Origin of the sequence: Abyssibacter profundi, from assembly GCF_003151135.1 — a bacterium.
Taxonomy (GTDB): Bacteria; Pseudomonadota; Gammaproteobacteria; order Nevskiales; family OUC007; genus Abyssibacter; species Abyssibacter profundi.
Window position 1 is genome coordinate 230687 of the sequence record NZ_QEQK01000002.1, and the last position, 56748, is coordinate 287434.

52 protein-coding genes, 4 tRNA genes and 1 pseudogene (2 of these 57 only partly in view) are annotated in these 56748 nt (G+C 62.6%); 41 read left to right on the forward strand and 16 right to left on the reverse strand.

Annotation, left to right across the window (positions count from 1 at the left end; all coding sequences use genetic code 11):
* From uvrC to ruvB, 23 genes are all read left to right on the forward strand, one after another.
* Positions 1 to 1107 carry the 3' portion of an excinuclease ABC subunit UvrC gene (gene uvrC / locus DEH80_RS02825; protein WP_109718946.1) on the forward strand. Its footprint begins 711 nt before the window's first position, so 1107 of the gene's 1818 nt are visible here — the last part of the coding sequence; its start codon lies off the left edge, out of view; its stop codon occupies positions 1105 to 1107.
* A gap of 96 nt (positions 1108 to 1203) precedes the next feature.
* Positions 1204 to 1758 (forward strand): CDP-diacylglycerol--glycerol-3-phosphate 3-phosphatidyltransferase, encoded by a 555-nt coding sequence (gene pgsA / locus DEH80_RS02830; RefSeq protein ID WP_330408652.1) that lies wholly within the window; start codon positions 1204 to 1206, stop codon positions 1756 to 1758.
* A 35-nt stretch (positions 1759 to 1793) separates the two neighbouring features.
* Positions 1794 to 1869 (forward strand) — tRNA-Gly (locus DEH80_RS02835).
* A 145-nt stretch (positions 1870 to 2014) separates the two neighbouring features.
* A tRNA-Cys gene (locus tag DEH80_RS02840) sits at positions 2015 to 2088 on the forward strand.
* 17 nt (positions 2089 to 2105) lie between these two features.
* A tRNA-Leu gene (locus tag DEH80_RS02845) sits at positions 2106 to 2192 on the forward strand.
* Between the two features lie 49 nt (positions 2193 to 2241).
* On the forward strand, positions 2242 to 2850 hold the full coding sequence (gene ccmA, locus DEH80_RS02850) for a heme ABC exporter ATP-binding protein CcmA (RefSeq protein ID WP_165831255.1): 609 nt from the start codon (positions 2242 to 2244) through the stop codon (positions 2848 to 2850).
* A gap of 4 nt (positions 2851 to 2854) precedes the next feature.
* Positions 2855 to 3520 carry a heme exporter protein CcmB gene (ccmB, locus tag DEH80_RS02855; RefSeq protein WP_165831256.1) on the forward strand — a complete coding sequence of 222 codons (666 nt, stop codon included), beginning with the start codon at positions 2855 to 2857 and terminating at the stop codon, positions 3518 to 3520.
* 4 nt (positions 3521 to 3524) lie between these two features.
* Complete coding sequence (locus DEH80_RS02860) at positions 3525 to 4256, forward strand: heme ABC transporter permease (RefSeq protein ID WP_109718949.1); 732 nt, start codon at positions 3525 to 3527, stop codon at positions 4254 to 4256.
* A complete protein-coding gene (gene ccmD / locus DEH80_RS02865; protein WP_109718950.1) occupies positions 4253 to 4417 on the forward strand; it encodes a heme exporter protein CcmD in 165 nt (54 codons plus the stop codon). The genes DEH80_RS02860 and ccmD overlap by 4 nt, the downstream gene beginning before the upstream one ends.
* Positions 4407 to 4859 (forward strand): cytochrome c maturation protein CcmE, encoded by a 453-nt coding sequence (gene ccmE, locus DEH80_RS02870; RefSeq protein WP_109718951.1) that lies wholly within the window; start codon positions 4407 to 4409, stop codon positions 4857 to 4859. The genes ccmD and ccmE overlap by 11 nt, the downstream gene beginning before the upstream one ends.
* Complete coding sequence (locus tag DEH80_RS02875) at positions 4856 to 6808, forward strand: heme lyase CcmF/NrfE family subunit (RefSeq protein ID WP_109718952.1); 1953 nt, start codon at positions 4856 to 4858, stop codon at positions 6806 to 6808. Before ccmE ends, DEH80_RS02875 begins: the two co-directional genes overlap by 4 nt.
* Positions 6805 to 7344, forward strand: a complete 540-nt coding sequence (locus DEH80_RS02880) for a DsbE family thiol:disulfide interchange protein (RefSeq protein WP_109718953.1) — start codon at positions 6805 to 6807, stop codon at positions 7342 to 7344. Before DEH80_RS02875 ends, DEH80_RS02880 begins: the two co-directional genes overlap by 4 nt.
* A complete protein-coding gene (locus DEH80_RS02885; RefSeq protein ID WP_109718954.1) occupies positions 7344 to 7781 on the forward strand; it encodes a cytochrome c-type biogenesis protein in 438 nt (145 codons plus the stop codon). The genes DEH80_RS02880 and DEH80_RS02885 overlap by 1 nt, the downstream gene beginning before the upstream one ends.
* Positions 7778 to 8965: a c-type cytochrome biogenesis protein CcmI gene (gene ccmI, locus DEH80_RS02890; protein WP_109718955.1), complete on the forward strand. Its 1188-nt coding sequence runs from the start codon at positions 7778 to 7780 to the stop codon at positions 8963 to 8965. Before DEH80_RS02885 ends, ccmI begins: the two co-directional genes overlap by 4 nt.
* 169 nt (positions 8966 to 9134) lie before the next feature.
* Positions 9135 to 10034, forward strand: coding sequence for a UTP--glucose-1-phosphate uridylyltransferase GalU (gene galU / locus DEH80_RS02895; RefSeq protein ID WP_109718956.1), 900 nt, complete (start codon positions 9135 to 9137; stop codon positions 10032 to 10034).
* Positions 10035 to 10402: 368 nt separating this feature from the next.
* Positions 10403 to 13264, forward strand: a complete 2862-nt coding sequence (locus DEH80_RS02900) for a 2-oxoglutarate dehydrogenase E1 component (RefSeq protein WP_109718957.1) — start codon at positions 10403 to 10405, stop codon at positions 13262 to 13264.
* A 51-nt stretch (positions 13265 to 13315) separates the two neighbouring features.
* Entirely contained in the window at positions 13316 to 14572 is a 1257-nt protein-coding gene (gene odhB / locus DEH80_RS02905; protein ID WP_109718958.1) for a 2-oxoglutarate dehydrogenase complex dihydrolipoyllysine-residue succinyltransferase, read from the forward strand.
* A 60-nt stretch (positions 14573 to 14632) separates the two neighbouring features.
* On the forward strand, positions 14633 to 16072 hold the full coding sequence (gene lpdA, locus DEH80_RS02910; protein WP_109718959.1) for a dihydrolipoyl dehydrogenase: 1440 nt from the start codon (positions 14633 to 14635) through the stop codon (positions 16070 to 16072).
* Positions 16073 to 16651: a YfaZ family outer membrane protein gene (locus DEH80_RS02915; protein ID WP_109718960.1), complete on the forward strand. Its 579-nt coding sequence runs from the start codon at positions 16073 to 16075 to the stop codon at positions 16649 to 16651.
* Positions 16652 to 16663: 12 nt separating this feature from the next.
* The gene (locus DEH80_RS02920) at positions 16664 to 17407 is read left to right on the forward strand and encodes a YebC/PmpR family DNA-binding transcriptional regulator (protein WP_109718961.1); all 744 of its coding nucleotides are present in this window, start codon (positions 16664 to 16666) and stop codon (positions 17405 to 17407) included.
* A complete protein-coding gene (gene ruvC, locus DEH80_RS02925) occupies positions 17352 to 17915 on the forward strand; it encodes a crossover junction endodeoxyribonuclease RuvC (RefSeq protein ID WP_243412738.1) in 564 nt (187 codons plus the stop codon). The genes DEH80_RS02920 and ruvC overlap by 56 nt, the downstream gene beginning before the upstream one ends.
* Complete coding sequence (gene ruvA, locus DEH80_RS02930) at positions 17912 to 18505, forward strand: Holliday junction branch migration protein RuvA (protein ID WP_109718963.1); 594 nt, start codon at positions 17912 to 17914, stop codon at positions 18503 to 18505. Before ruvC ends, ruvA begins: the two co-directional genes overlap by 4 nt.
* Positions 18506 to 18512: 7 nt before the next feature.
* A complete protein-coding gene (gene ruvB / locus DEH80_RS02935) occupies positions 18513 to 19559 on the forward strand; it encodes a Holliday junction branch migration DNA helicase RuvB (RefSeq protein ID WP_109718964.1) in 1047 nt (348 codons plus the stop codon).
* 109 nt (positions 19560 to 19668) lie between these two features.
* Here the strand turns inward: ruvB and DEH80_RS02940 are convergent, their stop codons facing one another.
* Positions 19669 to 20577 carry an isoaspartyl peptidase/L-asparaginase family protein gene (locus DEH80_RS02940; RefSeq protein WP_109718965.1) on the reverse strand — a complete coding sequence of 303 codons (909 nt, stop codon included), beginning with the start codon at positions 20575 to 20577 and terminating at the stop codon, positions 19669 to 19671.
* 85 nt (positions 20578 to 20662) lie between these two features.
* Here DEH80_RS02940 and ybgC point away from each other — a divergent pair, with 85 nt between their 5' ends.
* The 11 genes from ybgC (at position 20663) to DEH80_RS02995 (ending at position 28839) form a co-directional block, all read left to right on the forward strand.
* Entirely contained in the window at positions 20663 to 21073 is a 411-nt protein-coding gene (ybgC, locus tag DEH80_RS02945) for a tol-pal system-associated acyl-CoA thioesterase (RefSeq protein ID WP_109718966.1), read from the forward strand.
* Positions 21070 to 21780 (forward strand): protein TolQ, encoded by a 711-nt coding sequence (tolQ, locus tag DEH80_RS02950; protein ID WP_109718967.1) that lies wholly within the window; start codon positions 21070 to 21072, stop codon positions 21778 to 21780. Before ybgC ends, tolQ begins: the two co-directional genes overlap by 4 nt.
* A 2-nt stretch (positions 21781 to 21782) precedes the next feature.
* Positions 21783 to 22214: a protein TolR gene (gene tolR / locus DEH80_RS02955; protein WP_109718968.1), complete on the forward strand. Its 432-nt coding sequence runs from the start codon at positions 21783 to 21785 to the stop codon at positions 22212 to 22214.
* A gap of 69 nt (positions 22215 to 22283) precedes the next feature.
* Entirely contained in the window at positions 22284 to 23264 is a 981-nt protein-coding gene (gene tolA, locus DEH80_RS02960; protein WP_165831257.1) for a cell envelope integrity protein TolA, read from the forward strand.
* On the forward strand, positions 23264 to 24532 hold the full coding sequence (gene tolB, locus DEH80_RS02965; protein ID WP_109718970.1) for a Tol-Pal system beta propeller repeat protein TolB: 1269 nt from the start codon (positions 23264 to 23266) through the stop codon (positions 24530 to 24532). The genes tolA and tolB overlap by 1 nt, the downstream gene beginning before the upstream one ends.
* A 76-nt stretch (positions 24533 to 24608) precedes the next feature.
* Positions 24609 to 25169, forward strand: coding sequence for a peptidoglycan-associated lipoprotein Pal (gene pal / locus DEH80_RS02970; protein WP_165831258.1), 561 nt, complete (start codon positions 24609 to 24611; stop codon positions 25167 to 25169).
* Positions 25170 to 25172: 3 nt separating this feature from the next.
* Positions 25173 to 25955 (forward strand): tol-pal system protein YbgF, encoded by a 783-nt coding sequence (gene ybgF, locus DEH80_RS02975; RefSeq protein ID WP_109718972.1) that lies wholly within the window; start codon positions 25173 to 25175, stop codon positions 25953 to 25955.
* Positions 25952 to 26632 (forward strand): 7-carboxy-7-deazaguanine synthase QueE, encoded by a 681-nt coding sequence (queE, locus tag DEH80_RS02980; RefSeq protein ID WP_438938285.1) that lies wholly within the window; start codon positions 25952 to 25954, stop codon positions 26630 to 26632. Before ybgF ends, queE begins: the two co-directional genes overlap by 4 nt.
* Positions 26629 to 27318 (forward strand): 7-cyano-7-deazaguanine synthase QueC, encoded by a 690-nt coding sequence (gene queC / locus DEH80_RS02985; RefSeq protein ID WP_109718973.1) that lies wholly within the window; start codon positions 26629 to 26631, stop codon positions 27316 to 27318. The genes queE and queC overlap by 4 nt, the downstream gene beginning before the upstream one ends.
* An 80-nt stretch (positions 27319 to 27398) precedes the next feature.
* Positions 27399 to 27474: transfer RNA gene (locus DEH80_RS02990), tRNA-Lys, on the forward strand.
* Between the two features lie 114 nt (positions 27475 to 27588).
* Positions 27589 to 28839, forward strand: coding sequence for a serine hydrolase domain-containing protein (locus tag DEH80_RS02995; protein WP_109718974.1), 1251 nt, complete (start codon positions 27589 to 27591; stop codon positions 28837 to 28839).
* Between the two features lie 51 nt (positions 28840 to 28890).
* Here the strand turns inward: DEH80_RS02995 and DEH80_RS03000 are convergent, their stop codons facing one another.
* Positions 28891 to 29949 (reverse strand): hypothetical protein, encoded by a 1059-nt coding sequence (locus DEH80_RS03000; RefSeq protein ID WP_109718975.1) that lies wholly within the window; start codon positions 29947 to 29949, stop codon positions 28891 to 28893.
* 198 nt (positions 29950 to 30147) lie between these two features.
* Here DEH80_RS03000 and DEH80_RS03005 point away from each other — a divergent pair, with 198 nt between their 5' ends.
* Positions 30148 to 31773, forward strand: a complete 1626-nt coding sequence (locus DEH80_RS03005; RefSeq protein ID WP_109719032.1) for an OpgD/OpgG family glucan biosynthesis protein — start codon at positions 30148 to 30150, stop codon at positions 31771 to 31773.
* Between the two features lie 143 nt (positions 31774 to 31916).
* Positions 31917 to 33089 (forward strand): GGDEF domain-containing protein, encoded by a 1173-nt coding sequence (locus DEH80_RS03010; RefSeq protein ID WP_109718976.1) that lies wholly within the window; start codon positions 31917 to 31919, stop codon positions 33087 to 33089.
* Positions 33090 to 33092: 3 nt separating this feature from the next.
* On the opposite strand, the gene fabR is transcribed toward DEH80_RS03010, so the two are convergent.
* Positions 33093 to 33719, reverse strand: a complete 627-nt coding sequence (gene fabR, locus DEH80_RS03015) for an HTH-type transcriptional repressor FabR (protein WP_207774425.1) — start codon at positions 33717 to 33719, stop codon at positions 33093 to 33095.
* A 162-nt stretch (positions 33720 to 33881) separates the two neighbouring features.
* Here fabR and DEH80_RS03020 point away from each other — a divergent pair, with 162 nt between their 5' ends.
* Positions 33882 to 35102, forward strand: a complete 1221-nt coding sequence (locus DEH80_RS03020; protein WP_109718978.1) for a BaiN/RdsA family NAD(P)/FAD-dependent oxidoreductase — start codon at positions 33882 to 33884, stop codon at positions 35100 to 35102.
* A 41-nt stretch (positions 35103 to 35143) separates the two neighbouring features.
* On the opposite strand, the gene DEH80_RS03025 is transcribed toward DEH80_RS03020, so the two are convergent.
* The 5 genes from DEH80_RS03025 to DEH80_RS03045 form a co-directional block, all read right to left on the reverse strand.
* Positions 35144 to 37399 carry a DOMON domain-containing protein gene (locus DEH80_RS03025; RefSeq protein ID WP_109718979.1) on the reverse strand — a complete coding sequence of 752 codons (2256 nt, stop codon included), beginning with the start codon at positions 37397 to 37399 and terminating at the stop codon, positions 35144 to 35146.
* Between the two features lie 60 nt (positions 37400 to 37459).
* Positions 37460 to 38107, reverse strand: a complete 648-nt coding sequence (locus DEH80_RS03030; protein WP_133249092.1) for a TetR/AcrR family transcriptional regulator — start codon at positions 38105 to 38107, stop codon at positions 37460 to 37462.
* The gene (locus tag DEH80_RS03035; RefSeq protein ID WP_109718981.1) at positions 38097 to 39515 is read right to left on the reverse strand and encodes an alpha/beta hydrolase; all 1419 of its coding nucleotides are present in this window, start codon (positions 39513 to 39515) and stop codon (positions 38097 to 38099) included. Before DEH80_RS03035 ends, DEH80_RS03030 begins: the two co-directional genes overlap by 11 nt.
* 259 nt (positions 39516 to 39774) lie before the next feature.
* A complete protein-coding gene (locus DEH80_RS03040; RefSeq protein WP_109718982.1) occupies positions 39775 to 40830 on the reverse strand; it encodes an NAD-dependent epimerase/dehydratase family protein in 1056 nt (351 codons plus the stop codon).
* A gap of 146 nt (positions 40831 to 40976) precedes the next feature.
* Entirely contained in the window at positions 40977 to 43907 is a 2931-nt protein-coding gene (locus tag DEH80_RS03045) for a PKD domain-containing protein (RefSeq protein WP_109718983.1), read from the reverse strand.
* A gap of 237 nt (positions 43908 to 44144) precedes the next feature.
* Here DEH80_RS03045 and DEH80_RS17535 point away from each other — a divergent pair.
* Positions 44145 to 45074 (forward strand): annotated as a pseudogene (locus DEH80_RS17535) (EAL domain-containing protein); the annotation flags it as partial.
* Between the two features lie 90 nt (positions 45075 to 45164).
* The gene (locus tag DEH80_RS17540; protein ID WP_369122171.1) at positions 45165 to 45932 is read left to right on the forward strand and encodes a GGDEF domain-containing protein; all 768 of its coding nucleotides are present in this window, start codon (positions 45165 to 45167) and stop codon (positions 45930 to 45932) included.
* A gap of 16 nt (positions 45933 to 45948) precedes the next feature.
* Here the strand turns inward: DEH80_RS17540 and DEH80_RS03060 are convergent, their stop codons facing one another.
* The 8 genes from DEH80_RS03060 to DEH80_RS03095 all read right to left on the reverse strand — a co-directional run bounded on the left by DEH80_RS03060 (position 45949) and on the right by DEH80_RS03095 (position 54827).
* The gene (locus DEH80_RS03060; protein ID WP_109718986.1) at positions 45949 to 46221 is read right to left on the reverse strand and encodes a sll1863 family stress response protein; all 273 of its coding nucleotides are present in this window, start codon (positions 46219 to 46221) and stop codon (positions 45949 to 45951) included.
* Positions 46222 to 46231: 10 nt separating this feature from the next.
* Positions 46232 to 47404, reverse strand: coding sequence for a Na/Pi symporter (locus DEH80_RS03065; RefSeq protein WP_109718987.1), 1173 nt, complete (start codon positions 47402 to 47404; stop codon positions 46232 to 46234).
* A gap of 68 nt (positions 47405 to 47472) precedes the next feature.
* Positions 47473 to 48696, reverse strand: a complete 1224-nt coding sequence (locus DEH80_RS03070) for an imelysin family protein (RefSeq protein ID WP_165831261.1) — start codon at positions 48694 to 48696, stop codon at positions 47473 to 47475.
* A gap of 216 nt (positions 48697 to 48912) precedes the next feature.
* Entirely contained in the window at positions 48913 to 49335 is a 423-nt protein-coding gene (locus DEH80_RS03075) for an OsmC family protein (protein ID WP_109718989.1), read from the reverse strand.
* Positions 49336 to 49416: 81 nt separating this feature from the next.
* Positions 49417 to 50211: a crotonase/enoyl-CoA hydratase family protein gene (locus tag DEH80_RS03080; RefSeq protein ID WP_109718990.1), complete on the reverse strand. Its 795-nt coding sequence runs from the start codon at positions 50209 to 50211 to the stop codon at positions 49417 to 49419.
* A gap of 4 nt (positions 50212 to 50215) precedes the next feature.
* Complete coding sequence (locus tag DEH80_RS03085) at positions 50216 to 51205, reverse strand: fatty acid desaturase family protein (RefSeq protein ID WP_109718991.1); 990 nt, start codon at positions 51203 to 51205, stop codon at positions 50216 to 50218.
* Positions 51198 to 52034 (reverse strand): PaaX family transcriptional regulator C-terminal domain-containing protein, encoded by an 837-nt coding sequence (locus DEH80_RS03090; RefSeq protein WP_109718992.1) that lies wholly within the window; start codon positions 52032 to 52034, stop codon positions 51198 to 51200. The genes DEH80_RS03085 and DEH80_RS03090 overlap by 8 nt, the downstream gene beginning before the upstream one ends.
* Before the next feature lie 54 nt (positions 52035 to 52088).
* Entirely contained in the window at positions 52089 to 54827 is a 2739-nt protein-coding gene (locus DEH80_RS03095) for a TonB-dependent receptor plug domain-containing protein (RefSeq protein ID WP_165831262.1), read from the reverse strand.
* Between the two features lie 183 nt (positions 54828 to 55010).
* Here DEH80_RS03095 and DEH80_RS03100 point away from each other — a divergent pair, with 183 nt between their 5' ends.
* A complete protein-coding gene (locus tag DEH80_RS03100) occupies positions 55011 to 56609 on the forward strand; it encodes a DUF4331 domain-containing protein (RefSeq protein WP_207774427.1) in 1599 nt (532 codons plus the stop codon).
* A 9-nt stretch (positions 56610 to 56618) separates the two neighbouring features.
* Positions 56619 to 56748, forward strand: the beginning of a protein-coding gene (locus DEH80_RS03105) for a hypothetical protein (RefSeq protein WP_109718994.1). Its footprint extends 176 nt past the window's final position; only the first 130 of its 306 coding nucleotides appear in the window; its start codon is at positions 56619 to 56621; its stop codon lies off the right edge, out of view.

Consider the following 56748-nt stretch of genomic DNA (forward strand, 5'->3'; position numbering starts at 1 on the left):
CGGACCATTCAGGGGCCCCGCGACGCCGCGGGTTCGGTCGAAGATGCGGATTTTGTCGTCTTGGAACAGCGCGCCGGACTGACCGCGGTGGGCGTCGGGACCATTCGAAATAGTCAGCACCTGGGATATCGCAGCTTTTTCCCCAAGGGCGCGACCGATGCCGATCGGGGCGAGGTGTTAACCGCCTTTTTGGGCCAGTACTACGCCGAGCGTCCGCCGCCGCGTGAGATCGTGGTCACGGATCAACCGGAGGAAGCCGAGCTGCTGCAGCAGGCGCTGGGTGCGGCCTCGGGCCGACGGGTCCAGATCAAGCACCAGGTGCGGGGTACGCGGGCGCGGGTGCTGCGGACCGCCCGGGACAGCCTGCAGGAGGCCATTGCCGCAAGGCTGCTCCAGGGCGAGGCCCTGGGGCGGCGCTACCAGGCCCTGGGTGAGCTGCTGGGCCTGGATGAAACGCCCGGCCGGCTGGAGTGCTTCGATATCAGCCACACGCGTGGCGAATCACCGGTGGCCTCCTGCGTGGTGTTTGATGAAGACGGGCCGCTGAAAGCCGCCTACCGACGGTTCAACATGAAGGACGTGACGCCCGGGGATGACTACGCAGCCATTCGCCAGGCGGTCCTGCGCCGCTTTCGTCGCCTCAAGGAGGGCGAGGCCCCGGTGCCGGATGTGCTGCTTATCGATGGAGGCAAGGGGCAGCTGGCACAGGCCGTCGAGGCGGTGGAAGAGGCCGGTGTCACGGGCGTCACGATTATCAGCGTCGCCAAGGGCGCGGACCGGCGTGTGGGGTTGGAGCAAATCTTCCGCCCCGATGTGCCCACTGCGATGCGCCCACCCCCGGATGACCCTGGGCTGCATTTGATTCAGCAGATTCGGGATGAGGCGCACCGATTCGCCATCGAGGGGCATCGAGGGCAACGGAACAAGGCTCGCAAGCAGTCCGTGCTGGAGGAGATCGAGGGGCTGGGCCCACGTCGGCGACAGGCGCTACTACGCAGTTTTGGCGGTTTGCAGCGGGTGGAACGCGCCGGCGTGGATGAGCTGGCGCGGGTGGAGGGTATCTCCCGCAAGTTGGCGCAGCGCATCTACGATCGCTTCCATTCCTGACGGCGCAGATGCTCGCCGTTGTGGGCAATCCGTCCGCTCGCGCTTCCGATGCAGCCTGCGCGCACGCATAATGCACCGGTGCCTTTGAATCTCCCCATGCTGCTGACCCTGATGCGGGTACTGGCGATTCCTTTCGTCGTGCTTGCGTTTTACTGGCCGACCCCCTGGGCGGGGCCGATTGCCGCCAGCCTGTTTTTACTGGCTGCAATCACCGACTGGTTCGATGGATGGCTGGCCCGGCGATGGAATCAGACGTCGGCGTTTGGCGCGTTCCTCGATCCGGTGGCCGATAAGCTCATCGTGGCGACCTCGCTGGTGATTCTGCTGAGCCAGGACGCAAGCATCATGTTGAGCGTTCTGGTTGCGGTCATCATCGGGCGGGAGATCACGGTCTCGGCGCTACGCGAGTGGATGGCCGAGATCGGTGCCCGCGCCTCGGTGGCGGTGTCGTGGGTGGGGAAGGTGAAGACCAGCTTTCAGATGACGGCAATCGTGCTGATGCTGTGGGGTATGCCGCTGGGGCCCATTCCGGTTTATGAGCTGGGATACGGCCTGTTGTTTGTCGCGGCAGGGCTGACATTGTGGTCCATGGCCATGTACTTGCGTGCTGCCTGGCCGGTGCTTTCGGAGCACTCGGATCAAAAGGCTTGACACTGTCTGTCGTCGCCCTAGAATACGCGCCTCTCGCGGGAATAGCTCAGTTGGTAGAGCGCAACCTTGCCAAGGTTGAGGTCGCCGGTTCGAACCCGGTTTCCCGCTCCAGATACCGCAGTTTGTGGGCAGTGCCGGCCACGATCTGCAACGGTGCCTCGGCCGGCTCGCCGTCCGGGGCATTTGTTTTTTCAGGCCGGTGTTCAAGTCGGCTAAACTGGAAATCTCGACGTGGTTGGTCGGGATGGTCACCAAAGGCTGGGTGGCAGAGTGGTGATGCAGCGGATTGCAAATCCGTGTACGTCGGTTCGATTCCGGCCCTAGCCTCCAATCTTGTACGCGCAAGCGCCCGGATGGCGGAACTGGTAGACGCAAGGGACTTAAAATCCCTCGAAGGTGACTTCGTGCCGGTTCGATTCCGGCTCCGGGCACCATTCCCCCGGGTCGCAGCTAATGCACCTGGATTCAAACGCTCCCCGTCTTATGCTCCAGCTTGACGACGTTGTTCTGCGTCGCGGCCGGAAGCCATTAATCGGCCCGCTGAGCGCGAGCTGTTCAGGCGGGACGGTCACGCATCTTCGTGGCCCCAACGGTGTCGGCAAAACCACGTTGATTCACGCGCTGGTCGGTTTGCGAGAACCTGACGGCGGTACGATTCGATGGCAGGGGGAAGACGTCTTTGATCGACCCGAATCGCTCCGCCGGTCGCTTTGCTTTATCGCGCACGACGCCAGCGGTAGCGGGGCGTTAACAGCCGTCGAGTCGCTACGGTTCGTATTGGCTTTGAACAACGAACCCGTGGAGCAGGCGGCCGATGCGCTACGTCAGACCGGACTGCGCGGGCGCAGCTTGATGCAGCCTGTCCGCACGCTGTCTGCCGGTCAGCAGCGCCGGGTGGCGTTGGCTCGACTCGTGGTGACCAAGGCACAGCTCTGGGTGTTGGATGAGCCGCTTAATGCCCTGGACGATGCCTCGCGCAGCCTGCTTTGTCAGCGATTCGCCGATCATGCGGCTGCCGGCGGCATCGTCGTGGTGACCTCACACCAGCCATTGCCGATTGATGCACGCTGCATCGATCTGTTGTCCGCCTAGTCCCGTGAACCTCTGGATCGCCGTTTGGTCACGGGAGTGGCAGTTGCTGTTCCGGCAATTGCAGGATCTGCTTCAACCCTTGGTGTACTTCGCCATGGTCGTGATGATCGTGCCGCTGGGGACAGACCCCTCGGCCGACGTGTTGGCACGATTAGCGCCGGCAGTGGTCTGGATGGCCGTGGTGCTGGCCGTCGTGCTGTCCTTGGACCGCTTATTTCGAGATGACGCCCGTGACGGCACGCTGGCGGTGCTGCTCACTGCACCGACGCCGCTGTGGTGGGTGCTGCTGGCCAAGCTATTGGCGCATTGGCTGGGACTGGGTCTGCTGCTGACGATGGCGGCGCCGCTGGCCGGTGCGGCATACGGTCTTGCCGCGCCTGCGGTGGGTGTGCTGTTGCTCACCGTGCTGGCCGGATCGCTGGGACTCATGGCCCTGGGCATGGTTGCCGGTGCACTGACGGTGGGGGTGCGTAATGGCGGCGTGTTAGTCGCCATCATCCTGTTGCCGTTGTACGTGCCGTTGCTGGTCTTTGGTGCCGGTGCGGTCGGCGCTGTGCAGTCGGGGTTTGAGGGCGGCGGTCCGGTATACTTCGTGGCCGCCTTGTCGGTGCTGTACGCCACGTTGGCGCCGCCCCTTGCAGCCGTTGCGCTGCGACTGAGTTACGACTAATCACATGTGGACCTGGTTTCACCGTCTGGCCTCTCCGCCCACGTTCTACCGCTGGGGCGGTACGCTTCAGTGGATATTTGGCGTGCTTGCAGTGCTGCTCATCGTGGTCGGCACCTACGGCGGCTTGGTATTGGCCCCGGCCGACTATCAGCAGGGCGATGCGTTTCGCATCATCTATGTTCATGTGCCCAGCGCCTGGCTCTCGCTATTCGTGTACACCAGCATGGCCGTCGCCGGCGGTGTGGCGCTGATCTGGCGGATGAAATTAGCAGAGCTCTATGTGATCGCCGCCGCCCCGCTGGGCGCCGCGTTTACGGCGCTGGCCCTGGTGACCGGCATGCTTTGGGGCGAGCCGATGTGGGGCACGTACTGGGTTTGGGACGCGCGCTTGACCAGTGAACTGGTGTTGCTGTTTCTCTACCTGGGCGTGATTGCCCTGGCAGCCGCCTTCGAAGATCCGCGGCGTGGTGCGCGCGCGGCCGCCGTGTTGGCGTTGATCGGGGTCGTCAATGTCCCGATCATCCATTACTCGGTGGAGTGGTGGAACAGCCTGCATCAGGGCGCAACCGTGACCAAGTTCGATTCGCCATCAATTACCGGTGACATGCTGTGGCCACTGCTGGTCAACGCACTCGGATTCATGTGCTATTTCGCCTGTCTGCAGTGCGTTCGAATGCGAGCGCTGATCCTGTCACGCGAGCGTGATGCCCGCTGGGTACGCGAGGCCGTGGCATGAGCGAATCCTTCTGGAGCATGGGTGGGTATGCCGTGTATGTCTGGTCGTCCTTTGGCCTGACCGGACTGGTGCTGCTGGGCGGCGCGGCGTGGAGTGCCGCAGACCTGGCGCGGCAGCGCCGAGACATCCGATTGGAACGAGAGTACGACGATGACGCGTAGACAACGTCGCATGTTGGCGGTCGGCGCCCTGGTGGTGGGCACCGGGACAGCCGTTGCCCTGGCCCTGGTCGCCTTCCAGAGCAACCTGATTTATTTCTACAGCCCGTCTGAGGTGCTGAGCGGCGAGCTGCCTCCCCAAGCACGGATTCGTCTGGGGGGGATCGTTGAAACCGGGAGCGTCGAGCGTTCGGCCACCGATACGACGGTGAGTTTCCGACTGGCCGACTGCGAACAGGCGGTCACTGTGCGCTACTCGGGGATTCTTCCCGATCTGTTCCGCGAGGGGCAGGGGATCGTCGCCATTGGTACCTACGACCCCGACAGCGGCTTTCACGCTGAAGAAGTGCTGGCCAAGCATGACGAGAACTACATGCCTCCTGAACTGGTGGATTCGTTGAAGGACAAGGCTGGAACCAGCTGCATGCCGGCGGTGGACGCATGATTCCGGAGCTGGGTCATTTTGCACTGTGCCTGGCTGCGGGCCTGTCGCTGATGCAATGCGTGGCCCCGCTGGCCGGTGTGGCCGCCAAGCGAGAGCGGTGGCAGGCCATGGCGTGGCCGCTGTCGGTGGGGCAGGTGGTGTTCACGATTGTGGCCTACCTCGCGCTGACCTGGTCGTTCATCGACATCGATTTTTCCGTGCGTTACGTGGCGACCAACGCCCACACGGAATTGCCGCTGTTCTACCGGATCTCCGCTGTCTGGGGCGGCCATGAGGGCTCGTTGCTGCTTTGGGTGCTCATGCTGGGCGCATGGACCTTGTTGGTGGCCGGTCTGAATAAGAGCCTGCCCCGTGACGTCGGTGCATCCGTGCTGGGCGTAATGGGCGCCATTTCCTTTGCATTTCTGCTGTTTACGCTACTGACTTCAAACCCGTTCGAGCGTTTGTTTCCGGTGCCCGCCGAAGGTCAGGATCTCAACCCACTGCTGCAAGACCCCGGGCTGATCATCCATCCACCGATGCTGTACATGGGCTACGTCGGCTTTTCGGTGGCGTTTGCCTTCGCGGTCGCGGCGCTGATCAGCGGCCGCCTCGATGCGGCCTGGGCACGTTGGACCCGGCCCTGGACCACGCTGGCATGGAGCTTTCTGACTGTCGGCATCCTGCTCGGGTCCTGGTGGGCGTACAACGAGTTGGGCTGGGGAGGATGGTGGTTCTGGGACCCGGTTGAGAACGCCTCGTTCATGCCCTGGTTGGTTGGCACGGCGTTGATTCACTCGCTCGCGGTGACCGAGAAACGCGGGCTGTTCAAGGCCTGGACGGTGCTGCTCGCCATCTCGGCGTTTGCCCTGTCGTTGCTGGGGACCTTCCTCGTACGGTCGGGTGTGCTGGTGTCGGTGCATGCCTTCGCAACCGACCCGTCTCGTGGCGTGTTCGTGCTGATGATTTTCGCGTTCTTCGTGGGCGGAGCGCTGCTGCTGTTCGCGCTACGGGCTGCGCGGTTTCAGGTGCGCCAGCGCATGACGCTGTTCTCGCGAGAGGGCTTGCTGCTGCTGAACAACGTGTTTCTGTCGGTGGCGGCGCTGGCCGTGCTGCTCGGTACCTTGTACCCGCTGTTCGTCGACGCCATGGGTATGGGCAAACTCTCGGTGGGGCCCCCTTATTTTGATGCCGTGTTCGCGCCGCTGACGCTGCCACTGGTCGTGCTCGTGGCCTTTGCCATGCCGGTGATGTGGAAGCGTGGACAGTGGTCACGGGTTCGCGAGCAGCTGTGGTTGCCCCTGGTGGCAGCGGTTGTGGTGACGGCGATTGTGGCCGTCGCCGGCGTGCGTGGCCTGGGCGTGTCCGCTGCCATCTTGATGGCGGTGTGGTGCATTGCCGGGGCACTGGCGGAGCCGGTCCGCGTATTGCGGCGGCGTAGTCGGGTTAAGCTGTCGCGATCGCAATGGGGAATGACGCTGGCGCACTGCGGTCTGGGTGTCTTTGTTCTGGGTGTGGCCCTGGTCAACCACGGCTCGATCGAGCGCGATGTGCGTCTGGCGCCGGGTGAAACCGTGGAGTTTTCGGGTTATCTCTTCCAGTTTGGCGGCGTATCCCGTCAGGAAGGCCCGAATTTTCACGCGGATGTTGGCCTGGTCGACATCATGCGAGACGGGCGTCTGGTCGCCACCCTGGAGCCCGAGAAGCGCTACTACCGCATGGGCGGCAATCCGATGACGGAGGCCGCCATCGATATCAGTCCACTGCGTGACCTGTATGTCTCACTTGGCGAGCCCGTACAGGACGGCGCATGGATTCTGCGCCTTTATGTCAAACCACTGATCCGCTGGATCTGGTTGGGGTCGCTGATGATGGCTTTGGGCGGGGCGCTTGCAGCCTCGGATCGCCGCTACCGGCTCAAGTCCAGAGCGCCGGTGTCGGTGGCATCGGCGTCGTCGGCGCAGGCATGAGTCGCTGGTTTCTGCTGGCGCCCGTTCTGGTCGTCGGTCTGCTCATCGTCGTGTTTGCCGTCGGCCTGCGACTGGATCCAAGCCGCGTGCCGTCCCCGCTAATCGATCAGCCGGCGCCTGCGTTCTCCTTACCCAGCTTGCGCGCCCCGGATCAAGTGGTGACCAGCGATCGATTGCGCGGGCAGGTGACGGTGGTCAACGTGTTCGCAAGCTGGTGTGTTCCCTGTCGCCTGGAACATCCGCTTTGGATGGAATGGGCCCAGACGTCGGATGTGCCGGTGATCGGACTGAACTACAAGGATGCGCCGCGTGACGCCCTGGCTTGGCTGGCGCGTCACGGCGACCCTTACGCCGTTATTGCCAGCGACCTGAGTGGGGATGTCGGCATCGACTGGGGTGTTTACGGCGTGCCCGAAACCTTCGTGATCGACGCGGATGGCCGGATTCGGCATAAGCACATCGGTCCATTGGACCCATCAACCATGGAGCGGGACTTCCGTCCGATCGTCGAACAATTGCTGCGAGAAGCGTCCTGATGATTCGCAAGGTACTCGGGTTTTATCTGTTGGCCTGTTCAGTCGTCTGGGCGGCGCCTGAAGGACTGACCAACGAGGAGTTGGTTCGTTATCACGACTTGCTGGAAGAGCTGCGGTGTCTGGTCTGTCAGAACCAGAATCTGGCCGAGTCGAACGCCTCGCTGGCAAACGACCTGAAGCGTCAGGTCGAGGACATGATCCGCGCTGGCCAGACTGACGAGCAGATCAAAACCTACTTGCAGGCGCGGTACGGCGATTTCGTGCTCTATCGTCCGCCGTTCAAACCCACGACCTGGGTGCTGTGGATCAGCCCCTTTGTGGTCCTGATAGTTGTCCTGCTGATCGCCTGGTTGACCCTGCGCAAACGGCAGGCGACCCAGACCAGAACCGACGCCGTGGACCGCGACGCGCTTAAGCGCCTACTGGATAACGAATGAAAACCACCCTGATTGTCGCCTTCGTCCTGTTGACGGTGGTCGCCATGCTGTTTCCCGCCCTGGCGCTGCGTCGGCCGGGCGCAGGGCGCCGCAGTCGCCAGCAGGATAATGTCGACGCGTTTCGCAGCCGCAAGGCCGAGTTGGAAGCCGATCTGGCCGCGGGCCGCCTGACCGACACGGACTTCGAGCAGCTGGAAGCCGATGCCGCGGCCGAACTGTTGCAGGATGCCCAGGCAGAAGAGGGCACCGCGCGGCCCGGTGGACGATGGATGTCTTTGGTGGCCATCGCCGTCGTGCCTGTCGTCGCAGCCGGGCTTTATCTGGCCGGCGGCGGCCTGCCGCCCACCACCCATGCCGAGCAGATGCAGGGGCTGGTCGCGCAGTTGGAACAGCGGGTTCAGGCCGCACCTGAAGACCAGGAAGCGCGTCGCATGCTTGCCAGGGTGTACATGGGGTCTGAGCGCTACCAGCAGGCGGCGCAGCTCTACCGCCAGATCAACGAGCAAACCGGGGGGCGGGATGTGGCGACCCTGGTGGCCGAAGGTGAAGCACTGGGCATGGCGAGGGGGCAGGACTGGCTGGGCCGCCCGGCGACCCTGTTCGATGCTGCCCTGGCGCTGGAGCCGAACAATATCCGGGCCCTCTGGTATGGCAGTCTGGCCGCGGCCCAGGGCGGCGAGACCAACAAGGCGCTGCTGCGCCTGCAACGGTTGGATCGTCAACCGCTGGAGGAACCGCTGCAGTCGGCGGTTCGGCGCGCGGTGGTTGCCATGGGGGGTGTGCCGGCTGACGCCGAAGCAGCAACGGCCCAGGCCGGCGAGCAGGGCACGGTCATTCAGGTCGAGATCGCGCTGTCCGACGCGCTAGCCGCGCAGCTGCCCGACGAGTTTGCCCTGTTCGTATTCGCCAAACAGATCGATGGCCCACCGATGCCGCTGGCCGCCCAGCGACTCGGTACAACCACGTTTCCACGGGCTGTCACACTCAGTCGCGACAATGCCATGGTCGATGGGCTGACGCTGGACACGGCCGATGTCTGGGAGGTCTCGGCACGCATTTCGCAAGCGGGAGAGGCCCGCGCATCGGCCGGTGACCTACAAGGTTCGATTCGCGTCGAACGCGACGATCTCGGTACCGTGCAGCGGCTCATCATCGATGAGCGTGTGGGCCCCACCAGTGGATGAGGGGTCGCTGGTCGGATTTCAGGCGTTACGCTAGCCTGTAAGGCCACACGTCGCACCGATGCGGTGCGACGACTCACCGAGTCAGGGCAGTTTGCTACGCGCGACTGTCGCAGTGTGGCCAGGCCACCACTGCGCGAACAATGACAACGTTCAACTAAAAAGGATAATCATGCGACTACGCAAAGCGGTCTTTCCTGTGGCGGGTTTGGGCACCCGGTTTCTTCCGGCGACCAAGGCAAATGCCAAGGAAATGCTTCCGATCGTTGACAAGCCGCTCATCCAGTACGCGGTGAAGGAAGCCGTCTCGGCAGGTGCCGAGGAACTGGTTTTCATTACCAGCAATAACAAGAACTCGATTCTCGATCATTTCGACAAGTCCTACGAGCTGGAAAAGCAGCTGGAGGAGAAGGGTAAGACTGCCCTGCTGCAGGAGGTGCGCGACATCCTGCCGCCTGGCATCACCTGTGTGTACATCCGTCAGCCTGAAGCCCGCGGCCTGGGCCACGCCATTTCCTGCGCCTGGACAGCGGTGGGCGATGAAGATTTCGCCGTCATTCTTGCCGACGACCTGATCGACGGAAAGCTGCGTCCCGCGCTGGCGCAGATGCAGCGTGTTTATCAGGAGTACGGCACCAGCGTTATTGCCGTGCAGCGCGTTCCCAAGGATGAGGTGCACAAGTACGGCATCGTCGAGGTTGAGCCGGTCGGACCTGGCCTGGGCGAGATTCGCGGCATTGTTGAGAAGCCGGATCCGGACAAGGCGCCGTCGAATCTGGCCGTGGTCGGTCGTTACATTCTGACCCCGCGCATCTTCAAGCTGCTGGAGTCAACCGAGCCGGGCGCCGGTGGAGAGATTCAGCTCACCGATGCCATCAGTGCCATGATTCAGGAACAGACGGTGTTGGCCTACGAGTTTGAAGGCAAGCGCTATGACTGCGGCAGTAAGCTGGGTTACCTGCAAGCCAATGTGGAATTGGGTCTGAAGCATCCGGACCTGGCCGATGAATTCCGCGAGTATCTGGGCGAGCTGACCGCCAGCTGGCCGCGCGACGAGAAAAAGTCTGCCTAGGAAGCTGCAGCCCTAGGGACGCACGGATCTTTCGCGCCGCCCAGTTGCTGCCTGCAATCAGGCTAGGCAAGTCGCGCGACGCGAAGTCTGGTCATTCCAGATGGACGACGAGAACGGCCCCGCGAGGGGCCGTTTTCGTATCTGCGTGCGCGAATGCTGCGCCAGTCGGTGTGCGAATGCGGGCCGCGCAGCAGGTCCAAGGCAGTCGCAAGCCACTGGTGTAACAGGGAATTTTGTTGGTATTCAGGGGGTTGTGTCATTGCTCGGCATGATGCGCGGCCATCGACTTCGGAGTCGCTAACCGGTTGGGTGGGTTCTGTTCGACTGCGCTCGTATACTTTCGCGATCCATACCGGGCAGGGGTCGAAATGACCGGCGAAAAGCTGCGACGTTTTCTCGAATCGTCTCCCATTTCTGGAGGCAACGGCGCCTGGGTCGAAGCCATGTACGAACAGTACCTGGCCGATCCGGACGCGGTAGAAGCCAGTTGGCGCGATTACTTCAAGCAAATGGAGGCGGGTAGTCAGCGGCACGATGTCGCCCATAGCCCGATCCAGCAATCCTTCGCCGAGTTGGCGCGGGCCAAGCCGGTGGTCAGCGTGGGCAAGGGCGGTGGCCTGTCTGCCCAGGCCGCGGCCAAGCAGTCATCGGTGCTGCGGCTCATCAACTATTACCGTGTACGCGGTCACCAGGCTGCAAAGCTCGATCCACTCGGTCTGGCCAACCCGCCGGCCGTGCCGGATCTGGATCCGGCCTTCCACGGTCTCGGCAGCTCGGACATGGAATCCGAGTTCGATACCGGCTCGTTGGCAACCTCGGATCGGCTCAAACTGCGCGAGATCATCGATGTCGTGCGGCGCGTGTATACGGAGTCGATTGGCGCCGAATACATGTACATCACCGAGACCCAGCAGAAACGCTGGATTCAGCGACGACTCGAAGGCTCGGTCGACGAGTCCCGGCTGACGGCCGATGAACAGCGCGAGGTGCTCAAGCAGCTCACGGCGGCCGAAGGCATCGAACGCTATATGCACACCCGCTACGTCGGGCAGAAGCGCTTCTCGCTGGAGGGCGGTGATTCGCTCATTCCGGCGCTGGATGAGCTGATTCGCCGGGCGTCGGCGCATAGTGTCGAGGAAGTGGTGATCGGCATGGCCCACCGCGGCCGCCTTAATGTGCTGGTCAACATTCTCGGTAAATCACCCAAGGATTTGTTCGACGAATTCGAAGGCAAGATCACGGCGGAAGATCTGCGGTTCTCGGGTGATGTGAAGTACCACAAGGGCTTTTCGAACGACATCGAGATCGACGGCCGTCGCGTTCATCTGGTGCTGGCGTTCAACCCGTCCCACCTGGAAATCGTGAACCCGGTGGTCGAGGGGTCGGTGAAAAGCCGCCAGCACCGCCGTGGGGACGAGACCGGTAGCTCGATTCTGCCCGTCCTGATTCACGGGGACGCAGCCTTCGCCGGCCAGGGTGTGGTCATGGAAACCCTGCAGCTATCGCAGGCCAAGGGTTATGCGACTGGCGGCACGGTGCATTTCATCGTCAACAACCAGGTCGGCTTTACGACCAACAATCCGATTGAGGTTGAGCAGCGCGAGCACGCACGGACATCGCTGTACTCCACCGACATCGCCAAGATGCTCGAAGCGCCGGTGTTTCATGTCAACGCCGATGATCCTGAAGCCGTGGTGTTCGTGACACGGCTGGCAATGGATTTCCGCGCCGAGTTTCACAAGGACGTGATCATCGATCTGGTCTGTTATCGCCGTCATGGCCATAACGAGGCGGACGAGCCGGCCGTGACGCAGCCGAAGATGTATGAGCTGATCAAGTCTCATCCCACCACGCGTGCGCTCTATGCAGAGCGGCTGAAGAATGCTGGTGTGATTGAGTCCAGCGATGCCGACCAGCTGAATGAGGACTACCGCAACGGTTTGGACCAGGGTGAGAACATCGCCCGGACCACATTGGGCATGGTGGGCAACCAATACACGGTGGACTGGAGCCGTTACGTCAATGGCAGCTGGGATGCCCATGCCGACACGTCGATGTCGGCCGAGCAGATGAAGCGACTCGCCGAAACCCTGCTCGACGTGCCCGAGGGCTTCGCGCTGCATAACCGTGTCGAACGCATCATGAAGGACCGCCGCAAGATGGCGGCCGGTGGTCTCCCCATCGACTGGGGCTTTGCCGAGACCATGGCCTACGCCGGCCTCATCGATGACGGTTTCCAGGTCCGACTCAGCGGCCAGGACTCCGGTCGTGGCACGTTCTTTCACCGTCAGTGCCGGTTGCTGAACCAGAAGGACGGCAGCGTCCATGTGCCCCTCAAACGCATTGGTGAGCCGCAGGACTTCATCATTAATGACACCTTGCTGTCCGAAGAGGGCGTGCTGGGCTTCGAGTACGGCTATGCCACCGCTCAACCTGAAACACTGGTGATCTGGGAGGCTCAATTCGGCGATTTTGCCAATGGGGCTCAGGTCGTTGTCGATCAGTTCATCGCCTCCGGTCATGCCAAGTGGGGGCGCGTCTGTGGGCTGACGATGCTGCTGCCGCATGGTTACGAAGGCCAGGGGCCAGAGCATTCCTCGGCTCGTCTCGAGCGGTACCTCCAGTTATGTGCGGCCAACAACATGCAGGTGTGTGTGCCGTCGACGCCGAGTCAGTTCTTCCACATGCTGCGTCGTCAGCTCAAGCGGGACTATCGCTTGCCACTGATCGTGATGACGCCCAAGAGTCTTCTGCGTCACAAGCAGTCGGTCTCCACGCTGGAAGATCTGCAGCAGGGTCGTTTCGAAACCATTATTGACGACCAGGGCATCGAAGATGACAGCAAGGTCCGTCGCATCGTGCTCTGCAGCGGCAAGGTCTACTTCGACCTCTACCAAATGCGCGAAGACCTGGATTTAAGCCAGGATGTGGCGCTGGTTCGAATCGAGCAGCTGTATCCCTTCCCAAGGGCGGAGTACAAGGCGGTCCTGGCGCGCTACCCCAATGCCAAGGACGTTGTCTGGTGTCAGGAAGAGCCGGAGAACCAGGGGGCCTGGTACCAGATCAAGCATCGTCTGCTGAATTCTCTGGGCGAGCAGCATGTCATGTTGTACGCCACCCGCGCGGGCTCACCCTCAACTGCGACCGGCTACCACAAGGTCCATGTCCAGGAGCAGGAAGAGTTGGTGCGCAAGGCACTCGAATCTGGCAATCGAACACGCGGCGAGTAATCAAGCAACCGGATAGGGCGTTCACGCCTATGGAATCTGATTGGAGACGGAATGAGTATTGAAGTCAAAGTGCCGGCATTGCCGGAGTCGGTGACCGAAGCCACCGTGGCTGTTTGGAACAAAAAGCCAGGTGATCGTGTCTCGCGAGACGAGAACATCTGCGAACTGGAAACCGACAAGGTCATGCTGGAAGTGCCTGCCGTGGCCGATGGCGTGCTCAAGGAAATCAAGGCCGAGGAGGGCGCCACCGTCGGTTCGGGTGACATCATCGCCGTGCTGGAGGAAGGTGCCGGCGGCGGAGATGCCGATGCCGGAGACGGGTCGGCGGATAGCGATGACGCCGAAGGCGACAGCAACAAGGCAGATGCGGATGATCGCGACACGCCGCCACTGAGCCCCGCGGTTCGCAAGTTGGTGGCCGAGCACGACCTGGACCCCAGCAAGATCGAGGGAACTGGCAAGGGTGGCCGCATCGTCAAGAGCGATGTCGAGGACTATCTGGCCAAGCAATCGGACGACCAGTCAGCGTCGAAATCCGACGACGGCGGATCGAAGAGCGAATCCAAACCCGCACCCAAGTCAGACCCCGTGAGCGTGCCCAGTGGCGACCGCGTCGAGCAGCGTGTGCCGATGACGCGTATCCGCAAGCGCATCGCCGAGCGCCTGGTTGAGGCCCAGCAAACGGCCGCCATGCTGACGACCTTCAACGAGGTCGATTTGCAGGCCGTTATGGATCTGCGGGCACGCTACAAGGACAACTTCGTCAAGTCCTACGACATCAAGCTGGGCTTCATGTCCTTTTTCGTGAAGGCCGCAGTTGAAGCGCTGAAGCGCTATCCCATCGTCAACGCTTCGATTGACGATGATGATGTGGTGTATCACGGCTACTACGACATCGGGATCGCCGTGTCGACCGAGCGCGGGCTGGTCGTGCCGATTCTTCGGGACGCCGAGTCCATGAGCTTTGCCGAAATCGAGCAGGCCATTGCCAACTACGGCAAGAAGGCGCGCGAGGGCAAGATCACCATGGACGACCTGCAGGGTGGGACGTTCTCCATTACCAATGGCGGCATCTTCGGTTCCATGCTCTCCACGCCGATTCTTAATCCGCCGCAATCGGCGATTTTGGGTATGCACGGGATCATCGAACGCCCGATCGCCGTTAACGGTGAGGTGGTGATCCGGCCGATGATGTATCTGGCGCTGTCATACGATCACCGCCTTATCGACGGCAAGGATGCGGTCATGTTCCTGCGTACCATCAAAGAAACGCTGGAAGATCCGGGTCGTCTGCTACTTCAGATCTAATCTGCGATACGTGTTCAACACATTGAATCGCAAACACAAATCAAACGAGATGGTTACGCAATGAGCAAGGATTTCGACGTCATCGTCATCGGCGGTGGTCCCGCCGGCTATGTCGCGGCCATTCGCGCTGCGCAGCTGGGCATGAAGACCGCCTGCGTGGATAACTGGCTGAACCGGGACGGCAACCAGGCTTTTGGTGGGACCTGTCTGAATGCGGGCTGTATTCCTTCCAAAGCCTTGTTGGAATCGTCGGAGTTGTATCACCGCGCCCAGCACGAATTTGACAAGCACGGCATCGCCGCCGGGAAGATCAAGCTGGACCTGGAGGCCATGCATGCCCGTAAGTCCGGCATTTGCAAGCAGATGAACGGCGGCGTGCAGGCGCTGTTCAAGTCCAACGGTGTGGAAGGCATTGCCGGTACCGGCACCGTGCTGGGGTCCGGCAAGGTCAAGGTCACGCCCGTGGACAAGGGCGACAGCAAGGAACTGAGCTGCGAGCACATCATCATCGCCAGCGGCAGCTCGCCCGTGGAGCTCAAGATTGCGCCGTTCGACGGTGATCGCATTGTTGATTCCTGGGGTGCATTGGAATTCTCCGAAGTACCGAAACGCCTGGGCATCATCGGTGCCGGGGTGATCGGTGTGGAACTGGGCAGTGTCTGGTCACGTCTGGGTGCCGAGGTCGTGCTGCTGGAGGCAATGGACCAATTCATTCCGGTGGCCGATCAGCAGATTGCCAAAGAAGCCGCTCGCCACTTCAAGAAACAGGGTCTGGATATCCGTCTCGGTGCCCGCGTGCTGGGTGCCAAGGCGCAGAAGACGCAGGTGAAAGTCGAGTATCAGACGGGTGACGACAAGCACAGCGAAACCTTTGACCGGTTGGTCGTGGCCGTCGGGCGCCGTCCGAATACCGATGACCTGTTCTCCAAGGATTCCGGCCTCGCCCTGGACGACAAGGGCTTCGTCAAGGTGGACGAGAACTACCGCACCAACCTGCCCAACGTCTACGCCGTGGGTGATGTCATCGGTGGCTTGATGCTGGCGCACAAGGGTTCGGAAGAGGGCGTGGCCTGTGCCGAGCTCATCGCCGGACAGAAGCCGCAGGTGAACTACGACACCATTCCGTCGGTCATCTACACCGCACCCGAGTTGGCTTGGGTGGGCAAGACCGAGGAGCAATTGAAGTCGGAGGGCGTCGAATACAATGTGGGCACCTTCCCATTTTCGGCCAATGGACGGTCCAAGGCGCTGGAAATGTCGGTGGGCACGGTCAAGATGATCGCCGATGCCAAAACCGACCGAATCCTGGGTGTGCATATGGTCGGACCCTACGTTTCGGAGCTGGTGGCCGAGGCGGTGGTCGCCATGGAGTTTGGTGCAACCGCCGAGGATATCGCCCTGACCATGCACGCCCACCCGACCTTGTCGGAAGCCGTCCACGAAGCGGCGCTGTCCGTGCACGGACACGCCATTCACGCAATCAACAAAAAGCGACGCTAAATGATGCGCAAGACCCTATTGACGCTGGCCCTCCTGGCGCCAGGTATCGGCTTTGCCGGCCAGGCCCTGGATCTCAACTTGTCTGGCGACGCCATCCAGGGTGAGTTTTCGTCCGATACGGGCGTACTCCCCAATAGCGATGGTGTGTTCTCGATCGGCGGTTTGTATGCCGATGATGACAAGTCGGACTTCACCATGGGCCATGTGGGCCTGCTGGTGACCGGTGATGCCGGGGCGCGCAATGCGCTGGTCAATGCAGGGCTCGGTGTGCGCCTGGTCGGACTCGATGTCAACGGCGGGGATGCCACTGGCGGTGCCATTTCCCTGGGCGCTGAGTTCGATGCGCGACTGCCAGCCTATAACCGGATCGGCGTCGGTGCTTACCTGTACTACGCGCCGGATGTCTCCGCTTTTGGCGATATCGACAAGTATCTGGAGTACGCGGCCAACCTGAACTACGAACTGATCCGCAACGCCTTCGTGTATGTGGGTGCGCGCCAGGTTCGGCTGGGGTTTGATCCGGGTAGCGAAGTGAGTGTGGATACCGGTGCCCATGCCGGGTTCAATCTGAAGTTCTAGGAATCGCAAGACATGGCAGGTCATTCCAAATGGGCGAATATCCAGCACCGCAAGGGCGCCCAGGATAAGAAGCGCGGCAAGCTCTTCACCAAGCTGGCAAAAGAGATCACGGTGGCGACCCGCATGGGTGGCCCGGATCCGGATTCCAATCCACGCCTGCGGCTGGCGATCGACAAGGCCAAGGGTCAGTCACTCCCCAAGGACAACATCGAGCGCGCCATCAAGCGTGGCTCCGGTGCCATGGAAGGAGACGACTACGAGGAAATCCGTTATGAAGGCTACGGTCCCAATGGCGTGGCCGTCATGGTGGACTGCCTGAGTGATAACCGGAATCGCACGGTGTCGGATGTGCGTCATGCCTTTACCAAGCATGGCGGTAATCTCGGCTCGGATGGCTCGGTGGCCTATCTGTTCAATCGCTCGGGTGTGATCGTCTTCAGTGAGGGAGACGAGGCGCTGGAGGAACAGGTCATGGACATTGCCCTGGAAGCCGGGGCCGAGGACATCACGACCAACGAGGATGGCTCCATCGAAGTCCTGACCCCGCCGGATGCCTACGAGACTGTCCGCGACGCCCTGAAGGCGGCGGGCCTGGAACCGGCCCATTCGGATATCACGATGCTGGCGACGACCAGCGTCGCCCTGGATTCGGAGCAGGCCGAGACGCTGACCCGGCTGATCGATGCGTTGGATGATCTGGATGATGTCCAGGACGTCTATTCCAACGCAGAGTATCCCGATACCGAGGCAGCCTGAGCTGGGCCAGCCGATCCGCATCCTGGGAATCGACCCCGGATCGCGTTATACGGGCTGGGGTGTGGTCGATGTGCAGGGGCAGCGGCAGGCGCCCGTGGCCTGGGGCTGTATTCGATTGGGCGATGCGCCGTTCGACCAGCGGGTCCGGCGCATTTTTGAAGAGGTACAGGGGCTGATCCGCGACCACGGTCCGGCCGAGGCGGCCATCGAGGATGTCTTCGTCAGTCGTAACGCCATGTCGGCCTTGAAGCTGGGGCAGGCGCGAGGGTCGGCCATGGCTGCCATCGCCTGTCTGGATGTGCCCATCGCGGCGTATCCACCCGCACGGGTCAAACAAAGCATTGTCGGTAGTGGCCGGGCCGATAAGACACAGATCGGACACATGGTGCGAGCCTTGTTGGGAATCAACACAAGAATCCAGGCAGATGCTGCCGATGCCTTGGCGATTGCGCTGTGTCATGCACACTGGCGCGCTTCGCCTGCAGCCCGGTTGGGGCTGGCCACATGATTGGTCGCCTCCGGGGGACCCTCATCGCCAAGCGGCCGCCGGTCCTGCTCATTGATGTGGGTGGCGTGGGCTATGAGGTTGAGGCGCCGATGTCCACGATTTACGAGTTGGGTGACACCGGCAAAGACGTGATCGTGCATACCCACCTGGCCGTGCGTGAGGACGCCCAGCAATTGTTTGGCTTCGCCACCATTGGCGAGCGGGATTTGTTCCGCGTGCTGATTCGTATCAATGGTGTGGGCGGCAAGCTGGCGCTGGCCATACTGTCCACCATCCCGGCCGGCGAGTTCACTCGCGTCGTTGAGGAGGGGGATGTCACCGCCCTGACGCGCGTTCCCGGCATCGGCAAGAAAACGGCCGAGCGTCTGGTGGTGGAAATGCGGGGGCGTACAGATGCATTGATGGCGCCTGCCGCCGGTGGCGCAGCCATCGAAACGCGACCGCAGGATGCGGCGACAGAAGCCACCGATGCGCTGGTTGCCCTGGGCTACAAGCCAGCCGAAGCCGGGCGCATGGTGCAGAAGGTGGCCGGGGCCGACATGGATTCCGAGGCCATCATCCGCGCCGCGCTGCGGGCGGCCATGCGATAGTCGCCTCATGAACGAGTTCAGCGAGTCTCGCGTTATCGACAGCGCCGCTTCCGGCGAAGAGGCGCGTATTGATCGGGCGATCCGCCCCAAGCAGCTGGCCGACTATGTCGGACAGGCGCCGGTGCGCGAACGCCTGGGAATTTTCATCGAGGCCGCGCGGCAGCGTAGTGAAGCGCTGGATCATGTGCTGATCTTTGGGCCACCTGGCCTCGGGAAGACCACGCTGGCTCATATCATCGCCACCGAAATGGGTGTCGGGCTGCGCCAGACATCCGGACCGGTGTTGGAAAAGCCGGGCGATCTGGCTGCGCTGCTGACGAATCTCGAACCCCACGACGTGCTGTTTGTTGATGAAATTCATCGACTCAGCCCGGTGGTCGAAGAGGTGCTGTACCCGGCGATGGAGGACTACCAACTCGACATTGTGATCGGCGAGGGGCCTGCCGCACGGTCGATCAAATTGGACTTGCCGCCATTCACGCTGGTGGGCGCTACCACCCGGGCCGGCTCGCTAACCTCGCCGCTGCGCGACCGCTTCGGCATCGTTCACCGGCTGGAGTTCTACACGCTCGAAGAGCTCAGCAAGATTGTCACGCGATCCGCCGATATTGTGGGTATGGCGCTGGATGCCGGTGGCGCCATGGAGATCGCCCGGCGCTCTCGAGGCACGCCGCGGGTGGCCAATCGGCTACTGCGCCGCGTGAGGGACTATGCCCAGGTACGTGCGGATGGCCACGTGACCCAGGCCGTAGCCCAGGCGGCCATGGATTTGCTGGATGTGGACAAGGAAGGCTTCGACGTGATGGACCGCAAGCTGTTGTCGGCACTGGTGGAGCGCTTTGATGGCGGGCCGACGGGGGTTGAGAGCCTGGCGGCGGCCATCGGTGAATCCCGCGATACGATCGAGGATGTCATCGAGCCGTATCTGATTCAGCAGGGCTTCATGCAACGTACACCGCGTGGTCGCCAGGCCACTCGTATGGCTTGGTTGCATCTGGGCCTCCAAGCGCCGGCCGGCACGGCCGAGCCGGCGCCGGGTTTGTTTCCGGACTAAGGAAGCGCTGAGCTCGTCGCTCATTTGGAATGACCAAACTTCGCTCCTCGCGCCTTGCCTAGCCTGTCTGCAGGCAGCAACCTAGCGGCGCGAATGAATCAGCGCTTCCCTAACGGAATACGCTGGCTTGCACCGGAGCATCTAGCTCGGACCAAGCGCGGAACATCCCCAGGGTGCTCATCGGCAGGCAGACCAGTCCATCGCGATCCACGCCGATCAGGCCGCCCATGCCGCCACAGTCCACGACTTGCTGAATGACCAACTCAGCAGCGGCGTGCAGGGGCTCGTGACCCAACAACATGCGCCAATGAATCTGGGCAGCGGCATTGACGCGGATGAAGGACTCGCCGTGTCCGGTCGTGGAGATGGCGCAGGTCGGGTCGGCTGCCCAGGTGCCGGCACCGATGACGCCCGTGTCGCCGACCCGACCGGCCGCCTTGTTTGTCATGCCTCCGGTCGAGGTGGCAGCGGCCAGTCGACCTTGGCGGTCGCGGGCCACTGCGCCGACGGTGCCTAAGGGCTCATCGTGGTCCAGCACGACGGTGGCGCGTTCTCGTGCGCGCTCCAGCTGGCGCAAGCGATTGGCGATGACGAAATAGCTGGGATCTTCCGTGGCCACGTCGAGTCGGGTACAGGCCGCGTCTGCGTGTGCGCCGGCCAGCATGACGTGTTGTCCGTCGTTGAGCAGGGCGCGGGCGAGCTTCACAGGATTGCGTGGCCGTCGCGTCGCTGCCACAGCGCCACAGCGCCCTTGACCGTCCATGATGGATGCATCGAGTTCGGCCTCTCCCTGCGTGTTGAGCACCGCACCGCGCCCGGCGTTGAAATGCTCGCAGTCTTCCAGCAGACAAACCGCCAGTTCGACGGCGTCCAGGGCGGCCAGCCCGTCCTGCAACGCGCTCTGCACCTGCCGGCCTATGGCCTGGAGTGCAGCCAGATGCTCGGCATAGCCATGGTCACGCTGCGGCATATCGCCGGCGCCGCCGTGTATTGCAAAGGAAACCGGGTGATGGGACATGTCTGAATCCGTGGCGAAGCAGGGGTGAATAATACGCGTATAATCAGCGCTTTATGTATTCGATTGGCAGGGAACGCCAGCGCTGATGAGCGACGAGACCTTCTGGTGGACGACACGTGTTTACTACGAGGACACCGACGCCAGCGGTGTGGTTTATCACGCCAATTACCTGCGCTTTCTTGAGCGGGCCCGTACGGAGTGGGTGCGCTCGCTGGGATGGTCCCAGGAATCCCTGCGTCACGAACTGGATCTCTGTTTTGCGGTCAGTGAGATGACCACGCGATTTCGTGGGCCGGCTCGTCTGGATGATCAGCTCGCCATCTCGGTGCGCGTCATCCAACAGCGGCGTGCGAGCTTGCGATTTGCACAAACCGTGCATCGGGATGCCCCCGATGGTGCGTGTTTGATCGAGGCCGAAGTCCGCGCGGCCTGTCTGACCGAATCGACTTTTAAGCCGCGCGCGTTGCCGGCTTCGTTTTTTGGGAGCACCGCATGAACAACGAGCTGTCGCTCACCCATTTGATCTTCGATGCCAGCCTGCTGGTTCAGCTGGTGATGGCTGGCCTGATGCTGGCATCGCTGCTGTCGTGGCTCATTATTGTGTCCAAACGCCGCATGCTGGGGCGTACGCGTCGGCTGGCCAACCGTTTTGAGGACCAGTTCTGGTCGGGCGGGCAGCTATCGGAGATTTATGACCGCGTGCGGGTCAGCGACCACGCCGATCACGGCATGGAGGCCTTGTTCCTGGCGGGGTACGAGGAGTACCGCCGACAGCGTGCGGCCCTGCAAAAAGAGGGTGAGCGTGCAGGTGACGAAGGCGCGGCCAGTGCGGTGCAGCGTGCCATGCGCGTGGCGCAGATGCGTGAGGTTGACCGCATGGAAGGCGGGCTACCGGTCTTGGCGACCATTGGTTCGACCAGCCCCTACGTCGGCTTATTCGGCACCGTCTGGGGCATCATGCATGCGTTTATTGCCATTGGTAACGTCAAACAGGCGACCCTGGCGATGGTGGCACCGGGCATTGCCGAGGCGCTGATTGCCACGGCCATCGGCCTGTTTGCGGCCATCCCGGCGGTGATCGCGTTCAATATCTTCACCAGCCAGGTGGATCGATTGGAGAACCAGTTCCAGGCCTTCTCCGAAGAGCTGGTCGGCATTCTCGAACGCGGCCTGCAGAACGTGTCGCGCCGGCCCGAGGCCTAGTCATGGCACGCCGCAAGCTCGCTGCCGAAATGAACGTCGTGCCCTATATCGACGTCATGCTGGTATTGCTGGTGATCTTCATGATCACCGCGCCGCTGCTGACCCAGGGGGTGGATGTCGATCTGCCCGATGCCAATGCCGAGCCCATGGCGGTCGATTCCAATAACGAGCCGGTGATCCTATCGGTCGATGCGGCAGGCGACATGTATTTGTCCATCGGGCCCGACCCCGAATCGCCGATTGGTCGTGAAGAAGTGATCCGCATCGTCGAGACCGCGAAACGTAGTCGCCCGGATCTGTCGGTGGTGCTGGAAGGCGATGGCCGGGTTGATTACCAGTCGATCATGCGGGCGATGACCACCTTGCAGGCCGCCGGCATCGCCCGCATCGGCTTTGCAGCGGATCCGGAAGTCCTGCAGCCCTCGGGTTCCTGATGCGTCGACTTTTGCTGCGAATGACACCAGGCATCGGGCCGCGCTGACATGTGGGGCACGCGTGTTGATGTGGCGATCGCGCTCGTTGCGGCCCTGTTGGGGCACGCTGCGCTGGCCGCTTTGCTGTTCTTTGGGCTTCCGCTGTTCCAGAGCGAACCGGAACCCGTGCCCACCGTCGAAGCCCTGATCATCACGGATGTGGAAGGACGTTTGGGTCGCATTCAGCGCGAGCAGACAGAGGCCGCCGCCGCGAGGCGTGCCGAGGCGGTCAGGCAGCAGCGTGAACGTGAAGCCCAAGCGCAGCGCCGCGCGGCGGAACAGCTGGCGGCGCAGCGTGCAGCTGAGCAGGCCGAGGCCGAGGCGAAAGCACGACAACAGGCCGAGGAGCGCGCTCGCGAGCAAGCCCGCGAGGCCGCAGAACAGGCCCGGCAAGAGCAGGCCAAGCGTGAGGCGGAGGCCAAAGCACGCGCCGAGGCGGAAGCCAAGGCGAAGGCGGAAGCCGAGCGTAAGGCCCGAGAGGCCGAGCAGCGGCGTCTGGAGGAGGCGCGCAAACGCAAGGAAGAAGAGGCACGTCGTCAGGCCGAAGAAGCACGCAAGCGCGAGGAAGAGGAAGCGCGTCGCAAAGCCGAAGAGGCGCGTAAGGCCGAAGAAGAGAGGCAGCGTAAGGAACAAGAACGTCGCGAACGCGAGGCCGCCGAGCAGGCACGTCGTCGTGCGGCGCTGGCCGAAGCCATGGCCGCCGAGGAGAACGCGCGTGAGCAGGCGGCCCTTGCATCGGTTCGTGATGACTACGTCTTTCGGATCAAGCAGAAAATCGCCCAGAACTGGATCAAGCCCCCGGGCATGGGCGACGGCTTCGAATGCCGGGTCAAGGTGCGGCAGCTGCCGGATGGTAGTGTCATCGATGTGCAGATTGTCGATAGTTGCGGGAACCAAGCGCTCGATGATTCCGTCATAAGGGCCGTCAACAAGTCCGATCCACTCCCAACGGGCGATAGCAGGGTGTTCGAAGAAACCCTGATTTTCACATTCAAACCACAGGATCGCTGATGAAGCGCTTGTTACTCGCCGCCAGTTTGTTGTTCAACACGGCGCTGGCACATGCCGAACTCAATATCGTCATCGACGAAGGGGTGACGGGCGCCTTGCCGATTGCCGTGGTGCCGTTTAAATCGGATGGCCGGCTGCCCGTGGATGTCACCGAGGTGATCAAGGCCGACCTGGAACGCAGTGGCTTGTTCGAAGCGCTCTCAGAGGACCGGATGCTCGCCAGACCTAGCCGGCCCGAGGACGTGCAATTCCAGAACTGGCGGACGGCGGACGTCGACAACCTGGTCATTGGCGAAGTCACGCGCGTAAACGGCGGCGGTTACAACATCCGGTTCCATCTCATGGATGTTTATCGCGGCAAGCAAGTGATCGGCTACGACGTGCCGGCCACGCAGAACGGTTTGCGATCCGGTGCGCATCGCGTCGCCGATTTCGTCTTTCAGGCGCTCACCGGCCAGCGCGGCGTGTTCAATACGCGCATTGCCTATATCACGGCCAATGGCGAGATCGGTCAGCGGCGATACGAGCTCATCGTGGCCGATGCGGACGGTCATGACCCCCGCGCGATCGTGCGTTCGGCCGAACCGCTGATGTCACCAGCCTGGGCCCCCGACCGACGCAAGATGGCCTATGTGGCGTTTGACGATGGCGAGTCGGCCATTTTTGTGCATGAGCTACGCAGCGGCGTGGCCCGTGAGCTCGTGCGCAAGCCTGGGATTAACGGCGCGCCAGCCTGGTCGCCGGATGGCAAAAAGATTGCTGCGGCGCTGTCCTTTTCGGGCAACCCTGAGATCTACATTATCGATGTGGAAACCGGGGCCGAACGACAGGTCACGAATTCCTCGGCAATCGATACCGAACCGACCTGGTCACCCGACGGCAAGAAGATTGCCTTCACCTCGGACCGGGGTGGTCAGCCGCAGATCTACGAGCTGGACCTGGCGTCGGGCGATGTGCGTCGTCTGACCTATGACGGCCGCAGCAATGCCCGGGCCCAGTATGCGCCGGATGGCGAGAGCCTTGTTTTGGTCAACCTGGATCAGCAGGGGTATCGTATCGGCGTATTGGAGCTGGATAGCCGCCAGATGCGCATTCTCAGCAAGGGTCCGCTGGACGAAAGCCCCAGCTTTGCGCCCAATGGTGGCGTTATCATGTACGCGCGGAGCGGGGGGCAATTGGCGACAGCAACGACGGATGGTCGTGTCCGACAAAGCCTCAGCCAACAGGGAACTGTACGGGAGCCGGCGTGGTCTCCGTACCTGAACTGACAGCTTGCATGGGCTTCAGCCCACGGAATGGTCGCGGGGAATCATGCACCGATTTCTCATTATTAAAGGAATGACAATGCTCAAACGAATTGGCTTGTTGGTGGTAACGGCTGCTGTGCTGACGGGTTGCGCGAGCGGCGATGAGACGGCATTGGATCAGCCGGCCACGACGGAAACCCAGCCCGAAAGCTCGTTTACCACAGGGAGTGGTTCGGAATACGGTGAGGCAGAAGCCCGGCGGCTCGAGCGTCAGCGTGCGGCCGAAGCTGCCGCGGCAGAGGCCGAACGCCGCGCGGGGCAGGCCCTGCTGGAAGAGCGCACGATCTACTTCGAGTTCGACAGCGCAGAGCTGGGGTCCAAGGCCCGTGACATCATCCGCGCGCATGCGGACTATCTGGTCGCCAATCCGGGCACGAGGATTCGCCTGGAAGGACATACGGACGAACGTGGCACACGCGAGTACAACATCGCGCTGGGCGAACGCCGGGCCAAGTCCGTTGAACGGGCGATGATGCTCCGCGGCGTCGCCAAGAATCAGATCAGCGTCATCAGCTATGGCGAAGAGAACCCCGTCGCGCTCGGCAGCAATGAAGATGCCTGGGCCAAGAATCGACGCGTTGTCATCCAGTATCGGTAGTCCATGAAATCACGCATTCCCGGCAGCCTGGCGCTGCTCGCGATCGGCAGCCTGGCATCGGGCTGCGCCTCTTTCGGTTCCAATGAACCGAGTCCCGAACAACTGCGGCTGAATGCGCTGGAACAGCGCGCGGAGCGGGTGGACCGGCGACTCGAGAATCTGAATCTGGTGCAGGTGGCCGAAGCCGTCGATGGTGTAGAGGCCAAGATGCGTGAGCTCCGTGGTGAGGTTGAACGACTCAGCTACGAGCTGGAAGCGTCCAAGCGCCGGGAGCGTCAGCTCTACCTGGACATCGATAAGCGCCTCCAGCGTCTGGAGCAATCCGGCGTTGGAGCGCTGGCCGGATCGGCCAGTCCGGATGGGACGGCGCAGGTCAGCGCCGCCGAGGTGGCGAGCGACCCCGAGATCGAAAAGGCCTATGTCACGGCCTTTGATTTGCTGAAAGCCGGCAAGTTTGATGCGGCGATTCGTTCGTTCCAATCGTTCCGCAGCAAGTATCCCAACAGCGTGTACGCCGATAATGCCCAGTACTGGCTGGGTGAAGCGTATTACGTCAAGCAGGAATACGGCCCGGCTAACGAAGCCTTTGTCAGCATGATCCAGCGGTATCCTGACAGCCCCAAGGTGCCTGACGCATTGCTGAAGTCGGCTTATATCGACTATGAGCAGGGCAACTTTGGAGAGGCGCGGGCCACCCTTCAGCAGGTGCTCGAACAGCATCCCAATGCATCGGCAGCGAGCCTGGCACGTCAGCGGCTGGATCGCATGGATCGAGAAGGTCGATAGTCGTGGCAGCCCCCGCGACCCCACATCGGTCGCAGGAACTGCGGCTACGAATCACTGAAATCTTCCGATCGGTTCAGGGTGAGAGCACCCTGGCCGGCTTGCCGACCACCTTTGTCCGTCTTACGGGTTGCCCGCTGCGCTGCGGTTACTGTGATACCGCCTATGCCTTCCAGGGCGGGCAGTGGATGACCGGCTCCGAGATTCTGGACACTGTTCAAGACTTTTCGGTGCGTCATGTCTGCGTGACGGGAGGCGAGCCTCTGGCCCAGAAAGCGGCTCCCGCATTGCTTTCAACGCTTTGCGATGCCGGTTACACGGTGTCACTGGAAACCAGCGGGGCGTTGCCCATCGAAGGGCTGGATCGGCGAGTCATTGTCGTGATGGACGTCAAGACACCGAGCTCCGGTGAATGCAGCCGCAATCTGGCAACCAACCCTCAGGCGTTGAAGTCAGGCGACCAAGTCAAATTCGTGGTGGGTGAATCCGCGGATCTGGACTGGTGCCGCCAGTGGCTCCGCGATGCCGCGTTGCCGGCCGGCGTGGAAATCCTCTGGTCTCCGGTCTGGGAAACCATGTCCTTGCCGGAACTCGCGGAGTGGGTCGCCAGCTCCGGGGTGCCGGGCCGCCTGCAGTTACAAATGCATAAGATCATCTGGGGTCAGGAGCCGGGGCGATGAGCGCTCGGGCGGTGGTCCTGGTATCCGGCGGTCTGGATTCAGCGACGACACTCGCGATTGCTCGCCATGAGGGCTTCGAATGTCACGGCCTGTCGGTTCATTACGGACAGCGCCACCTGTCTGAGCTACAGGCCGCCAAGCGGGTGTGTTCGCATCTCGGGGCAGTGGATCATCGCGAAGTCGCCGTCGGGCTGGACGCGCTCGGGGGGTCTGCATTGACCGACCCGAACATTGATGTACCGACCCGCCAGACAGACGGCATCCCGGTCACCTACGTACCGGCGCGCAACACGGTCATGTTGTCGATCGCCATGGCGCATGCGGAAGTCATCGGTGCCAACGCTGTGTTTATCGGGGTCAACGCGGTCGATTACTCCGGGTATCCGGACTGCCGCCCAGCCTTCATCGATGCATTCGCCAACCTGTCGCGTTGGGCGACCCGCCAGGGTGTCGAGACGGGGCAGGGCTTGGCGGTCCACGCGCCGCTGATTCAGTTGACCAAAGCCGACATTATTCGACGCGGAGTCGCGTTGGGTGTGGACTACGCCATGACGGTGTCCTGTTACCAGGCGGACGCTGGTGGCGCGGCTTGTGGGGTCTGCGATTCCTGCCGAATCCGCCGTGATGGCTTTGCGCAGGCGGGTGTATTGGATCCGACCCTGTACCAGTCGGGCGCGAGCGGTTAGAATGCGCGCCCGCTCGGGCATGCTGTGGCGCAGACTGCGTCAGTCGGCCCGTAGCCACATCGATGATGTATTGCAGTTTTGGGTCGTTAGCTCAGTTGGTAGAGCATCGGACTTTTAATCCGCTGGTCGCTGGTTCGAGCCCAGCACGACCCACCATCTCGTTTCGATAGCGCCCCGTTCTTCGGGGCGTTGTTGGTTCTGGGGCTCAGGCGCTTGCACCGTCGCGGTGCTGTGTATGATCAGTGCCTGACCTGATCGTGATCGACCTGCATGCTCCGACGCCGACGTAACCTGATTCGAGTCCCCAAGGACCTCGCTACAGTCACCCGCGTGGATCAGAGTGCGGAAACGGACCCCGCCTCTCTGGGTCTTTCCGACAAAGGCCTGCGGCGGATCTGGACCAGCGTCGAGCATCTCTACCGGACGGGCACACAGCCGTTCATATCGCTAGGGATCTGGCGTCAGGGCCAGTGCGTCATGAAGCGGTCGATTGGCCACACGCGTGGCAATGCCCCGGGTGATCCCGCTGATGGTCGGGCGGTTGTCGGCAGTCCGGATACCCCGGTCTGTCTGTTCTCGGCCTCCAAGGCGATCACCGCGGTGCTGGTGCATCAGCTGGCGGAGCAGGGCCTGCTGTCGCTGGATGCCCCTGTGGCGGAGTATGTCCCGGAATTTGGCGCCCGCGGCAAGCATCGTGTCACCGTGTCGGAGCTGCTGGCGCATCGGGCCGGCATTCCTCGCATTCCCATGCGCCAACCGGACCCCAGCATTCTGTTCGACTGGGATGCGGCCGTCGATATGCTCTGTCGGGCCAAGCCGCTGCATCGGGGGGGCAAACAGGTGGCCTATCACGCCATCACCGGAGGGTTCATCCTCGGTGAAATTGCTCGGCGGGTGTCTGGTGAAGAACTGCGCCCCCTCATGGACCGCAATCTGCGAACCCCGCTCGGCCTCCAGTATTTCAACTACGGCATGCCGGCGGATCAGCGTCACATGCTGGCTCAGGATGCGTTCACCGGGCCGGTTCCGCCCATGCTCGTTGGGATGATTGCCAAACGCGCACTGGGTGCTCGGTTCGAGACGGTGCCAGACATATCCACCGATCCACGCTTCACCGACGCGGTGATCCCCGCCGGGAACATCTGCGCGACTGCCGATGAGGTATGCCGGTTTTACGCCATGCTGTTGCAAGACGGGCAGTGGCAGGGGCGGCAGGTGATGAAATCCTCCACAGCACGTCGTCTGCAGATGCCGGCGGCCGAGCGGCAGATCGACAAGACCTTAATGGTGCCGGTGCGATTCTCGGAAGGGATGCTGCTGGGGGATGCACCCGTGGGCCTTTACGGGCGCAACTCGGAAACCAGTTTCGGCCATCTGGGTTTTATCAACATCCTGTGCTGGGCGGATCCCAAGCGGCAGCTGGCGGTTAGCCTGCTGACCACCGGAAAGCCGGCGATGACACCGCATCTTTTCCAATTGGCGAGAGTGGTGACGTCCATCGGCCGTTTGCCGCCGCTGTAGCCCAAGGCGTCCACGCCTGGGCGCGGGGCCCAGGCGTGGAGGGCAGTCGCCCTACAGGCCGCCCAGGAACGCCAGCCCGGTGAGTGCAATACCCGAACAGGCGCCGGCAGCCGCCAGGAGTTCTGCGTAGTCCACGGTTTCGGCCGCGCCGCCATCGGGCGTCAGCGTGACCGTATCATCGCTGTTGAACTGGATGCTGGCAGTGGAGCCACCGCTGGTGATTTCGATGGTTCCTGCGGCAAATGGGCTGATCCCACTACCCGCATCCACCAGCGCATCCGTTGTCGCAATTTCAGCGGTGGCATTGGCGCAGCCGGCCTGTGGCACGGCGGGTGAGATGGAGAATCCCGTCGGGCCATCGATATAGTGACCGCTGCTGTCGGTGAACAGGCGGAACGGCGCATCATCCGTCCCTAGATACGACGAGAAACGCCCGTCGCTGGAGAAGTTCTGACCGTTAGCGCTGCCGCTCACGCTGTAGTCTCCACCCAGGCTGAAGATCAGCCGCTGGTCTTCCTCGCCTGTTTCGCTATCGTCCGAACCATCCACGCGAACACGGATGCCGTAGTCGATGTCGACAACGGTATTCGAGCCCTGCTGATCCGTGTCGAGGTGGTAACGGAGGCGATATGGCTGGTCTGCGCTCACGCCGACGGCAGCGTGCAGTATGGTTGCTGTCCCTTCTGAGACGTCACCGGATGCCGTTCGGCCATCGATTTCGAGGTAGTCATTCGCCGAGTCGCCGTTGTCCAGGTTGCCGGTCAGTCTGCAGGCATCAGCGGTTTCGCCGCTGAGGTCAAAGGTCTGATCAGTAAACGGTGAACCGACGGACTGACCCGAGGCGGTGTATGGGGACACGGAGCCCGAATCGCATTCCCCATTCTCAAAGGTCTTGCGTCTGCTCTCCGCACCCAGCGCACTGCTGACCTGATCGAGGCTGCTAATCATTTGCGCCAGTTGACCCGCCTGAGCACGGACCGTGTCGGCATCGCTGAGGTCCGCCGAACCAACGGGGCCGGTCTCCGAATCTGCGTTGCTATCGTCATCGCTACAGGCAACGAGACTGGCTGACAGCAAAACGACGGCGCTGGTGGCAAGTAGTGGTTTCATGGGAAGGACTCCGGCAGTAATTGATGGAATCCCCAGCATTGTCCAGCCCGGATTGCCCGGATAGACCCCATGCAGGGGGGGCGGAACTTTTCCGCGCGCTTGAGGACTCTCTATGGAAGCAAGGGGGCGTTCCGTAGGGGGGGCATTGTGTCGAGCACTGGGCCTGGCATGGGCCTGGTCCCCACTCAGGACGCGCTGATGAAACTTGTTGTGCCTTGGTTTTTACACGGTCGTACCACCACACTGCTGCGATCAGGCTTCTTGGTCTGGACGGTCATGTTGGGGGCAGGTCATGCAACCGCGGCCGATGCTTCCGGCAGCTCACAGCCTTTTGATTACGCCTGGCTCAAGGGCCAGGCCCGCAGCCTGGCGGAGCAGCCGTATGAAAGCCGGGAGGGTGAGATACCCGCCGTGCTCCAACGGCTGAGTTGGGATGATTATCAGGCCCTCCGGTTTGATCGACAGCAGGCGTTGTGGACCAGCCAGGACCCGTCAAACCGGTTCCGCGCGGAGCTGTTTCATCTGGGGCTTTACTTCAGGACGCCCGTGCAGATCCACCTGCTGGAGAATGGCCAGGCGCGGCCCATGGTCTACGAGCCGAGCTTGTTCGAGTATGGGGACTCCGGCATCGACCCGGGTGATCTACCGGAGGACCTCGGCTTCGCCGGCTTTCGATACCACTTCCACACTGACTGGGCACGGGACGTGTTCGCCTTTCTGGGGGCCAGCTACTTCCGCGCTGTCGGCAGCGAGCTGCAATACGGTCTGTCGGCACGGGGATTGGCGGTTGATACCGCAGAACCTGGTGGTGAGGAATTCCCGGTCTTCACCGACTTTTGGCTGCAGAAGCCGACCTCCGGATCTGACACCGTCACCCTCTACGCGCTGCTCGATTCTCCCAGCATCACCGGGGCGTATCGGTTCGATATCACGCCGGGTCCCACGTTAAAGATGTCAGTGGACGTGGCGCTTTATCCACGCACGTCCATCCAAAGACTTGGTATCGCGCCACTGACCAGCATGTACATGGTGGGCGAGAATGATCGTCGCGCCGACTGGGATTGGCGGCCCGAGATTCATGATTCGGATGGACTGCTGATGCACTCCGGTCATGGTGAATGGATCTGGCGTCCCTTGGTGAATCCTCCCGAGCTACGCTTCAACGCCTACGGCGACACCGACCCACGCGGTTTTGGTTTGCTCCAGCGTGACCAGGCGTTTGCCAACTACCAGGATGACGGCGTGTTTTATCACCGTCGCCCTGGCGTCTGGGTTCGTCCGCTGGGCGATTGGGGCGCGGGCAGTGTGCAGCTTGTCGAGATTCCCACTGTCGATGAAACCTTCGACAATATCGTGGCGTTCTGGAACCCCGATCGCCCCATCAAAGCCGGCCAGGAATGGCTGTTCAGCTATGAATTGCACTGGGGCACGCAGCGCATCCTGCCCCGCAGTCTGGGTCGGGTCGAGCAGACCTTTACGGGGCTGGGCGGGGTTGTGGGCCAGCGGCGGGACTACTACAGCAAACGTTTTGTGGTGGACTTCTCCGGTGATGTCTTTGACATGTTGGGTCCCGATGCGCGGGTCGAGCCGGTGATTCAGGCGTCGGACGGCAGGGTGGAGATCGCTTCAGCCCGCCCGCAGGTCTCGTTGGGTGGCTATCGGGCCCGTTTTGATGTGGTTCCGCCAGAGAAAGGGGCAGACGCGCCGATTAACCTGCGGCTCTACCTGACAGTCGATGGGCATCGCGTGACCGAAACCTGGCACTACCAATGGACACCGCCCCCGGTTGAACAGCGGAAGCTCCGCAATCCCGAACACTTGTAGCGCTGCCTCGACTGGCCGGTGGATGTGGGCCATGGCCAGTCGACCAAGCAACCGATACAGTAGCCTTCACTGCGCGTAGACAACAGACCGCCGGACAGACATCCCGTTCTGGGCAGCGTACCGGTGTTCGATCAAGACCAGACGTGAACGGCGACAAGCTGAAGATAGAGGAGCTGGAGCAACAGCGGGCCCGTGGCCATTATCGGCTCGTGTTCCATCCGCGTCTGGAAGCCGCCTTTCGTGCGTATTACCTCCGTTTCATGCGGCGTCACGTACTCAGCGCGCAGGTGGCTGCCGTCGTGCTCAGCCTGATCGCGGTTGGAGTCGAGCTGCTGATTGTCCGTCCGCCGCAGGCCGCACAAGCCGCTTTCATCGTGATTTTTCTGTTCGCGGTGCCCACCGGGGTCGTGCTGAGCCTGGTCTACTTACGCGCAGCGCCGCAGGCACGATGGCTCCACTGGGTGAGCGCAATGGTGGTCGCCGGCTCGCTGGGCTGCGCGTTTTACCTCGAAGCCTTATACCGCGCCCAGGGGCTGCATTACGGTTATCAGACCATCACGTTCGTACTCATCTTCAATTTTCTATTGCTGGGCTTGCGGTACTACCAGGCGCAGGCCTTGGCGCTCTCCGGTCTTGCGGCACTGACGATCATGCATCTTCGGATTGGCACTCCGGTACCTGAGCTTGCCCATGCGGTCTACAACTACCTCGCGGTCGCCACGTTGGCCAGTACGGCGGGTTACCTGCAGGAGTACATCGTTCGGACCAATTTTCTGGATCGCGGAATCCGTCGCCATCAGGCGCTGCACGATCGTCTGACCGGCCTGCTCAACCGTCATGGACTGGATGTTCACGCCGAACGCAGCTGGCGAAACGCCAGTCGTGAGCAAATACCCGTTGCGGTCGCGGTGTTTGATATCGACTGGTTCAAGCATTACAACGACGAGCTGGGTCATCCTGCGGGCGACGCCTGCCTGGCCCGTGTGGCGGGCGCGCTGCTGCGTCATGTGCGACGCCCCTTGGACTGCGCCGCCCGACTGGGTGGCGAAGAGTTTGCGGTGGTCTGGTACGACGTGGATGAGACGGCCGCGCAGCGCCTGGCAGAGCGGTTTCGCCAGGCCGTGGAGGCCTTACGCATCGCGCATCCTGCCCATGTCTCCGAGTGGGTGACACTAAGCGGTGGCGTCGCGGTGGTCAGACCAGGTGAAGGGACGAGTCTGAGTTCGGCGATTCTGGCTGCAGATACGGCGCTCTACGCCGCCAAGCGAAACGGGCGTAATCGTGTGATGCTGTTCAGCGAAGAAGCCGGAATGTAAACCCTAACGCCCGGCAGCCCCGGTCTGGCGAAGTTGTTCGGGGTTGGCCACGGCCATGGCTTGAGCGCCAAAAATGATCATGCGAACCATCGTGACCATTTGGTCGGCAATGGCTTCACGTTCCTGGGGTGAGGCATCGATCGCGGTGCCGCCCAGTGCAAATACCAGACGGGTGATGGCCTTGGCAGCCAATTCGGGGGCATGGACGCGCTGTCCGCGTTGGTCGGCCAGCCGGACCAGGTCGGTGCACAGCTCGTCTTCGAAGTACTGCAACTCGCGTTCGACGGCCTGCTTGAATGCATCGGAGCCGACGGTTCCCTCGCAGAGCAGGACATGCAACAACTTCGCGTCCGAGGCCAACTGCGCCATGAAGACCATGACCGACGGGCGGGTGACTTCCTGGGTGGAGGAAACCTGCAGGCGGGCATCACGGATGATCTGGCGCAGGCTCTGACCCGCCATGTCGATCAGTGCGACGGCAAGCTCGTCGACATCGCGAAAATGCCGATAAAAACTGTTCGGGGCGATGCCGGCCTCACGCGTGACCTCGCGCAGGCTAAGAGTCGAAACACTGCGATGTGGCCCGATCAAGCGAAGTGCAGCGTCAATAATGTCCTGTCGGGTAATCACGATGGGCGTGCGACCGAGTCGATACGGGGCGCCGATTGTACAGCGGTGCCGGCAGGTGGCAGCACCAAGCGCCTCGGCGACTGCGGCGCGCCGCCTGGGGTGAGATACTAGCGACCTCCGTCCCGGCTATCGGGGCTTCGCCTCCACAGGGCCAGACCGAGCATGTCCCCAACCGCCGAACACTTTGACGTCATCGTGATTGGCGGTGGGGCGGCCGGCTTGTTCTGCGCGATCACCGCCGGGGAACGTGGACGACGCGTGCTGGTCATCGAGCATGCCAACCGGGTCGGCAAAAAGATTCTTATGTCCGGCGGCGGGCGGTGCAATTTCACGCACCTGGAGGCCACCCCCGCACAGTATCTTTCGGCGAATCCGCATTTCTGCAAGTCGGCGCTCGCCCGATTCACGCCGTGGCATTTTCTCGAACGCGTGAACCGTCATGACATTGCCTGGCATGAAAAGACGCCGGGACAACTGTTCTGCAATCACTCGTCGAAGGATATTGTGGCCATGCTGCTAGCAGATGCCGCAGCGGCTGGCGTTACGATTCGGACGGGCTGTTCCGTTGTGCAGGTGGAGCACGCCGACCCGATTCGCGTGGCCACCGGGCAGGGCCTGGTCACCGCAAATCGGCTTGTCGTGGCCACAGGCGGGTTGTCGATCCCCAAGATGGGCGCCAGCGACTTTGGATATCGATTGGCTGCGCAATGGGGCCTGCCGTTGCAACCACGCCGGGCCGGGCTGGTGCCGTTTACGCTGCATCCACCCGTGCTGGCGCAATGGTCACCGCTCGCGGGAACCTCTGCCGAGGTTGAGGCTGTGATCCAGGCCGGTGATCAGAACATCGGGCCTGCATTCCGCAATCACATGCTGGTCACGCATCGCGGCCTCAGTGGGCCGGCCTTATTGCAGGTGTCCTCCTTCTGGCAGGACGGCGCGGAGCTGGTGATCAACTGGATGCCCGGCGCCGCAATCCTCGAATGGCTGGAGCAGGCCCGAGCGCAGACGCCGCGGCGAAAGTTGAAGACGCTCATCGCCGACCGGCTGCCGCTACGCTTGGCGGAGCGATTGGAGCAGGTGCTCGCTGATGCCGCGGTGCCTATGGATGGAACCATCGCAGATCTCAGCCGACAACAGATGGGGCAGGTGGAGCAGCTGCTTGGCAGCATGCGCTTTCAACCCTCCGGAACCGAAGGGTATCGCACGGCAGAGGTCACGCTGGGTGGGGTGGATACCACGGCCTTGTCGTCCAAAACCCTGGAGGCGCGGAGCGTGCCGGGTGTGCATTTCATCGGAGAGGTTGTCGATGTGACCGGCTGGCTGGGTGGCTACAATTTCCAGTGGGCCTGGGCGTCCGGGTGGGCCGCCGGCCAGGCGGTTTGATCGCGCCTGGCCGACGGGGCTGGATGCAAGGATGGCTGGGTCTAGTCGTCGCAGCCGGCCAGCGTGACATCGATTGGCCCGTCGCTGTCGATGCTCAGCTCCGCATCGCAACTGATTCGGGCCCGTTCCGGGTGAATCGTGACCGTTGCAATGTTGGTCGCGGACAACACAATCCGGTCTGCCGCAGGGATGCTCTCCGGATCGGCCCATACCAGTTGGCGGCGTAGATACGGTGCCGGGTCATGGTGGCCACCGGTCAGCACGCCCGCCTCAGGGGCCAGCGATTCCGGGACGGCATCGGCGAGGCCAAAACCTTCCGATACGACATCGATGGTGCCGGTCTCCAACTGGGGGTCGCGTAACGTCAGTTCCGATAGCCAGTAGGCGCGATCTGCGATGACATCGACCCGGGGCTCGTCCTCGCCGGGCGCCAGGACATAGGTGATGTGGTGGGGGTCGCGCAGCACCTGCGCATCGCCGACCGCATCAGCCATTGGCTGGTAGTAGTCGTAGGTGGATGGCGTGAGATGGTCCCAGGTCTGGAACAGGTAGGCATCGTAGCGGTAGCCCAGCTCATCCAATGCCGTGACCGCGGCCTCGGTGGTGGTGACCGGCTGCAATTCATCCAGCAACGCGGCCCACATGGTCGTCGGCACATTGCGCAAGGACGCGAGACGCGGTTCGGCATCGCCAGCTCCGGCAACCACCGGGTACAAATAGCCGAAGAGATCCGGATAACGAGGCGCCAGTCGATAGGTGCCGATCCCGCCCATGGAGATCCCACCCATGGCCACCTGGTCGGGGTTGAGGCGGTAATGCCTGGCCACGTCGGCCCAGACCTCGAAGGTGTCTGCCTCGGCCACGTCGAAATAAAACCCGTCGGGTCCACGGCCGGCCGGCGTGACCACCAAGTGGCCGAGGCCGCGCTCGCCAAACTGGCTGGCATGCCGGGTATCGAGGTATTGATTGTAGTTCGCGGAGAGGGCGTGGAGCATCAGCGTCAGCCCGAAACCGGCATCGGGTTCGGGTCGCTCCGGAACATACAGGGTGTAGGGCTGTAACTGCCCAACCATCACGCCATCGCAGGGCCTGGCTGCGCTCACACCGCCGCAGGCGCGTTCGTAATCTGCGCCCTGGCCGAATGTGTACCGGCTTGCGAAGATGCGGTTCATGGGACCGGTGGTCGGCACCTGGGTTTCGTCCCGGTCTCCCCGACGCAGTTTGGCGAAATCGACCCGCGTGTGCAGCGGGCTGACATCACCGGTGGCCAGCGTGTCGGCCTGGAGCTTCTCGCGCCAGAAACGAGCCTGGATTCTTGCGGTCGCAGCCGCATCGGCAATGGTACGACCCTCGCCCGGTGCAAAGGCCGGCATCGGCTCATCAAATCGAAAACCCATATTGAACAGGGCAGCGCCCAGCGGGCTGGCGCCGCCCGGTGTCGACGCATCGGCGACCGCCGCCGGTTGGAGATACTGCTCGTTCTCGGCATCCCAGAGCCCGACCCCAACGGCCATGCGGACCTCCGCGTCACCCGGCTGCCAGCTGGCTTCGTCCACCCTGACTTCAAGCTGGCGGCGCTCCATATCAATGCGCAGCGTGGGTGCGGGGAGGATCGGCGTCCCTTCGGCCTGGTGTAGGTAGGCCTGCCCATTGGCCACGGTGACGAAGTACTCGGCCGGGCTGCTGACACCGGCAGCGTAGGGCCAGGCGACGCTGGAGTCGCTTTCGCCCAGGGCGATGGTCGCGGCGACCAGGGTCGGGTCGATCAAGGTATTGAGCGTTAATCGAAACAGCGTGGCACCTGGAACCGGCTTGACGCGGAATTCGACGAGATCCGCTGCGTTGTTCGCATACGCCGGATCGGTCGGATAGGTCAGCGATCCGGCCTTGGGCGAGAACAAATAGCTGGTCCCACCCTTGGGGTCATTCGGGTCGGGCAGGCCCAAGGCACCATGATCATCAAAGAGCCAATCCTGGTAGATGTACTCACCACAGCGATAGGCGGCCGCGCCCGAGATCAGTATCGGCGGTGCCTGCCACTCGCCAGTGTTCTCCAGCTGAGGTGCCCGGGGTGGATCCATGTAGAGCACCGCGGGGCCAGGACGAGGTGTTACATCGACGGGGAGCGACTGGGGCCGATGATCCACGGCGGTTTCGCCCAGGCAGTCGATCGCGTCGACAGTTGGGTTGCTGCCGACGGGACTGGCCGTGAAGTCGCTCTGGCCACAGGCGCTAAGCAGGGTGCCCAGTATCGCCAGTGGAATGAAGCCGTATCGGCTGCGAAGTGCTTGGGTCATGTGGTCTCCTTGAGGCTGTTCATGCAGTCAATCGTTCTATTCGTCTCGTACCTGCCGTGTTCAGGCGCCCTGCAGGCCAGCAACCAGGTACTGGTAAAAATGTCTGCGCAGCGCATCGGCCTGGTCGGGATGGGCCAGGGCGAGCGCGCCAAAGGGCGAACGGCGTAGATAACTCCGGTCCGACAGGCCGTGATACACATTGGCCATGGTCATCAGCAGCCGCAGTTGCAAAATCTCAGTATCAGTCGCTGGCCATGGGTGGCGCCGGAGCAAGGATTCGGCACGCTGTAGCGGCATGGCATGCAACTCGGCCGATAACTGCTGCCCGTCTTGACCGAGGTCCCAGACCAGCCGCGCGAGAAACCGGACGGCGCTGGGACCATAGGTCTTGCTGGCGTAGAGTTCCATCACCGGGTCGTAGAGCGCCTCAACCACGGCCATTGCCTCAGGTGCCGTCTCGCGGGCCAGTGCATCAAAGCGCTGTGACCAGCGAGGTTGCAACCATTCCCCCAACTGCTCGACGATGCCGGCGACCAGACCGCTGCGGCCGCCGAAGTGGTAATGCAGTGCCGAGCTATTCTGCGCACCGACCGCTTGGACAACGCGACGCAGTGCCACCGCGTTGAGGCCTTCATCGGCAAATAGGCGCATGGCTTCCAGCAGCAGCCGTTGGCGTGTTGAGCCCGCGTTGCTGCGTTCAGCGGTCATCCGGGCACTGGCGTAGCAGGTCACCGCAACGCGCCGGCTGGCCGTCACGCAGCGGAAAATCGCGGGAGGATCGGTAGTAAACGCTCAGCCGTTCACGCCAGTCATCATCGGCCAGCAGCCGGGCGTCGGCCGTTTCGTAACCGGGCTCTCCGGGTTGTTTCAGCCACCGATCAAACCAGGCCAGCGTGTAATGCTGAGCCAAGGGATTGCCCCAACCTTGCTCATCGTCGCCACCCTGCCAGGCGGTCGCCGGGAAACCAGGCAGCAGCGACCACTCGTAATGTGTCCCACCCCGGATATTGACCTGCATGCTGGGCACACCTGCCGCCTGCCATTGCAGGAATCCCTGGCGTTTTTCGTCCAGGTCGGGCGGTTCGCTCAGTGGCGCTGGTGCAAGAAAGTAGTCGCCAGCCTGCCCCATGGCGGGGACACGCGGCACGACATCGACACCGTCCAGTGAGGTTGAAAGACTTAAATTGTCCCAGGCCACCACGGCATCGATCGGATTATCGGCCTGAGAGGTCCCGGGCCAAGGCTGTTCACCCTGGACGACGCTCACGCCCGTCGCACCCAGCGAGTGACCGGCCACACCCAAGCGATCGCGATCGAAACGGTCGTGGATCGGGTTGAATGGAGTGGTGACGGCTTCACCCGCATCACCTTCATAGCCGGGTGATCCGGGCAGGTTGTGCGGATACGGGGCATCGGGCGTGGAATAGAAGAAGTCGATGGCGTCGATCAGATTGCGACGGAACACCACGCTGTTGATGTTGCTGCCGCGCTGGCCATCCGGCGTCTGCGAATCGGAGCGACCCTGACCGCGAGGGTCGAAGGTCATCACGAGGTAACCATTTCGAACCAGTTGTTGGGCCGCCCACCAGTACAGTGTTTCGGGGGCCTGCACCGACCCGTTGATGATCACCACAGCGGGGAGCTGTTCACCGGCGGTCGCATCTCGGGGTGCCCAGACGCGGCCGCTGAGGCGGGCGCCTTCCGAGTCATAAAAATTGACCGGAGTGACCTCGCCAATTTCATCATAGAACGGGTCGGTTCCGGGGTAGCGAAAGGGGTCGCCCGTACACGGCCCCGCCCAGGATGCACAGGCATTTTCTCCGGAGCTCCAATGCGGATCTTCGGCGCTACGCGCCGAGTATTCCAGACGATTGGCCGTGCTCTGTGTATTCCAGACCACCTGAAAATTGGGATCGCTCGCCTGCATCTCGGGCGCTTCGGTCGTGCGTGCGTAGTTCTCCGATTCGCGGGCAAACCAGGCCGGTTCGGGGTAGCAGGGTTCGTCGAACCGTTCGCAAAACGGGGTGTCATCGGGAACAGCTGCGGTGTCATCGCGTTCGGATTCCGATCCAGCATCCGAACCACAGGCTGATACCAACAGGGCAGCACTGGCCATTACGACCAATCGGGCCGCGGGTCTCCATCCGCACATACGTCTCTCGCACTTGTTGTGTTGTCGTTGTTGTGGCGACGGTGGATTCGATGCCGCCGTGCCGTTTTCTCGCTGATGTCCGCAAGCCTGCGTCGATTCATTCAGCGGATTAATCAATGTGAATTAATTCCCGCGCGCGCGTCAAGTCTTTGTGAAGAAGGGCGCTGACGAGTGACCTAAAGGCGCCTGATCAGGGGGCGCCTTTGGGGGTGTGAATCGCGGCTTAGCGCGCGCGCAGGCGGCCCGATTGGATCATCTGCGCAAACATATCCTGCATGGAGGCTTCCAGCGGTCGGAACTCAAGGCCCAGCGACTGTACGGCCTTGCTGTTGTCAGCCTTGAATGCGTGGCCGACATTGCGGCTGACGAAGGTCCGTGACAGCCCTTGACTGGGACCGAGCAGCCAGAGCAGCCACTTAGGCAGGTGTCGACGCGGGAGGGGGTACTGGTCGTAGGTGGGCCGTAGGGCGTCCGCCATCTCCAGCAGGGTGGTATTCCAGGCGTTAACAATGTGTCGTCCTGATGCACCGGGCGTATAACCCGCTTTGACATGCGCCTGTGCAAGATCGCGGACATCGATCACACCCATGCCCAGGTCGGGTGCACCCGGTTTCATGCTGCCATCACCCAGCTGCTTGACGATGCTGAAGCTCTCAGACGTGGCATTGGGGTTGATCGGTGGGCCGATGACTAGCGACGGGTTCACCACGACCAGGTCCCAGCGATCCTGGCGCTCGGCCATGTCCCAGGCTGCGCGCTCAGCCCGTGCTTTGGAATACTGGTAGGGGTTGTGCGCAAGCGAAGAACTGGTATTCCAGTGCGCTTCGGTTAGCGTGCCGCCGGGCTTCTCTGCGCAATCAATATTGTCGCCATAGATGGCGGCGCAACTACTGGTCAGCACCACACGGCGCAGCGTCTCCGTCCGGTTTGCTGTGTCCAGGACATTCTGCGTGCCCTGCACAGCCGGATCGACCAACTCTGTTTGTGGATTCTTCACACGCATGGTGAAGGGCGATGCCGTGTGGAAGATCAGCTCGCAGCCCGCCGCTGCCTCATCGTAGGAGCCGGGGATCAACAGGTCAGCCGAGAAAAGCTTCAATGTGCCGGGCAGGGTCGCGCCAAGCTCGATGAGCGGCCCGACCTTCTCCTTGTTCTCAGGATCACGGACCGCTGCATGGACCGTTTTGCCATCGGCGAGCAAGGCGCGCGTAAGCCAACTGGCCACAAAGCCATTGGCGCCAGTCACCATGACGGGAGCGTCGGGGGAAATATCGGTCATGCGGGGGTGTCCTTTGGTAAGAGAAAAGTCGCGGCGGACGGATCGAGGCGCGCGCGATCCGAACGGCGCCAACAAAAACGGGCGAAAGAGTCAGCCTCTTCCGCCCGTAATACGCGCTGGTCGGGTTCAATCCCGACCGGGGCGGCCTAGACCCAGCGGCGGCGCAGTCCGGCCAGCAGCAAGACCAGTACGGATAACCAGCCCAGCGAGCCACTGCCGCCCGAGCTGTTGCGTTCGGCCGGGTTGTTCGGCTCACCACCCGGTGTGGGTGCGACAGCGACGGTGATCTTGGCCTGGGAGGTTCCACCCTGATCATCGGTCACGGTCAGGCTCGGCTCGAACTCGCCGGCACGCGTGTAGGTATGCACGACGATCGAATCCGTGCCTTCCACCGAGCTGCCGTCCCCGAAATCGAACGCATACGACACGATATTGCGACCCTGGGCGGCAAACGAGGCCGAGCCATCAAACTCCACACGCAGTGGGGCGGGGCCTTCGGACCGGTCGATGCTCAACTGGGCCACCGTGCCGTTGTCCGGATTGGTGACCGTCACCGTGAGCGTGGTCCGGATGACCGTGATCTCGGACTGATCGGCCTTGCCGTCTGCATCGCTGACCACGACATAGGCGTGATACGTGCCCGCCTTGTCATAGGTGTGGGTCGCGGTTTCCGATGTCGTGGCCGGCATGAACTCCTCTGCCGAAGCCTCGTCACCGAAGACGAACTGATACATGAAGCCGTCGGACTCGATGTTGTCGCGGTTGCTGTAGCCGGAGTCCTGAGCGTTGAACTCGACGGTGAAGGGCGCCTCGGCCTCAACCATGCTGGTCTGCTGGCCATTGACGGTCATCACGGCGACGATGTCTTCGCCCGGCTCGTTGCCGTTCTCGCAGGCCGCCGGATCCTGGTCGGGATTCGGCGTGGAGGGACAGTTGTCGATTTCATCCCGGACACCATCGTTGTCGCTGTCGGTGTCGTCCTGCGAGTCGCAGGCGTCGCCGGTTCCATCGCCGTCAGTGTCGTCCTGCCCGGGGTTCGAAACCATGGGGCAGTTGTCCTGCTCATCCGCAACACCGTCGCCATCAGAATCCAGCGGCACGACATCACCGCCGAGCACGGCAGCCGCCCGGGTGACGTCAGGCGATCCATCCTCAGCCAGATCGTAGATCGGCAGGGCGACGGAGCCGGTGATGCTCACGGCCGGGATCGTGGCGTCGCGGGAGAAGCTGCCGAAGAACTGGGTATGCTGCGGGAAGAACAGCAGCGCCAGCTCATCGCCAACTTCCAGGCGCTCGGCCACCCCGACCAGGTCCACCGAATGCGTGCCCAGGCCCCGAATCGGGTGGAGCTGGTCATCGATCAGCGGGTAGTTGGGCACCTGGCTACCTGCCTTGCGCAAACCCAGCCCGACATAGGTGATGCTGTCGCAGCCCAGCCGCGCGGTCGGAACCAGCGGTGCGCTGCAGTCCTGCACGGCCTCGTTGCCACCTGCCAGGCTGCTAATCGTCACATCCAGGTGAGGCAGCCCCATCAGCAGGCCCTCTTCAGCCACGGTACCGAGCGGGACTTCCGCGGGCAGATTGCCTGCAATGCCGGTGATGCCCAATGTGCCGTTGCGGACCGTGGTGGCGGGCACATCGATGCGGGTAAAGCCGGGTTTCTCGCCGCCTTCAAAACCCTGTTCGGGCTGTGGTGCGAGCACATCGGCTTCTGCGATGGTGACCGAGGTGTCGTCGCCCAGAGCGAAGCACACCGTGTTGACTCCGCTGTCCGTGCCATTGCCTCGCAGCAAATCATCAAAGATCTGCTGGCGGTCGAACGCGCAGCTGCCCGATTCGCTGGCCTGACTGTCGGGCGCCTGGGCGAACGGCAGCACGTGTCCGCCGTTATGCGTGGACAGCGTCACGTTAGCACCCGCTGCGGCGAGGCACTGGGTGTTCCACCAGGCCTCTGTGAGCGTGAACAGCGTGTCGGGCATGCCCTGGGTAATGAAGATGTCCACCCCGTCCAGATAGTCCGAACTCACGGGTCCGACCAGAAAATCGCCCAATCCAGCGCGGCCGTCAGAGCCCGTAGCGGGGACCGGATTGGCGCCCGCGAAACCCATCGGAACCGCGTCGGGGCCGTAGGGCACATAGGGGCGGAACGGCAGGTTATTGGCCTCACACCAATGGCTTAGGCTGTGGTAGCGAAACCAATCCAGGGCCGCTCGTGGGAACTCGTTCAGGGAGGCGCCGCGCACGACGGTCTCCTTGATGAACGGGTCCTGGCCGTCGCCCAGCAGCGGGCCGGCAAAAGGATCGGACTGCTGGCCCAGGGCCGCAAGCGCTAAATCCAGACTGGCGTTGCCGCTGGCTTCACCAATACCGACCAGGGCCAGTGACCACAAGGTCTTGACGGTATCGCCGGGGTTGAGCGCATAGCGCAGGTCGTGCCAGGTGATGTCCGGCTGGAGCACATCCAGACGCTTCTTGGCATCGGTCATGAGCAGCAGCAACTGGTATCCGCCGCCGTAGCTTCCCCCGGTCGCGCCGACAACGAGGTTGGCACCGTCGGGCGTGCTGGTCTCCGCACGGCTCGTCCACTGGCCGGTGGATTCATCGCGCCAGGCCAGGTAATCAAGGTTTTGCTCGGCCCAATCGAGAATCTGGTTCAGGTATTGACCCTCGGCCTCCGGGTCCATGGTGCGGACCGTACCGCCGGACTCGCCGAACCCGCGCTGGTCGATTGAAATCACGGCGTAGCCGGACGCGCGGTAGCTGGAGAAACCATTATCGGCGGTGTTGCGACTGCCGCCGTAGCCATGCCCCTGCAGGATGAGCGGGTGGGCACCGTTCGAGGCATTGGCGCAGTCGATGCTGTCCGGCTCGAACACCTCGAAGCTGTTGGCAAATCCGTCCGGCGCTTCCAGGACGACGTGGTAATGACGTCCACCGGTGGTCTCGGTATCGGTCTCACAGGAAGCGTTAACAACGGGTGCGGGTGATTCGGAGCCGGGCAGGTCCTGTGCATGGCCGACAGCGGCCAGACAGGACAGCGCAGCACCCATGGCGACCCCAAGGTGCAGGTGTTTCATTGTGTCTCCTCAGTCCGGCCGGTCGATGCGGGCCGGGTTGTTATCGTGGTGCAACCAAGACGCCGAAGGATGGTTTTCGACGTAAAGAACATGTTAATCCACCGGGGCGCTTTGCACCAGTGGTAAAAACGTCCCTACCGAACGGGGGTGGCGGCACTTGGGACTCAAGAATTCGTTAAGTTTGCCGACACGCAGCGCATAACAAGCATTGACCATCGCAGGGACGCTCGGACTGACGTGACCACCGACATCGCAAAAATCATCGCCGGGGAATCGGTCCGGACCGTGTTTCAGCCGATTTATCGGGTTCGCGACGGCGCGGTCTCCGGTTTTGAGGCCCTGACACGAGGGCCAGCGGGACTTTGGGAAAGTCCGGTCGAGCTGTTCCGTGCCGCCGAACGTGCAGGCCTGGAGGCGGAACTCGATGCCGTTTGCCGCAGAAAGGCGGTGACGTGATTCAGTGATCTGGGCCTGCCAGGCCTGTTGTTCATGAATGTGTCGCCACAGGTGCTGCTGAGCATGCTGGACGTTCATGAGCGGGTTCCGGACTGGATGCAGCGCCACGGTGTCGATCCGGCATCGGTGATTGTGGAGATTTCCGAAAGCAAGCCATTCGATGAGATCGAGGCGGTCATCGATGCCATCCAGATTTACCGGCAGGCCGGGTTTCGGTTTGCCCTGGACGACCTGGGCGCCGGGTACGCCGGATTGCGGGTCTGGTCGCAGCTACGACCCGCCTTCGTCAAAGTGGATCGCCACTTCGTCGCCGACTGCGACCAGGATCCGGCAAAACGAGAGTTTCTCCGGTCGATTAAGGGAATCTCCAATTATCTGGGCTGTGAGGTCGTCGCAGAGGGCATCGAGCGGGAGCAGGAAGCCGCCGTCATTCGCACGCTTGGTATCGACCACGCGCAGGGCTTCGGCTTGGCCCGCCCGGTGGAGTCACCGCCTATCGACAGCACCACGGTGTTTCAGGAGCAGGGCGGCTACGGGCGAGGACTGGGACTCACCGAATCGCTGGCAAGCCTGATACAGCCCACCGCAATCGTCGCTCCTGACGATACGGCCGAGTCGGTGCTGGACCGAATTCAGGATTGGGAGTCGCTGCCAGACATCCCGGTGGTCGATGACGGGCGTGCCGTCGGGTCGGTCAATCGGGTGCGTCTGCTGGATCGATTTGCTCGACGCTTTACGCGGGAGCTGCATGGGCGTGAACCCATCGTGCAATTTCTGGATGACCTGGCGCCCGTGCTTGAGGTGGATACGAGTATCGAAGAGGCGAGCCGGCGTCTGTCAGCGAGGTCGCCGGATGTGCTGCCGTCCTGTGCGGTTGTTGTGGAACAGGGTGTTTATCGGGGGGTAGTGCCGGCCAGCGCATTAATGAGGCGGCTCAGCGAAGCCCAGATACGCGCCGCGCGCTACAGCAATCCATTGACGCTTCTTCCGGGCAATGTCCCGATCGTCGAACGCATCCAGGCCCTGCTGGATCGTCGGTCCGACTTCAGCGTCGCCTACTGCGATCTCAATCACTTCAAGCCGTTCAATGACGTGTATGGGTATGCGGTCGGGGACGAGGCGCTGCAGCTCATCGCGGAAATTCTGGCCGAGCACATGGCGGGCGAGGACGATTTCATCGGCCATATCGGCGGGGACGACTTTGTCGTCGTCAGCGAATCGGAGCGTTTCGAAGCCTGCGTTCGGCGTGTCGCGGAGACGTTCGCCGAGCGGGTCAAACGCTTGTACCGACCCGAGCATCTGGCCTTGGGCGGCATTCTCGCGGTGGATCGGGCCGGACGGGAGACGACGTTTCCGCTGATGCGCCTGGCCATCGGAGTCGTCAGGCCAGATCCCCAGCAGTGCCAGTCACATCACGATGTCGCCACGATGGCCAGCGACGCCAAGCATCAAGCCAAGCTCGCCGAGCCCGATTACGTCTTCTTCTGCCGAAGGCGGTCTCCATCGGCGGTGGTCGAGGTCGGAGATAAGCCGGACGAGGACGATGAATTTCAGCTCTACAAGCTGTAGTGCGTCTGCCTGTGGGTTATCGCGACGGGGGACGGCGGTCTTTCCAGTGCGTGATGTCTTCCCACAGCGTTTCGATGGCCGCCCGGATCTCATGCCAAGCTTCCGCACCGGCGGTACGCAGGTCGGCCAGCTTGTGCTCGGTCGAGGCCAGGTGGGCCTCCAGCCGGTCGATCTCTTCGTGCTGGGATTGCTGACTGACCTCGTCGTGCTCGGCACGTAGCTCTTCAAGCGTGCGGCGCGCCCGATCCATCCGGGCTTCCAGATCCGATAGGTCGTTCTTGCTGTCCATCGCGTGCTCCCTAGTTAAACACGAACACCATGGCGCCCGGCACCAAGAAGAAGACACCCAGGATATAGCTCAGTGCCAGTGATTTACGTTCGCTGGCCACACCCGCAAGTGTTTCGGCGCAGCGAATGGGGAAATCGGTGACATGCGTCGCTCGAAGCCAGTTGGGGATCAGGTAGATCACCAACACGCCCAGCACGTTGTAGATGAGGTGCACCAGTGCAATCTGCAACGCTGCGCCTGCCAATGTGCCCGACACGGCGGTTGCGGCCAATAGTGCGGTGACACAGGTTCCGATGTTCGCGCCCAGCGTAAAGGGATAGATGTCCTTGGTCTTGAACACGCCCGAGCCGGCCAGCGGGACCATGAGGCTGGTGGTTGTCGACGAGGACTGAACCAGGATGGTCACCAGGGTTCCAGAACCGATGCCCGACATCGGTCCGCTACCGATTGCAGCGTGCAGGATGCGTTTGGCCCTGCCGACCAGGGCCGATCGCAGCAGCCTGCCAACCCGAATCACCGCCACAAGAATCATCACAACGCCCAGTGCAACCATGAGTACGCCCGTGAGCATGTCATCGAAACCCAGCCCGCGCAGACCGCTCTGGATCAGCTCGACGCCTGGTTTGGTGAGCGGCTTCATGAAGTTGAAACCCTTGATCGACAATTCCGCATCGGAGGCGAACACGTTGACCAGGGCAGCGGCTGATTTCTGCAGAAACCCGGTCATGATCTCCAGCGGAAGAAAGACCAGGACGCTGATCAGGTTAAAGAAATCATGCACCGTGGCCGCTGAGAACGCCTGTCGGAATTCCTGTTTCTCACGCACATGGCCGAGGCTGACAATGGTGTTCGTAATCGTGGTTCCGATATTCGCCCCCATGACCATCGGAATCGCGATGGACACCGGGAGGCCGCCGGCCACCAGGCCCACGATAATGGAGGTGACGGTGGATGAACTCTGGATGAGTGCCGTGGCCAGGGTGCCGATGATCAAACCCATAAAGGGGTTGGTGGCAAAGGCGAACAGGGTTTCGGCATCCTCTTTTGCGGCCGTTTTGAAGCCGGTTCCAATCGTGGCAACGGCGACCAGCAACAAGTAGATCAACGCAGCAATTCCAAACCAGAGCAAAGCGCTCGAACGCGGTTGCTCCAACTGGCCCAGCGGCTTCGTGGTTTCAGTCATGTGATGGTTGATTTCCGAGGTTGGCTGTTACGCGTCAATCGGTGGAAGGGCGGTCGTGCCCGGATTGCCTATGAAGTGCTGTTGTCAGAGGCGAATGACGGATCCAGCGGTCCCAGGCCCAGCGCCTCACCCAGACGGGACAGTAACGCGGACTGCACCCGCAGGGCGATCATCGCATCGGCGAGCAGACGGGATCCTTCGACATTATCGGGGGCGATGAGCTGTGCAAAGCCCTGACCGGCGTCGCCTGCGCGTTGGACCCGCGTCAGGCGGCGTCGTGTTGTCGCCAGGGCGCGATCGATCTGCCCTGCGAGATTGGCATCGGCATGGCGCGCCAGATCAGCCAGCGCAACGGGCGCAGCCTTGCCGTCGATCCGGCCGTAGTAGAACTGCTCGATACCGAGGGCGGTGTTGAGCAGCGACGCATGGGTATTGTTGGAGAACTGGTCCTGCGCCTGCTCTGGCCGTCGACTGTGCAGCGGTGTCTCGATTCGACGGTCTGCCAGGATGTCCGACGAGACCGTCACCAAGCCGATGAGGGCGCGCTGCAGCCCCAACTCTGGGTCGCCGTGGACAAGACGGTAACCGTAGGTACCCGGCTTGTCGGCCCAAACTGCCGCCATGCGTTCGAGTTCCCAGACCAGCAGTTCGGTCATGGCCAGAAGCCACTGCCCCCGCCGGCGACAGTGTCGCGTGGGGGCGGCGCGTGGCCCGCTGGTACAGGTGCTCGAATCCAGGGCGTAATCGGTCCAGGGACGCTGCCCGGCACCCGAGCCATCTCGGTGCTGCCCCCACAAAAGAAACTCGATGGCGTGATAACCCGTGGGAACCTGGGTGGGATCCATGCTCAGCGCCTGGATGTCCAGCAGCAGGCGCCGATCAACGCTGCGGGTATCCAAGGTTCGCCCGGCCACATGCAGACGCTCGGTGGTCACGAGCGTGAACCCGTCCTCGATCTCGCCATCATCCGTGTAGTCAATGAAGCCTGGATCAATCGGCCAGCGATTAACCCGGGGGACCCACTCGTCGACAAACCAATGTCCGAACCGCAAGGCTTCGGTACGGGAGTAAGGTGCGCGGGCGCGGCGCCAGGCGCGACGTGCCTGCGTCATGGCCTCGGCGGAGGGTGACCGGACGAGGGTCTTGACCCGGGTCTGCAGGTCACGCGCGCCGGCCAGCGCGGCCCGATACTCGGCATAAGCCACGCTGCGGTAGCTGTCCAACGCCTTGGCGGGGTCAGGAGGGGGCTGGGTGCCGCAGGCAGTCACCGCGGCGGCAGCCAAGGTTGCCAAGCCCGTCAGGCCTCGCTGCAGGGGAACTGGAGATGGGATGTTGATAAGCGTCAGCCTGGACGAAAGGTCACGGGCACCGGAGCGAGTTCAGACACACGGTCGCATAAGCGAGCCAGCGCCGCGCCGAGTGATGCCGATAGGCGGCGGCATTTTAGCGCGAAGCGAGCGCGGCGGGCAGTTGGCTGCGCAGGGAATGACCGGCGGTCGTGTCCGATGTCAGACCAACTGGGCATTCAGAGTGATGGCGGGTTTCAGCGCCTTGGAGATCGGGCAGCCGGTTTTTGCTGTCTGGGCCGCGTCCAGAAAATCCGCCTCTGATGCGCCGGGTACCGATGCCCGAACATCCAGGTGAATCCGCGTGATGGCAAAGCCCCCCTCGGTTTGGTCAAGCGTGACGGCGGCATCCACATCGATGAAGTCAGGTGACAGGTCGGCCTGACCCAGCATCATGGCCAGGGCCATGGCGTAGCAACTGGCGTGGGCGGCGCCGATCAGTTCTTCGGGGTTGGTGCCTTGTTTGTCTTCGAAGCGGGTGGGAAACGAGTAGGGGGACTCAGCCAGTACCCCGCTCTCCGATGACACATGGCCCTGGCCGGCTTTCAGTGCGCCGGTCCAGCGAGCCTGAGCAGTCCGTTTCATGCAGCCTCCAGATGGATGTGAGGTAGGGCCGCCTTCAGTGCGGCGATCCCAGTTTCTGCGACTGCTGTGGTCGCCACAGGTTCACTGTTTGCGATCGTCTAATGACTGGCCGTGGCGGCCTACGCCGTCTCGAAAGCGACTGGCACCGGCAACGGTTTCGCCGGATGCCAGCGTCTCCAGCCCGAATTCGAACTCCTGGGCCATCGCGGCAGGCTCATCCAGCCCCCATTGCGCTAACAGGCTCTGTCGGTCGTTGCGCAGACAGGTCTGCGGCCGTTCGGTCAGCTCGGCCGCCAGTGCCTGTGCGCTGGCCAAGGCCTGACCCCGCGGGACCAGCCGATTCACCAGGCCGAATTCCAGCGCCTCAATGGCACCGACGGCGCGGCCGGTCAAGACCATATCCATGGCGCGGCTTTGGCCGATCAGCCGCGGTAGACGAACCGTGCCACCGTCAATCAGCGGAACGCCGAAGCGACGGCAGAACACGCCGAACACCGCCGTATCGTCGGCGACACGCAGGTCGCACCACAGCGCCAGCTCCAGCCCGCCCGCCACGGCATGCCCCTCAATGGCGGCGATCACCGGTTTGCTGAGTTGCAGCCGGGATAGTCCCATCGGCGCGTCACCGGAGCGATCGATGCGATTGCTGCGGGCCGGGTCCTGACTGGCCACGGCCTTGAGATCAGCGCCTGCACAAAAGCCGGTCTCCGCCCCGGTGAGCACGGCCGCACGCAGCGAAGCATCCGCCTCGAACGCCCGGAAAACCTCGGCGAGGGCATCGGCGGTGGGTCGATCCACGCAATTGCGTTGCTCGGGGCGATTAATCGTGACGGTGAGCACGGCGCCCTGCCGGCTGCTGATGACCAATGGCTTCATCTGATTACTCCTGGGTGGACACCGGAACATGGCGACTGCAGGCCAATGCCAGTACCTCGCGGTAACCGGGCGGCGCTGCGACATGCTGACGATCTCGCAGCAGGCGGTGCAGGGCGGGCAGCCGGTAGTAGGGAACGGAGGCCATGAAATGGTGCTCCAGGTGGTAATTGACGTGCATGGGGGCGACGGTGCAGCGGGCCAACCATCCCGCCTGCGTGGTCCGGGTATTGCTGCGGATATCGGCACCGGCGGGCAGCATGGCGTGCTCGGCCAATGCACGAATCCGTACGAACACAGGAAATGCGAACAGATAGCCAGCCAGCCAGATACCGTAAAGCGCTCCGTGGCCTAGCTGGATCAGCACACCGGCCAGCACCGCGTTGGTCACCAGCATCCCGCTGCTATTGCGGATCAAGGCGATGGGATACGACCACCAGCGGCGTCCATTGCGGGGCAGGCGCTCGATGTCGTTGGCAACGGTCCAGCGAATAACGCCGGCATCCATCAAGACCAAACCGAACATGACCTTGACCATGGTGTAGCCACTGATGTCCCGCAGCAGCTTGCGGGCGAAGCGGGCGCGGGTCGTGGGGTAGCTCCGATAAAGTGATTCATCGGGGTCACCGGGCTGGCCTGCACGTTTGTGATGTCGATTGTGATGGGCCCGATATCGCCCGACGTGCTGCCAGATCGGGCGGGCACAAAGCCAATCGGCAGCGTGGTCGTTCAGCCACCGTGTTCTGAAGAGCGTACGATGTGCGGCTTCGTGTTCAAGAATCGCCAATGCCAGTTGACGATTGCCCATTGCTACAACGGCCAGCAGCCAGGTGACCGGATGCGGCAGCATTGCGCAGAGTGCGAACAGCGCCGCAATCGACGCCCAGACCGAGACGATTGCCCAGCCGCCGCGAGCATCCGACCGGCGTGTCAGGGCCGCGATTTCGTCGCGGCTTAACCAGTCGGTCGGTCGCAAGGGGCTGTGCGTATCAGCCATGGCCTAACGCCTCTGGCTGGTGGGCCCGTTGCTTCCAGATGGCCTGTCCCAGCCGGTCAAAGCGCAGGGCGACATCGGTGAACTCGGCACGCAGCTGCGTGTTGATGAGCGTGTCCGGCAGCAGGGGGTCGAAGACCAACTGCCGGATGGCCTGATCCCCAAGCTCGAAGGCTTCACGGGCAGCCTGATCAAGCGGTTTGTCCTGCCAGCCGTCCATCCATTGACCCAGGGTTTCGATTTGTTGCCGATAACCCAATTCAAGCTGGCGTCGACGCCAGAGCCCCGGTGCGGCCTGTGTCCGAGTGGCATCCAGCGTGCTGGTGGTGAACACGGCGGCCGCCGGGTCCAGGCCCAGCCGATAAAGCCGGTCGCGGATGCTATCCAGCGAATCGCTGAGATTGTCGGGGCGCAGCGTGAGGCCGGATTCAAGCTCTCGCAGTCCCAACAATTGCAAGGCACGTTCGCGCTGGCGTACGACGGTTCGATCTGAACGCGGCAGGGCGCCGGTATGGACGATGATCCACCCACCGGACCAGGGCCGGACCCTGGCCTCGCCAGAACGCCAGCGGGCGACATCGTCCGCAAGCGTGGTCGCGGCGGGGCCGAGCTGGTACTGCCCACGATCAATGTGTTGGATGAGCCCGGCATTGCGGAGCCGGACCAGTGCCGTTCGGGCGCTGTTATCCGATACACCCATGAGCGTGCAGGCACCGACGAGGGCCTGGGCGGCCATCGGCTGTCCGGTTGTCGCGAGCAGCACCCGAAGAATCACGTCCTTGGGTCGGGGAAGCTGGCGACCGGCAGATCGGTCAGAGGCAGCTGGCTTCATAAATGGTACGAAATGCGAACATTATCGGCGCATTCTGTACCATTTGGGCCGTGCTTAAAAGCGGTGCGTCAGGCGTAACCAGTAGCGCCGGCCCAGCAGGCGGTAGGCAGATTCATCCGTGTTCAGCTCGCCGCCATTGGGAATAAACGGTGGGGCCCGATCGGTGACGTTGTCGACACCGACGACCAGCGACAGGTTGTGCTGGCTGCGGTAACCCAGGTGCACGTCGTGATAAAGCCGCGAGCCCACCGCGTAGCGGGTGCCAGGCGCCAAGTCTCCGCCTTGGTCTTCGATGTCGTCTATCCATTCCAGGGCGTAGCCGGCGAACCACCGCTGCCCGTTCAAGCTGGCCGCGTACGTGCCTTTCCACGCGGGAATCACACCAAAATTATCGGCGTCGTAGCGACCAACTCCTGTCAAGGGTTGGGCACCGTCGAAAGCCTGCACGCTGCGCTCCAGCAACCGGCTGAGCAGCAGGCGGTGGTTGAGTTCCCCGATCGCTGTTGCATGGCGATAGCCGAACTCGATATCGACGCCACGTGCCGTCTCGCGCGCCGCGTTCTGAAGGTTGCGCTGAATTGAGGCGATGCTGCCATCAGAGTTGCGCTGGATCCGGTCACAAAACGTCCGGCGTCCGGTGGCAATGCACTGCGATAAGAGGGTGGAGGCACCCAAGGCAGTGATGCCGTCGTGAATCTCGATATCAAAATAGTCGAGGCTCAAGCGGGCATTCGGAAAAGCCGGCCAGTTGAGAATCAGGCCAGACGTGAAGCTCGTGGCACGCTCCGGTGACAAGCGGGGATTGCCGCCACCGACGGCTGGAACCTCGTTGCCCGTCTGGTTGAAGCTCCCATCGGCGGGCACCCCCTGGGCGACGCAACGGTCCCTCTCGGTCTGGCTAAGCGATGAAAAGTCGGCGCAGGGGTCTTCGACGATCGGGTTGGATTCCGAGGCGCCGCCGAAGAGTTCGCCGACGGTGGGCGCTCGGAACGCCTCGCCATAACCCAGGCGTAGTGTCAGCCAGTCAGATGCTGCATAGCGCAGAGCCGTATCGAAAATCGTCTCGGCGTCGAAATTGGAGTAATCCACCCAGCGCAGACCCAGTTCCAGATCGAGCTGGCGCACGGCGGGGCGATTGGCCAGCAGCGGCAGTGCAAGCTCTGCGAAGAGGGCGCGGCTGTCGAAACCACCTTGCGTGGTTTGTCGTGCGGCGCCTGTCGTGTTCCCGGCGCGGGTCTGGGCATCGGGGACATCTTCGGCGTCGGTGGATCTGACATCGATGCCCACAGCCAAGCCCGCAGAGCCTGCGGGCATAGTCCAGGCATCCCGGTAGGCACTGGCAGATAGCAATGACTCCTCATTGACCTGCCGATCGGTCAGCGCCGACAGTCCCGCCCAGTCCAGCATGTCTGCAGTGATGGAGCCAGGACCACCGAATAGATTGAGGGGCACGCATCCCGGCACAACGTCGTCGGCACTGCCACAACGGGCCACGCCGTTGTCAACGAAGGACGGACCCAGGGCGGCGGCCACGCGATCGCGGCGGAGATCGCCGGTCTGGGTCTGCCGGACGCGATTGCGCCCGTGTTGGACCTGCGTCTGCCAGTGCCAGGGTCCGAGCAGCCCGTCCGCCCCCAGTGCCAGCATCCATAGCTGATTGTCCTGCACGAACCGTCGGGGGCCGGCCTCGACCAGACGTCGACGCGCGTCCGTAATCTCCTCGCCAAAGGGATTGTAGAAATTGTCCTCCGAGACGGTGACACCGGGGAGCCGGTTGGTGAAGAACGGCAGCGGCGCGATTTGGGTGTCGCTGTCTCGCTGTTGGAACAGCAGTTCAGCGGTCAGCGATAGCGACGGGCTGAGGTCGTGGCGCAGCGCGGTAAAAACCGACAGGCGGCGCGAATCCTGGATCAGATCTTCGAACGGGTTGAAGTTGAAGCGATCGGTGTCCGGACCCTCGTTGATGAAGGGTCGAAAGTCCTCAGCACGGTCGCCATCCTCGCCCTCGATCAAGGTGACGTTGCCATCGCTTGTACGGAATCGGCCATGGGGTGGGGCCGAGCTCCCGGTGGGAACAATGACGTTGTCGGGACCGCTAACGGTTAACCACCGTGATGAGAACGACCGGTCCGCGCGTCCAACCGACTGCTGGTCATGCAGGGTGATTCCCGCATTGAGCTGGGTCTGGCCGATGCGCCCGCCGGTGACCGCCGACAGGTCCAGCACGCCACCATCGCCGCGTTCCGTTAAGGCGGACCGGGCGGACATTTCCACGCCGGCGACGTGCTTTCGTGTCAGCACATTGACCACACCGGCGATGGCGTCGGCTCCGTAGGCCACCGAGGCGCTGGAGGTCAGGACTTCAATGCGTTCGATCATGGCCATCGGGAGACTGGCCAGATCGACCACCCCCGACGAGCCGTTGCCGCCGGCGAGCATACGGCGACCGTTCAGCAAAATCAGGGTTCGCTGCGCGCCCAAGCCTCGGAGCTCAACCGATTCGATACCGCGCGATAGCCCGCCGCCACTGCCACGCCGGTTCGTTGAGCCGCTCAGCGGTGAGCCGCTCATCATGGGCAGCGCCTGCAGGAATCGACCGAGCGTGCTGTGCCCGGAGCGGACCAGCTCATCCCGGTCGAATGCGACCACCGGATCCACGGCGGCGTCGCGCTCCAGGTGCGTGCCGGTCACGTCCAGCGTCTGAAGTTCAAGCGGCGTTTCGGTGTCGGCAGCCTGTGCGACCAACGCACAGGCCAACCCCGCCAGCATGCCGGCGGTGTATCTCAAGAACATTCCAATCCCCATGGGTCAGCAGTCAGGGGCGGGCAGCCGCTCCGCACGCTGCTGGTGGCGGCCACTAGGCGCGGCCAGACCCTCTCATTGTGCCGTCCAAGCCGCGGCGCCGCATGTATTGAAGAAAAAATTCGATTCGGTGCATCCGCTGAGTGCGTGGCCACGAACACAGTGGAACAACTCATGACATCGGGGACATTCGCCATGCATTCATTCAACGGTCTCGGCGCCATCGTGGCGGCCGGAGCCCTCTCGACCACCATTGCGGGAGCCGCGTTCGCATCCAGCCATCGCGAGGCCCCGGGTATCACCGAAACACCCAAGGTCGATGGCACGGATTTCTACCTGTTCAACAGCTACGAGCCCGACCGTGTAAATAGTGATGGCTCGTCGGACTTTGTCACGCTAATCGCCAATTATGTGCCCCTGCAGGATGCCTACGGTGGCCCGAACTACTTCTCGCTGGACGATAAGGCCCTTTACGAAATCCATGTCGATAATGACGGGGACAACGTCGAGGATCTGACCTTTCAGTTCCGCTTCACCAATACGTTGAAGGGCGTGTCGTTACCGGTGGGTCCCGACGGCACACTGGTGCCCATCCCGTTGGTACAGGCGGGCGGCATCGGACCCGGCCCGGCGGACACCGGAGCGCTCAACCTCGAAGAAACCTACACGGTCACCGTGGTGCGCGGCGACCGGCGTGACGGGACGGCGACGCTGGCCACCAACGTCAATACCGGTGGAACCACCTTCCGCAAGCCCACCGATTACATCGGCACCAAGACCTTTGCGGATTACCAGGCCTACGCCGATGCCCATATCTGGGAAATCGCCGTGCCCGGCTGCAGTACCAACGGCAAGGTCTTTGTGGGTCAGCGTAAGGAAGGCTTTGTGGTTAACCTGGGTCAGGTCTTTGACCTGGTGAATCTCAATCCGCTGGGCGCACCCGACGCCGTGCCCAACACCATCGGCGACAAGAACGTCACGAGCCTGGCACTGGAACTGCCGGCGAGCTGCCTCACCGCAGGGAGTGATCCGGTGATCGGTGGTTGGACGACGGCGAGCCTGCGACAGGCGCGGGTGGCCAATCCATTCCCGCAATCCAGTACCGAGAACGCGGTCGCGACCGGCTCGGTAGACGAGACGGTTGAAGGAGGGCCTTGGACGCAGGTCTCGCGCTTGGGTTCACCGCTGGTGAACGAGGTGGTGATCGGCATCGATGACAAGAATCGCTTCAATGCCAGTGAACCTCAGAATGATGGCCAGTTTGCCAAGTACGTGCTGACGCCCACACTGCCGGAACTGCTGGAGATTCTGTTTGCCGAGCCGGTGACGGGGAATCCGGATGCCGATCTTGCGCCGAATGCGTTCCCGCGTATTGATCTTGCCGTGGCCTTTCTGACCGGGGTGCCGGGGCTGAATCAGCCGGCGGCCGGTGCTGGTGGCCCCTTGGGCGAAGGCACGGTGCTGTCCGAACAGTTGCGCCTGAATACCTCGATCGCACCCACGCCAGCGACCTCGCAGAATCCGCTTGGGGTCCTGGCGGGTGACAACGCTGGCTTTCCGAACGGGCGCCGCCCCGGTGACGACGTCGTGGATGCCGCCTTACGCGTGGCCATGGGTGCGCTCTGCGAGCTCGATAACGAGCCAGTGTTCGGCTGCGCGCCGGATGACGCTCCAGTTGGCGATGCACCGTTAACCGACCAATCGGCATCCGATGCATCGCAGTTCAGCACGGCCTTTCCCTATCTGCTGACCCCGCTGCCGGGTTCTCGCTAAGGAGGCGACATGAAACAGTTTGTTCTGATCGGGCTGCTAACGGCCGGCGCCACCGCACTTGTTGGCTGCGGCTCCGACAACAGCATTGCGATCAACACCTCACCGCCGGTGGTCGCTGATCCGGATCCATCACCGGATC

Bases quoted from the DNA above. Each gene is read 5' to 3' on its own strand.
- DEH80_RS03000 (WP_109718975.1), bottom strand. From the start codon at position 29,949: ATGAAACCACTACTTGCCACCAGCGCCGTCGTTTTGCTGTCAGCCAGT.
- queC (WP_109718973.1), top strand. From the start codon at position 26,629: ATGAGCGCTCGGGCGGTGGTCCTGGTATCCGGCGGTCTGGATTCAGCG.
- ruvB (WP_109718964.1), top strand. From the start codon at position 18,513: ATGAACGAGTTCAGCGAGTCTCGCGTTATCGACAGCGCCGCTTCCGGC.
- lpdA (WP_109718959.1), top strand. From the start codon at position 14,633: ATGAGCAAGGATTTCGACGTCATCGTCATCGGCGGTGGTCCCGCCGGC.
- ybgC (WP_109718966.1), top strand. From the start codon at position 20,663: ATGAGCGACGAGACCTTCTGGTGGACGACACGTGTTTACTACGAGGAC.
- ccmA (WP_165831255.1), top strand. From the start codon at position 2,242: ATGCTCCAGCTTGACGACGTTGTTCTGCGTCGCGGCCGGAAGCCATTA.
- DEH80_RS03090 (WP_109718992.1), bottom strand. From the start codon at position 52,034: ATGAAGCCAGCTGCCTCTGACCGATCTGCCGGTCGCCAGCTTCCCCGA.
- DEH80_RS03100 (WP_207774427.1), top strand. From the start codon at position 55,011: ATGACATCGGGGACATTCGCCATGCATTCATTCAACGGTCTCGGCGCC.
- pgsA (WP_330408652.1), top strand. From the start codon at position 1,204: ATGCTGCTGACCCTGATGCGGGTACTGGCGATTCCTTTCGTCGTGCTT.
- ybgF (WP_109718972.1), top strand. From the start codon at position 25,173: ATGAAATCACGCATTCCCGGCAGCCTGGCGCTGCTCGCGATCGGCAGC.
- DEH80_RS03060 (WP_109718986.1), bottom strand. From the start codon at position 46,221: ATGGACAGCAAGAACGACCTATCGGATCTGGAAGCCCGGATGGATCGG.
- odhB (WP_109718958.1), top strand. From the start codon at position 13,316: ATGAGTATTGAAGTCAAAGTGCCGGCATTGCCGGAGTCGGTGACCGAA.
- tolQ (WP_109718967.1), top strand. From the start codon at position 21,070: ATGAACAACGAGCTGTCGCTCACCCATTTGATCTTCGATGCCAGCCTG.
- DEH80_RS03030 (WP_133249092.1), bottom strand. From the start codon at position 38,107: ATGACCGCTGAACGCAGCAACGCGGGCTCAACACGCCAACGGCTGCTG.
- DEH80_RS03040 (WP_109718982.1), bottom strand. From the start codon at position 40,830: ATGACCGATATTTCCCCCGACGCTCCCGTCATGGTGACTGGCGCCAAT.
- DEH80_RS03065 (WP_109718987.1), bottom strand. From the start codon at position 47,404: ATGACTGAAACCACGAAGCCGCTGGGCCAGTTGGAGCAACCGCGTTCG.
- DEH80_RS02995 (WP_109718974.1), top strand. From the start codon at position 27,589: ATGCTCCGACGCCGACGTAACCTGATTCGAGTCCCCAAGGACCTCGCT.
- DEH80_RS03025 (WP_109718979.1), bottom strand. From the start codon at position 37,399: ATGACCCAAGCACTTCGCAGCCGATACGGCTTCATTCCACTGGCGATA.
- DEH80_RS03020 (WP_109718978.1), top strand. From the start codon at position 33,882: ATGTCCCCAACCGCCGAACACTTTGACGTCATCGTGATTGGCGGTGGG.
- DEH80_RS02860 (WP_109718949.1), top strand. From the start codon at position 3,525: ATGTGGACCTGGTTTCACCGTCTGGCCTCTCCGCCCACGTTCTACCGC.
- ccmE (WP_109718951.1), top strand. From the start codon at position 4,407: ATGACGCGTAGACAACGTCGCATGTTGGCGGTCGGCGCCCTGGTGGTG.
- ccmD (WP_109718950.1), top strand. From the start codon at position 4,253: ATGAGCGAATCCTTCTGGAGCATGGGTGGGTATGCCGTGTATGTCTGG.
- DEH80_RS03085 (WP_109718991.1), bottom strand. From the start codon at position 51,205: ATGGCTGATACGCACAGCCCCTTGCGACCGACCGACTGGTTAAGCCGC.
- galU (WP_109718956.1), top strand. From the start codon at position 9,135: ATGCGACTACGCAAAGCGGTCTTTCCTGTGGCGGGTTTGGGCACCCGG.
- tolR (WP_109718968.1), top strand. From the start codon at position 21,783: ATGGCACGCCGCAAGCTCGCTGCCGAAATGAACGTCGTGCCCTATATC.
- DEH80_RS03080 (WP_109718990.1), bottom strand. From the start codon at position 50,211: ATGAAGCCATTGGTCATCAGCAGCCGGCAGGGCGCCGTGCTCACCGTC.
- ruvC (WP_243412738.1), top strand. From the start codon at position 17,352: ATGATGTCCAGGACGTCTATTCCAACGCAGAGTATCCCGATACCGAGG.
- ccmI (WP_109718955.1), top strand. From the start codon at position 7,778: ATGAAAACCACCCTGATTGTCGCCTTCGTCCTGTTGACGGTGGTCGCC.
- DEH80_RS03035 (WP_109718981.1), bottom strand. From the start codon at position 39,515: ATGGCCAGTGCTGCCCTGTTGGTATCAGCCTGTGGTTCGGATGCTGGA.
- pal (WP_165831258.1), top strand. From the start codon at position 24,609: ATGCTCAAACGAATTGGCTTGTTGGTGGTAACGGCTGCTGTGCTGACG.
- DEH80_RS02885 (WP_109718954.1), top strand. From the start codon at position 7,344: ATGATTCGCAAGGTACTCGGGTTTTATCTGTTGGCCTGTTCAGTCGTC.
- tolB (WP_109718970.1), top strand. From the start codon at position 23,264: ATGAAGCGCTTGTTACTCGCCGCCAGTTTGTTGTTCAACACGGCGCTG.
- DEH80_RS03005 (WP_109719032.1), top strand. From the start codon at position 30,148: ATGAAACTTGTTGTGCCTTGGTTTTTACACGGTCGTACCACCACACTG.
- ruvA (WP_109718963.1), top strand. From the start codon at position 17,912: ATGATTGGTCGCCTCCGGGGGACCCTCATCGCCAAGCGGCCGCCGGTC.
- DEH80_RS02880 (WP_109718953.1), top strand. From the start codon at position 6,805: ATGAGTCGCTGGTTTCTGCTGGCGCCCGTTCTGGTCGTCGGTCTGCTC.
- DEH80_RS03095 (WP_165831262.1), bottom strand. From the start codon at position 54,827: ATGTTCTTGAGATACACCGCCGGCATGCTGGCGGGGTTGGCCTGTGCG.
- DEH80_RS02940 (WP_109718965.1), bottom strand. From the start codon at position 20,577: ATGTCCCATCACCCGGTTTCCTTTGCAATACACGGCGGCGCCGGCGAT.
- DEH80_RS02875 (WP_109718952.1), top strand. From the start codon at position 4,856: ATGATTCCGGAGCTGGGTCATTTTGCACTGTGCCTGGCTGCGGGCCTG.
- DEH80_RS03075 (WP_109718989.1), bottom strand. From the start codon at position 49,335: ATGAAACGGACTGCTCAGGCTCGCTGGACCGGCGCACTGAAAGCCGGC.
- DEH80_RS03045 (WP_109718983.1), bottom strand. From the start codon at position 43,907: ATGAAACACCTGCACCTTGGGGTCGCCATGGGTGCTGCGCTGTCCTGT.
- DEH80_RS02900 (WP_109718957.1), top strand. From the start codon at position 10,403: ATGACCGGCGAAAAGCTGCGACGTTTTCTCGAATCGTCTCCCATTTCT.
- DEH80_RS02915 (WP_109718960.1), top strand. From the start codon at position 16,073: ATGATGCGCAAGACCCTATTGACGCTGGCCCTCCTGGCGCCAGGTATC.
- DEH80_RS02920 (WP_109718961.1), top strand. From the start codon at position 16,664: ATGGCAGGTCATTCCAAATGGGCGAATATCCAGCACCGCAAGGGCGCC.